This window comes from Methylobacterium sp. P3_A11, assembly GCF_056403155.1.
In genome coordinates, this window is record NZ_JBFUGA010000035.1 from 1 (window position 1) to 48,600 (window position 48,600).

The window sequence follows — 48,600 nt, forward strand, 5'->3', positions numbered from 1 at the left end:
GCCCGAGACGATCGTCGGCGCGGCGCTCTGGGCCGCCGCGGGCGGGCGCGCGAGCGAGGCCGCCGCGTCGCTGGTCCCGGGCGGCAGCCCGGTGCGGATCGCGCCGCGTGCGGATGGTTTCGTCCTGGACGGGCGGGTCGTGCAGGTGCCCTGGGGCGGTTCGGTCGCCGCCCTGCTCCTCGACGCGGTCGACGGGGCGGGCGTCCCCCATCTCGTGCGGATCGGAGCACCCGGCACGATCCGCGACACGCACCACAACCTCGCGGGCGAGCCCCGCGACACTCTCGACCTGACGGGCTGCACCGTCTCGGCCGACGATGTCCGCGCCGCGCCGGGCTGGAGCACCGAAGGGGGCGTGCCGGCCGTCGAGGCCCTCGGCGCCTGGGTTCGGGCGCAGCAGATGGTGGGCGCGATGGAGACCGGCCTCGCCTCCGCCCTCGATCACGCCCAGGAGCGGCAGCAATTCGGCCGGCCGCTCGCCAAGTTCCAGGCGATCCAGCACATGCTGGCCGAGGCCGCGGGGCACGTCGCGGCGGCGAGTGCGGCCGCCGACCTCGCGGCCGCCTGCTGGGGCGATCCGCGCTTCGTCCTGGCCACCGCCATCGCGAAGGCGCGCTGCGGCGAGGCCGCGGGGCACGTCGCGGCGATCGGCCACCAGATCCACGGGGCCATGGGCTTCACGCAGGAGCACCCGCTCCACCGCGCGACGCGGCGGCTGTGGTCCTGGCGCGACGAGTTCGGACCCGACGTCCTCTGGCAGGAGCGGATCGGGCGCACGGTCTGCGCGGGCGGCGGCGCGGCCCTGTGGCCGATGCTGGTCCGGCTCCGGGGCGGCGCCGGCTGAGATGGGAGACCTGTGCGTGCCGGATCACTCCGCCGAGACTCACCACACGGAGACGAAGAAAGCCGGGCCGCTCGCGGGCGTGCGGGTCGTCGACCTGACCAGCGTGATCATGGGCCCCTCGGCGACGCACATCCTGGCCGATCTCGGCGCCGACGTGATCAAGATCGAGACCCCGGAGGGCGATTCCTTCCGGCATTACCGGCCGGCCCGCAGCGCCGGGATGGGCGGCAACTTCCTGCACCTCAACCGCAACAAGCGCAGCGTCCGCCTCGACCTGAAGCGACCCGCGGCGCGCGCGGCCCTCGACCGGCTGATCGGCACGGCGGACGTCCTCGTGCACTCCATGCGCCCCGACGCGATCCTGCGCCTGGGCTACGGCTACGACCGCGTGCGCGCACTGAAGCCCGATATCATCTTCTGCGGTGCCTACGGGTTCGGAGCCGACGGCCCCTACGCCCACAAGGCGGCCTACGACGACCTGATCCAGGCGGGCTCCGGCCTGGCGGCCCTGCAGAAAGCCGCCACCGGCCAGCCCGGCTACCTGCCCACGGTGCTGTGCGACAAGATCGCCGGTCAGGCCATCGCCTGCGCGATCCTCGCCGCCCTCTACGAGCGCCGGGCCGGCGGCGGCGGGCAGGCGGTCGAGGTGCCGATGTTCGAGACCATGGTGGAGTTCAACTTCGTCGAACACATGGTCGGCTACGCCTTCGAGCCGCCGCTCGGGCCGCCGGGCTTCAACCGGGTCCTGAGCCCGCGGCGCAAGCCCTACCGGACCCGGGACGGCCACGCCTGCATCCTGCCCTATTCCGATCGGAACTGGCGCGACTTCTTCATCCACACCGGCCGGCTCGACTTCGTGGACGACCCACGCTTCGCGCCGCTCGCCGTGCGGGTCGAGAACATCGAGATCCTCTACGCGCTGGTCGAGGAGGAGGCGCCGCGCAGGACCACGGCCGAATGGGTGGCATTCTGCGACTCGGTGAGCATCCCGTGCATGCCGGTCCTCGGGCTGGAGGACCTGCCGGAGGACGCGCACCTGAAGGCGGTGGGCTTTTTCGGCACCGCCGAGCATCCGAGCGAGGGGCGCTACCGCACCATGCGCCGCCCGGTCTCGTTCAGCGGCAGCCGCTTCGCGATCCGCCGCCACGCCCCCAGGCTCGGCGAGCACACCGCCGAGGTCCTGGCCGAGGCCGGGCTCGACCCGACGGAGATCGCCGCCCTGAGCGACGCCCCGAACCGTCCGGATTCTGCGCCCCTGGAGGCTGCCCGATGAATGCTGAGACCGCGACCCGCGACGCGGGCGACGACCTGCTGTTCTCCGTCGCGGAGGGCGTGGCGACGATCACGCTGAACCGGCCCGAGCGGAAGAACGCCTTCACCTTCCCGATGATCGAGGCCTGGACGGCGGCCCTGCAGCGCTGCCGCACCGACGCGGCGATCCGCGTCGTGATCGTGACCGGGGCGGGCTCGGCCTTCTGCAGCGGCGGCGACATCGTCGAGATGGGCGAGCGCCTCGACCAACTGCCCGCCCAGCGCAAGGATGAACTCCACGGGCGGATCCAGCGCATCCCGCTGACGCTGGAGGATCTCGACAAGCCGGTGATCGCGGCCCTCAACGGTGTCGCCACCGGTGCGGGCCTCGACCTCGCCCTGATGTGCGACCTGCGCTTCGCGGCGAAGAGTGCCCGCTTCGCCGAGACCTACGTGCGGGTCGGCCTCGTCCCCGGTGCGGGCGGCGCCCATTTCCTGCCCCGCCTCGTCGGGACCGCGAAGGCGCTGGAACTGTTCTTCACCGGTGATTTCATTGACGCCGAGGAGGCCCTGCGGATCGGCCTCGTCAACGGCGTCCACGCCGACGCGGACCTGATGCCGGCCGTCCAGGCGCTCGCGCGGAAGATCGCCAAGGCGCCGCCGCTGACGCTGAGCCTGATCAAGCGGGCGGTCTACCAGGGGATGCGCAACGACCTGCGCACCAACCTCGACCTGATCTCGTCCCATTACGCGGTCGTCACCGCGACGCCCGAGCATCGCGAGGCGGTGCAGGCCTACATCGGCGGGCGCGACAAGGGCTGACGCGACTTGATCCGGTCCGGCGGCGATCCCGATCGACGGCAGAACCATCGGCGCAAACGACATCTTCCCCCGGACATCACACTTTCGTGCTTGTCGCCGCGGCGCTCACCTGCAAGTCTATCCAAAATTCAATCCGCGCAACGACGCGGATGTCAGTCTGGGAGGACGCGATGACGGCTCGGATTCTCGGTGCGCTCGCCTGTGCGCTCGCCTTCGCCGCGCCGGCCGCGGCGCAGACCCCGATCGTCATCAAGTTCAGCCACGTCGTCACCACCGACACGCCCAAGGGCCAGGGGGCCGAGCGGTTCAAGCAGCTCGCCGAGGAGCGCACCAAGGGGGCGGTCAAGGTCGAGATCTACCCGAACAGCACGCTCTACAAGGACAAGGAAGAGGTGGAGATGCTCCAGCTCGGCGCCGTGCAGATGCTGGCGCCGTCCACGAGCAAGTTCGGCCCCCTCGGCGTGAAGGAGTTCGAGGCCTTCGACCTGCCCTACATCTTCCCCAACGAGCAGGTGCTGCGGCGCGTCCAGGACGGGCCGATCGGCCAGGGCCTGTTCAAGAAGCTCGAATCCAAGGGCATCAAGGGCCTCGGCTACTGGGACAACGGCTTCAAGATCCTCACCGCCAACAAGCCGATGCACGGGCCGGAGGACGTGAAGGGCCTGAAGTTCCGGATCCAGTCCTCGAAGGTGCTGGAGGCGCAGTTCAAGCAGCTCGGGGCGCTGCCGCAGGTCCTGGCCTTCTCCGAACTCTATCAGGCGCTGCAGACCGGCGTCGTCGACGGCCAGGAGAACCCGCCGTCGAACGTGACGACCCAGAAGATCAACGAGGTGCAGAAGCACGCCTCGCTGACCTATCACGGCTACGTCGGCTACGCGGTCATCGTGAACAAGGGCTTCTGGGATGGCCTCCCGGCCGACCTCCGCACGACGCTCGAAGGGGCGATGAAGGACGCGACCGCCTACGAGCACGAGATCGCCGACAAGCAGAACGAGAAGGCCCTCGCCGACATCCGCGCCACCGGCAAGACCGAGGTCTACACGCCGACCGAGGCCGAGAACGCCGCGTGGCGCAAGGCCCTGGCGCCGGTCCAGCGCGAGATGGCGTCCCGCGTCGGCAAGGATCTGGTCACGGCGCTGAACAAGGAAGCCGAGGCGGCGCCGAACAACTGATCCCGCCTCAGCGCCGCCCGGACCGACCATGTTGCTGAAACTTCTCGATCGGCTCGAAGAGGTGCTGATCGGAACGCTGATGGCGGCCGCGACCGTCATCACCTTCGCCACGGTGGTGCACCGGTTCCTCTCCGGCATCCCGGCGCTGCAGGACTACACCGACCGGATCGACTTCGGCTGGTCGCAGGAACTGTGCATCTACATGTTCATCTGGGTCGCGAAGTTCGGCGCGGCCTACGGCGTGCGCACCGGGATCCATGTCGGCGTCGACGTGCTGGTCAACCGGCTGCCGCCGCGCGCGCGCCGGGGCATGGTCCTGCTCAGCCTCGCGGCGGGCGCCCTGTTCACCGGGATCGTCGGCACGCTCGGCACGAACTTCGTCTGGCGGATCGGCCACACCGACCAGACGACGCCCGACATGGAGATCCCGGTCTGGATCGTCTACCTCGCGATCCCGCTCGGCTCCTACCTGATGTGCTTCCGCTTCCTGCAGGTCGCGTGGGGCTTCTGGACGACCGGGCACCTGCCCGCCCGTGACCACGCCCATGTCGACGGCGTCCAGACCGTCGAGGGCGTCGACCCGGTCCAGCTCGGCCGCGAGGGAGGCCCCGCATGAGCGGCCTGATCATCTTCGGGCTGCTCATCGCCCTCATGCTCACCGGGATGCCGATCTCGATCGCCCTCGGCCTGACGGTGCTGACCTTCCTGTTCACCCTGACGCAGGTGCCGATCGAGAGCGTCGCGCTCAAGCTGTTCACCGGGATCGAGAACTTCTCGATCATGGCGATCCCGTTCTTCATCCTCGCCGGCAACTTCCTGGCCCATGGCGGCGTGGCGCGGCGGATGATCGCCTTCACGACCTCGCTCGTCGGGCATTGGCCGGGCGGCCTCGGCCTCGCCGGCGTCGTCGCCTGCGCGCTGTTCGCCGCCGTGTCGGGATCGAGCGTGGCCACCGTCGTGGCCATCGGCTCGATCATCCTGCCCGCCATGGTGGCCGAGGGCTACCCGCGGCGCTTCGGCGCCGGGGTGATCACCACCTCGGGGGCGCTCGGCATCCTCGTGCCGCCCTCGATCATCCTCGTGCTCTACGGGGTGTCGACGAATTCCTCGATCGGCAACCTGTTCCTGGCCGGCGTGATGCCCGGCATCGTCCTGTCGGCGATGCTGGCGAGCGTCACCTTCGTCATCGCCAAGCGCCGCGGCTATCCGCGCATGCCGAAGGCCTCCTGGGCCGAGCGCCTGCGCGCCTTCCGCGAGAGCGCCTGGGGCTTGTTCCTCGTGGTGATGGTGATCGGCGGCATCTACGCGGGGATCTTCACGCCCACCGAGGCGGCCGCGACCGCCGCGGTCTACGCCTTCGTCATCGCGGTCTTCGTCTACCGCGACCTCAAGCTGTCGGACGTGCCCCGGGTGCTCCTCGCCTCGGCGAACATGAGCGCGATGCTGCTCTATATCATCACGAACGCGGTGCTGTTCTCCTTCCTGATGACGTCGGAGAACATCCCGCAGACGATGGCGGCGTGGCTGATCGCCATGAACTTCAGCCCGCTGGTCTTCCTGCTCGTGGTCAACATCATCCTGCTGATCGCCGGCAACGTGATGGAGCCGTCCTCGATCCTGCTGATCATGGCGCCGATCCTGTTCCCGATCGCGGTCAAGCTCGGGATCGACCCGATCCATTTCGGGATCATCATGGCGGTCAACATGGAGGTCGGCCTGTGCCACCCGCCGGTCGGGCTCAACCTCTACGTCGCCAGCGGCATCGCCCATATGGGCATCTCCGAGCTGACGGTCGCGGTGCTGCCGTGGCTGCTGACGATGCTGGCCTTCCTGGTCCTGGTGACCTATTGGCCCGGCCTGTCGCTGTGGCTTCCCCGGGCGCTCGGGGCGATGTGACGGCCGCGACCGAACCATTGCGCCGTCGGCAACCCGCTCCGTTCGGATACCATCGAGCCGTCACGGTGCCCGCTCGCGCGGGCGTCCGAGTGGCGCGCCTTCAGAACACGGCGTGGTCGCCGCGCTCGGCGGCGGCCTCGCCTCGGATCACGCGCGCGTAGTAGGCGAAGAGCGTTTCGGAGCCCGTCGACGGTGTGGCGTGCGCATCGTACTGCCCCGTCGCCGGATCCAGAACGAGCATGGACTCCGTCGCGTAGTACCGTCCGATGCGCGCGAGCTCAGCCTTGGCTGCCAGGGCCGGGGCCAGCCGTCCCAGCACGGTCAGCGTGGCTATGATGGCGTCCAGAAGGGCCACGGGCACATGCGTGAACCGCGCTTTGCGCCCCAGCAGGGCGAAGAGCTGCTCGCCCTGCGCCTTCGGGGTCACGGCTTCGCCCGGGCCGCCGATCGGGAGCACGCGATTGCGCCGGTCCGCATGGTCGAGGCAATCGGCGATGTAGTGGCCCAGGTCGTCGTCGCTGATCGGCTTGCAGGATGTCAGCCTGCCATCGCCGAAAATCAGGAAGGACTTCCCGCGTTTCAGACGATCGATTTGCCCCGACAGTGATTTGAAGAACGCCGTCGGCCGCACGATCGTGTAATCGAGGCCCGACTGCACCAGCACGCCCTCGAACGCGAGCTTGGCGTGCTGGAACGCGAGCCTCGGCTTCTGGACGCAGATCGCCGAGAGCAGGATGACGTGTGTCACGCCGGCCGCCTTGCCGGCGTGCAACGCGCTCACATGCGCTTGATAATCGATCGCCCAGGCGTCGTCGGGCAATCCCGTGCGCGAGGCGAGACACGAGACCAGGACGTCGAACGGCTCGCCGCGGAAACCCGCGTCGGCGAGGGACGATGGATCGGTCACGTCCACCACCCTCGCGGTGGCGCCTGTAGGCAGGCGGGTGCGCGCGGGCGGGGCCGAAGGGTCGTCGAGGTCGGCGCGGTGCCTGACGAAACAGACCACGTCATGGCCGCGTGACACCAGCGCTCGCACGGTCGCACGCCCGATCGTCCCGGTGCCACCGAGGACGGCGACACGTCGCGCACGCGACGCGTTCGATGGGTGTCCGGTCACGCTCATCTCATCCAGACGCATTGAGGTCCGACACTGCCGGTCGCTGTCGACGAGACCGTACCGACCCACCCGACGAGCATGCCGCCTTCGAAGCTGGATTGCCACGGGCGTGGCCGAAGGGTCAGAGCGTCATGCCGGTTTCCGGGCACGGGGCGCCGCCGCCCGCGCCCGAAGCCGCCGCATCGGGACGGTCAGGCGGCGGCCTACCTGCGCGGGCGTCGGGCTCCGCGTGGACCCGAAGGCTGCGGTGTATTGTTCCGGTTCTCATCGAACAGCTTGCGCCACCGGTTCAACCGCTCGGGTTCGAGCCGGCCGTCCGCGACAGCGGCCTGCACGGCGCAACCGGGTTCGCGGGTGTGGGTACAGTCACGGTACCGGCACGCGGGCGTGAGTTCGATGATCTCGGCGAACAGGGTTTCGATGCCGTCCGCGGCGCCGCTGACGTGCAGCGTTCGCATCCCCGGCGTGTCGATGACCCAGCCGCCGTCGGCGATGGCATGCAACGAACGCGACGTGGTCGTATGGCGTCCCTTGGCATCGTGCTCGCGGATGCCCCCGGTCTGCTGGGCCTGTGCCTGACCGGGACCGACCAGCGTGTTCACCAGGGTCGATTTGCCGACACCGGAGGAGCCGACCAGCGCCACGGTCTGCCCCATCCCACACCAGGGCGCGAGCGCGTTGGCCGCTGCGGGCAGACGGGGGTTGAGGGTCACGACGTCGAGCCCCCGTTGCAGCTGGGACGCCTGACGCTGGTAGTCTCCCACATCGGTGGTCGTGTCGGCCTTGGTGAGCAGGATCACCGGGGTTGTGCCGCCTTGATTGGCCAGAGCCAGATAGCGCTCCAGTCGCGCCGGATTGAAATCGGCGTTGCAGGACGTGACGATGAACAGCGTATCGACATTAGCCGCAGCGGCCTGCAGGTCTCGGCTGCCTTCGGTGCGTCGCTCCATGACCGTCCTGCGGCCGAGACGGCGATGCAGAGTCCGGGTCTGGGGATCGACGAAGACCCAATCCCCCACGGTGAAGTCGCTCGTGCTGGCGTGAATCGCGAGCGTCAGTTCGACGGATCCGACTCCCGACAGGGCGGTCAAGCGAGACCGGTGAAGCGTCGCGATCCGCATCGGGGCCAGATCGGCCTCGTGGGGTTCACGCTGGTCTGCGAAGAAGTCGGACCAACCCAGGCTTGCGAGCGACGTGGGTCGGAAGGAAGCGGGATGATCGATCACCATCCTGCCCATGCCATGGCGTCATGCGCCTGGCCAGCCCGCCGCTGCCCGACGCAAATCGATGCCGGCTGCGTGCAAGGACCACCCCGGCGCCCTCCCGCTTGGCCTTATGACCGGAGGCGGAAGGTTGCATCGGTGCGCAGGTCGATCCGAGCCGGGCCGCGGTCGTGCGACGTAAGCAGCCGGTTAGACGCATCGGTGTCCGCACGGGAGCGGCAGCGGAGGCGTGCCACGCCGGCTCCGGAACAGCGCGTCCCGCCGCGCGCTCATAGGATTAGCACTTCCGCGCGGCGAGTGCTAATGATGCATCGATCGGGCAGCGACGACTTTCTCGTCGCGACTCCTCCCGCGACAGCGCCAACCATGTCGGTTGGATCTCGCCAGGGAACGATCAGGATCTCACGATGACATTCCGTCCGCTGCACGACCGCGTGGTGCTCCGTCGCATCGAAGGCGAGGAGAAGACCAAGGGCGGCATCATCATTCCCGATACGGTCAAGGAGAAGCCGCAGGAGGGCGAGGTCATCGCCGTCGGCCCCGGCGCCCGCGACGAGGCCGGCCGCGTCAACGCCCTCGACGTGAAGGCCGGCGACCGCGTCCTGTTCGGCAAGTGGTCCGGCACCGAAGTCAAGATCGACGGTCAGGACCTCCTGATCATGAAGGAATCCGACATTCTGGGCGTCATCGCCTAGCCCGGATCAGGCCGCTCGGAGCCTGACGACGATCTGCCCTTCGAGGCGCCCGCTGTGGCGCGCCTCGGGGCCAAACCACAGATGATGAGTGCACCACCATGTCCGCCAAAGACGTTCGCTTTTCGGTCGATGCCCGCGAGAAGATGCTGCGCGGTGTCGAACTGCTCGCCAGCGCGGTGAAGGTGACGCTCGGCCCCAAGGGCCGCAACGTCGTGATCGAGAAGAGCTTCGGCGCCCCGCGCATCACCAAGGACGGCGTCACCGTCGCCAAGGAGATCGAACTCGTCGACAAGTTCGAGAACATGGGCGCCCAGATGGTGCGCGAAGTGGCCTCGAAGTCGAGCGACACCGCCGGTGACGGCACCACCACCGCGACCGTTCTCGCCGCCTCCATCGTCCGCGAAGGCGTGAAGTACGTCGCCGCCGGGATGAACCCGATGGACCTGAAGCGTGGCATCGATCTGGCCGTCGCCGCGGTCGTGAAGGATATCGGCGCGCGCTCCCGCAAGGTCGCCTCGTCCGCGGAAATCGCCCAGGTCGGCACGATCTCCGCCAATGGCGACAAGGAGATCGGCGAGATGATCGCCCACGCCATGCAGAAGGTGGGCAACGAGGGCGTGATCACGGTCGAGGAGGCCAAGACGGCCGAGACCGAACTCGACGTCGTCGAGGGCATGCAGTTCGACCGCGGCTACCTGTCCCCGTACTTCATCACGAACGCGGAGAAGATGGTCGCCGAGCTTGAGGACCCCTACATCCTCATCCACGAGAAGAAGCTGTCCTCGCTCCAGGCGATGCTGCCGGTGCTCGAGGCCGTGGTCCAGACCGGCAAGCCGCTCCTGATCATCGCCGAGGACATCGAGGGCGAGGCCCTGGCGACCCTGGTGGTGAACAAGCTGCGCGGCGGCCTGAAGGTCGCGGCCGTGAAGGCGCCGGGCTTCGGTGATCGCCGCAAGGCGATGCTCGAGGACATCGCGATCCTGACCAAGGGCCAGATGATCGCCGAGGATCTCGGGATCAAGCTGGAGAACGTGACGCTCCCGATGCTCGGCCGYGCCAAGCGCGTGCGGATCGAGAAGGAGAACACCACGATCATCGACGGCGYCGGCGAGAAGTCCGACATCGAGGGCCGCATCTCGCAGATCAAGGCGCAGATCGAGGAGACCACCTCGGACTACGACCGTGAGAAGCTGCAGGAGCGTCTGGCCAAGCTCGCGGGCGGCGTCGCGGTGATCCGCGTCGGCGGCGCGACCGAGGTCGAGGTCAAGGAGAAGAAGGACCGCGTCGATGACGCCCTCAACGCCACCCGCGCGGCGGTCGAGGAAGGCATCGTCCCGGGCGGCGGCACCGCGCTGCTGCGCGCCAAGAAGGCGGTCGCCGAGCTGAAGTCCGACATTCCGGACGTCCAGGCCGGCATCAAGATCGTCCTCAAGGCCCTCGAGGCCCCGCTGCGCCAGATCGCCCAGAACGCGGGCGTGGAAGGCTCGATCGTGGTCGGCAAGATCACCGACAACACCTCCTCGGAGACCTACGGCTTCAACGCCCAGACCGAAGAGTATGTCGACATGATCCAGGCCGGCATCGTCGACCCGGCCAAGGTCGTGCGTACCGCCCTCCAGGACGCGGCCTCGGTCGCCGGCCTGCTGGTGACCACCGAGGCGATGGTGGCCGACGCGCCGAAGAAGGACAGCGGCGCTCCCCCGATGCCGGGCGGTGGCGGCATGGGCGGCATGGACTTCTAAGGTCCACGCCAACCACCTGTCGGAAGAGGAAGGGGGTCGCCGAAGGGCGGCCCCTTTTCTTTTCTCGAAGCGGCGCTTCCCCGCGCGGCTCGGACGGAGGAACGGCTGGCGACGGCGCTTCGGCGCGCCTGGATGGGGCAGCAGCGGAGGTATGCCCGATGCGCTCCCTCACCCCGAACGGACGGTCCAAGTTTTGGCCAAGGTCAGGCGCCCGACGGTGTCGTGCTTGGGAGCGTCTGCACCCGTCTCGATGAAGGCCACGATCCAGTCATGGAATGCCTGGTGATCCGACGGATCGTGATCGGCGGCTGGGTATTCAGTCTTCGCGTGGGACTGCCGCGTTTTTAGCGGAAAGCGGAGGGCCAGCGTTCATCCTGAGTTAGGCTTGCCGGCGGCGGCCAGCGCACGCCGGGGCGCAGGCGGCGCCTCAGGATCTGCGTCAGGACGGTGAACGCGCAGCGCGGGCGTGCGAAGCTGCGTCGCCTCGTCAATCGCACTTATCCGTATCGCGTTGCCGGCAGTCTGACGGGGTCGATGCCGCGACTCCTACAGCGTGTGCGCGCTCGGGCATCGGGCTCGATGACCGTGTTTCCCCGAGCAGCAGATCTTCGCCCCCGGCTCAAACCGTCATCGTGAGCGCAGAGTAGCGACCCCGGGTTGGCGCAGGCGCACGCGGCGGGTCTACTCCGAATCCGGAACGCCTCGCTGCCCTCGCATCGATGGTCGTCCGAGCAGTGGGACGCATCCTTCACTGCTGACGGCCAGAAGCGTGGACGACAAATGAAAAACGGGACGGCTCACGCCGTCCCGTTCAGGGGCCTATCTATCGGCCAAGGAAGATCGAAGCCAGTCGCTGGAGCAGGCCCCGCGGTGCGGGCGGAGGCTCACTCTGCCCAGGACCGTCCCCGATCTAAGCGTTGGCGGCGAAGGGGTGCTGCGCCGAGTTGCGCTGCTCGGTGACCGTCGAAGCCTTCGGCTCACCGTTGACGGCGCGCTGGATCGACAGCTTGGTCGCCTCGTAGTTGTACTTCTGGATCTTGGCGTCGTCGGCCGCCTCCCAGTGGATGAACACGCCGACCAGGATGAACAGGTCGTCGGCCTCATCGGCCGGGATGATGCCCTCGGCCACCGCGTCCTGCACGGCCTTGGCAACGCCGTGCTGGGCCGGGCCGAACATTTGGACGGCCTGACGGGCGTCGTTGATGGTGACCTTGTTGAACATCAGGGTGTTCGGCTTGCACGGCAGGTTCGGCGCGATGACCGCGAGCAGGCTGGTGAAGCCGTGCTTGTTGTTCACGAGGCCGTTGCAGAAAGCCGTCTCGGCCGGCGAGCCGCGCGGTCCGATGATGAGGTCGATGTGGGCAACCTCGTTGCCGTCGCCGACGAGCGCTTCGCCGACCTGAACCTTGGTGATCTTCGCCATTCGGTGTCTCTCCCTGGATTCCGAAATAAAGCCGCGCGCCGGGCGGTGCCGCGGCCGGGAAGCCATCCTTGTTATCGGCGCCCGACCATGCCGGCCGAGCCGGATGGGCCGAGCCGGTTGGGCCGGACAGCGCGGCGGACCCTACAGCGGGGTCCTGCGGCTCACAACCCGCGCAAGGCCCTGACGCGAAGGAATTTCCATCTGTCCGGCGCAGGGACGCCGGAACGTGCGTGCGGGTCAGGCCAGCCCTGCGCCGGCGGTGGCGAGGGCGTCCCAGAACAGTGTCGCGACCGTGAAATCCGCGCTCGTCCCCGGGTTGATGCCCCGCGCCTTCAGGGAGGCGTCGAGGACGAGGAGCGCCTCGACGGGCCTCCCGGCGAGATCGACCCCGGCGAGGACGGCCTCGGCTTCCTGGCGGATGCGTTCGGCCGCGTCCCGGCCGTGCTTGCGGGCGATGTGGCTGTCGGGAACCGTCCGCAGGTAGGCAAGGTGGATCGCGGTCGTGCACCAAGTCGGATCGAGCCCGCGGGCGCGGGCTTCCGTCAGGGCCTTCAGGCCGATCGCCGGCACATCGGCGAAACCGGTCACGTAGGCGCGGGCGATCCGATCGCGGTCCGCGGCTTCCGCCATCGCGTCGCGCAGGGACGCGGGCGCTGCGGCGGCGACGTCGTGGCGGCCGGCGCGGCCGAGACCGCCCGGATTGGCCAGGCGGATCGCCGCGAAGACGGCCTCCGCATCCGCGCCGTCGAGCGTGTCCACCACGGTCGCGACGGATGCGCCCCGCTCGGCCGCCGCCGCCAGGGGCGCGCAGAGGAGAAGGATGCCGAGATTGGTGTTCTGGCCCACCGCCGCCATCGTGGCGGCGACGCCGCCGCGGATCCGCGTCCCGACCCCGGCGCCCGCCTCGGCCAGGGCCGGCGCCGAGACGTCGGCGCTGGTCACGAAATCGTCCAGCACCATGCGGTGCCCCGGCGCATAGGCGTGGACGTTGCCGGGCTTGAGGGCGTCGAGTTCCGCGAGGCAGGCCGCCCGGTAGAGCGTGCCGATCGATGCGGGGTCGAGCCCGGTCATGCCACCACGAGCCGGGGACGGCTGGCACCGCGGACGGCGGCGAGGAAGCCGCGCACGACCGCGGCGGCGATGTCGGTCTCGCATACGGTCTGGAGGCCCGACCACGCCGGCATGGAATTGACCTCGAGGACCGAGAACCCGCCCTCCCCGTCCTCGATCAGGTCGACGCCGGAATAGTCGACGCCGACCGCGGCGGCCGCCGCCTCGGCCAGCTCGGCGGCGGCCCGCGGCATGGCCCAGGGAATCGGCCGGCCGCCGCGATGGACGTTGGTGATCCAGCCGTCGCCCTCGCGGATCATGCCGGCGATCGCCCGTCCGTCGCAGACGAACACCCGGTAGTCCCGCCACAGTCCGTCCCGGCGCGGGACGTAGCGCTGGAGGTAATAGACACGCGCCACGGCCTCCTCGTCGGGGAGGTCCTCCGGCCGTTCGATGAGGGCGAGCCCCTCGCCCTGCGAACCGAACAGCGGCTTCAGCACCAGGGGCGCGCCCGGCCGCGCCTCGGCGGCGACGAGGGATGCGGCCGCCTCACGCTTCGAGAAGACCCAGGTCGCGGGTGTCGGAAGCCCGGCCCGGTCGATGAGTAGCGAGGTGGCCGCCTTGTCCACCGAGCGCTCGATGGCGGTCGGCGCGTTCCAGACGGTGACACCCGCCGCTACCAGGGCGTGCAGCACGCCGAGCCGCATCGTCGTCGCCTCGAAGGTGCCGCCCGCGATGGTCCGCATCAGGACGCCGTCCGGAAGCGAATCCGGGAAGCCCGGCACCCGCAGCGGCTCGCCGCCGCCGGTTACGACGGCCACGTCGGCGAGGGAGAACAGCACCGGCTCGACGCTGCACGCGCGCAGGGCCGCGAGTAGGCGGGTCTTGTGCCAAGTGCCGTTATCGGCCGCGAGCCCGATGCGCATGGTCGTCCTGATCGTCATATGGAAGGCCCGCCTGCGGGGTGGGCCATGGGAACTGGCACGCTCCGGAACGGAGGGCGCTCCTGGAGCCTGAGCGGGACGGAAGGGCCGGCACCGTCCGTTCCGGGCCGATCCGATCCCTGCCCCCATCCTCTCCCGTGCGGGAGAGGATGCCGCTCGTGCACGCCCGGGCCGCCCTTCTGCTGCTCTCGCGCGCGATCACGGTCCGGAAGCCCGGTGGCGCCTCAGGTGAAGGACGCGTCCACCAGGGTCGGCTCCAGGCGCCCGCCGCGATAGGTGGCGCCGGTGCGCACCGACGTGACGATCGCTTCGGCCGGCGAGAACAGGGCGCCGTCGATCTTGTAGAAGTCGCCGTTCACCCGCCCGAAGATGTCGGCGAACGGCGCCCCGTGGTCGCTCGACGTGGTCGACGGCAGCTGCTCGGCGAGCTGCTTGGCGTCGGCATCGTYGGCATCCACGAACAGCTGCACCCGCCCGCCGTAGATGATCGCGTCGTTGGTACGGCCCATCGCCTTGATGAAGTCCGGGTGGGGCGGCGACAGCGGTGCCGAGCCGATCCCGTCCACGATGGCGTGCAGATCGAAGCCGACGGTATGGGCCTTGTGCAGGGCCACCTCGAGCACGCGGGCCACGACCTGGGTCGACCCCGCGAGGCTCTGCGTCGGCGCGTAGATGAAGGTCAGGTCCTCGGGCCGCAGGCCGGAGGCCTCGGCGACCTTGGCGACCACGCTGTCGGGAGGGCCGCCGGCCGCTTCCAGCACCAGGGCGGTCCGGGTGGCGGAGTCACGGAAGCCGAGTTCTTGGTAGAGATCCTCGACGGCCGCCACCGCCCGGCCCGGACCCGAGCCCAGGGCGAAGAAGCCGGAATCGCCCGTCTCGTCCGCGAGGCTCCAGCCCGCATACTGGCTGCCGAGGCAGGCCAGGACCGGGTCGGCGGAATGGACCGTCACCGAATACGGCCAGGACGCGATCGGCCCGCTCGGCGCGATGGTCACGGTGCCGAGCCCGCCGAGACAGATCTCGGCGATGCGCCGTCCGGCCTCGATCGACCCCTTCGCCTGCGCACCGGCATCGACCATCCGGGCGCCGCCGGCCGCCTGCGACACGGAGAGCCGCAGCGTCGCCGCGTCGGCCACGAAGCGCTCAATCAGCGGCGCCGCGAGCGCGTTGATGCTGGGATAGGATTGGCTGGCACTCATCACAGGGCTTCCTCGGGGTGTGTTGTCTTCGCCGCGCGGACGGCCCGCAGGCGCGCCATCCGCGTTTCCAACAGGGCGAGCACCTCCGCCCGGTCCGCGCCTTCGGCCAGCACCGTGCAGAGCGGCGCGTCGCGGCGGACCACCGAGCCGGGGCACGGGCGGTCGCGCACGTAGTCCGGCCAAGCGAGGTCCGGGACTGGCGCAAGCTCCCGGTCCGCGTAACAGATCTGCGCGGCCGCCGCATCCGCCGGTTGCGGGCCGGTCTCCGGCATGGGGCCCAGGCACGCCGCGATGTGGGCCGCGAACAGCGGGGTCGCGCGCCGGTCGAGGATGTCGAGCGTCGCGCCGGGGCGCGGATTGATCTCGGTGAGCCACCATTCGGCGCCATCAACCAGCAGGTCGGCGCTCGCGAGCCCCCGCAGCCCGGTCGCGGCAACGATCCGCTCGGTGCCGGCGGCGACCGCATCTACGAGCGCCGTGTCGAGGGCCGGAGCTTCGCCCAATCCGCGCGCCAGCGCCCCGGCGTAGCGGTAGGGCCGTATCGGAGACGGTGAACACCATTGCTCGGTGACGGCGAGGATGCGGAGGCTGCGGCCATCGGCCAGGAAGTTGAGGGCGTGCGGCCGACCGGGTACGCGGGACTGGAAGTAGTGTCCCCGCGGTGCGGACGCGTGTGTGGCCGGCCGGATGTGGCCGCCGCCGCTGCCCCCCGCCCGCTTCAGCAGCCAGCCTGACGGCGCCGCCGGCCGATCGACCGTGACGGCGGGATGCGGCACGTCGAGGCGCGCGCAGAGCGCCGCGAAGGCACGGGGATCTTTCAGGGTCGCGATGATGTCGGCCGAAGCCCCGATCAGACGATGCCGGGCGGCGAGACGCCCGACGAGGTCCGGCGCGTCTTCGAATCCGCTGCCCAGAACAAGCCCGACCGGCCGGCCGGCGGCGCTGGCGAGGTGGTCGAGGGCGGTCACCACCGCCTCCGCGGCCGGTGCGGACCCGAATCGGCCCGGCAGCGGGCGGTAAGCCTCGGACGCGGCCCGCGTGTCTGAGTCCCCGAACAGGTCGGCCACGTAGGGGCGAAGTCCGGCGCGGCGCGCCGCCTCGGCGAGGGCGCGCCCGGCCTGTGCGGCGATCAGGACCGGATCCGCCATCCGGGGTCGGTCCGGAACGGCCTAGCCGGCGATCTCCACCGCGAGCTCGTAGGCGTCGCGGAAATCGAGGCAGAGGGGCGTATCCGAGGCGAGCATCCGGTCGAACAGGCGCCGCTGCGTCTGATACTTGACGTTGCCGACCGCCAGCGCGCCGATGCCGACGCCCTTTCCGGTGGGCAGCGCCACGTCGACGGCGTTGACGTCGATCCCCGCGATGCCGGCCGGCGGCACAGCGTTGACGTCCGAGGCGACGAGGAGCTTCGGCGCCGATTCCAGATCCTCCGCGGTGAGGATCGGGATGCCCGCCGGTCCGGCGGAGAGGATCACATCCGCGTCGCGGATCGCGGCGCGGCGATCGTCCGGCGTCGTTCCGTCGACGGCGCCGACCTCGATGCCGAATCGCCACTTCATCGTGAAGGCGATCTTGGAGACCCGCTCCTCACCGTCGTGGCCGACCAGAACGGTGCTGGCGCCCTGAAGGGCACCGATCACGGCCGCCACGTAGGCGACGACGCCGGCACCGCCAAAGATGACGATGCGCTTGCCCTTAAGGTCGGTGTTGAACTTCTGACGCAGGACGCGTGAGACCTGCGCCACCATGGCGGCGCCGGTAGTGAACGAGCCGGCCGGGTCGGCGAAGACGTGGTTCACGAAGGGCGGAACGAAGGCCTTCTTGGCGCGGTCGACCATGTCGAGGGCGTCCTCGGCGTTCTTGCCGCCGATGAAGATGCCCGTCCGCGTCCCGTCTGCCGGCGAGCGGGAGAAGATCGAATCCTGGGTCAGCGAGACCACGTCGGCGAGGCTGACCTCCGCGTAGGTTACCACCGTCTCGAAGCCGGCATCCACGGCCATGTTCACGTCGAACGGGCTCATGTGCCGGAGCGGCGTCAGCATGTGGAGGATCGAGCGGGCCATGGAATCCTCATGCGGCGCGCGACAGAGGCGCCTGCCAACGTCCAAACCCGGAGCGGTGCTTCGGGTCAAGCCCGGGACCTCGGGCTCAGGTCAGTGCGGTTACCGATGCGCCGCGGTTCCGGCCCCGGGCGATGAGGAACCGGAGCGGGCCGCCCCGGTCGAGGCTGGCCACCAGCGCGCGGGCCTCGGCCTCGGACGGCACCAGCGCGAATCCGGTCGGTCCCCAGGACGACTGGCCGTACCCTACGACGCCCTGGGCGGCGACCTGGGCGAGCGCCTGTGCGACCGCGTCGCTGGCGAACCGGCCACCCTGGTGGGGCGCGAAATGGTCCCCGATCAGGGTCTGGATGCGGGTGATCCCGGCCCCGAACCCCTGCGGCTCGGCAAGGGCGACGGCGGGCAGGACCTGCATCAGCGCGATCCGGCAGATTTCCGCCGCGTGGGCCTCGGGAAACCGAGGCAGGTCACGGAACGCCTCGACCTCGCGGGCGCCGTGCACCCCGGCCGTGCTCGGGTCGAGGATCAGCACGATCCGCCACGCCTCGGGATAGGGCAGCCGCGCGATGACGGGGGGCGGTCCCCCGTCCGGCCCGCGGCCGCCGTCGACGATCAGGCCGCCCTGCGTGAAGGCACAGAGGCCGACGCCGGACCGGTTGCCCCGATCCAGGGAGGCCGCGAACGCGTCCGGCGCGAAGGGCGCGCCGTCGAGGCGCGCCATTGCGGCGGCCACGGCGAGCGCGAGCTGCGTGCCGGAGCCGAAACCGGCATGGGCCGGGATCACCCGCTCGACAGTGATCGACACGTCCGCGCCGTGTCCGAGATGCGCGGCGGCGGCGGCGACGTAACCGCGAACGCGGTCGGCCTCCGGCCCCGCCACCGTAGGGTCCGCCGCCCGGCGGGCGCTCAGGGCCAGGGACGGTGCGTCGATGGCGAGTCCGATGCTGCCGAAGCGGCGGCCTAGCCCTCCGTGCAGGTCCAGGAATCCGAAATGGAGCCGCGCCGGCGCCTCGACTCGCACGCTTTCGACCGCCGTCATCGCGTTCCGCTCGGGGACCTCGCCCAACTCAATGCCCTCGAATCCCGCCGGCAGGCCGCATGACCGGCGTGCTTGTCCCACGCCGCGCGCCGCCGGGGCAACGGGATCGTGAGGTTGAACGACGGGACCCCCTTGCCGCGGTGGGCGGATGAATGCAAACCTAGGTCCCGCGACGGCGCGCCGAGTTTGCCGCCTGCCTGGACTTCCCGGGCGGACGAGCCATTCCGATTCGGTGGGGAACCCTCTGGTCCGAGGGACACCCGCTTCGTCCGGTCTTACGGCCGTCGCCCGCTCCGAAATTAAGCAAGAACGTTGCGAGAGGGAGCATGGCAGCCTGGGTGAAGGGTGGCGCGACGGACGCGGGCACCGCCATCGAGGCGGCCGCATCCCTGCTCGCCAAGGCGCGCGCGCCGGTGATCGCCGGCCTCAGCGCCGACGTCGCCGCGATCCGCGCGGCTTACGATCTCGCGGGGCGCATCGGCGCCTCCGTGGATACGGCCGGATCGGCCGGGACCTATGCCGAACTCGGCTCGCTGAGCCGGGTCGGCGCCCTGACCTCGACACCCGCCGAAGCCGTCGGGCGCGCCGACGTGGTTCTGGCGGTGGGCGCCTCGGTCTGGCAGTCCCCGCTCCTGAAGCGTCTGATCGACGCGAAGCCCACGCGCGGCCGCGCCGCCGGATCGGATCGCGAGGTGCTGGCTATCGGCGCGAACGCCGCGGCGGCGCTGGCGTGGCCGGCCGACGGCGGGCTGCCGGAGGCCATCGGCGAGCTGCGCGCCTACGCCCGCGGGCACCTCGCGGGCGACGCGCTGCCTGGCCAGATCGCCGCCCGGCTCGCCGCCGCCCGGTACGGCGTCCTCCTTTACGATCCCGCCGAACTCGGCGAAGTCGGCGTCGAGATGCTCCAGGGACTCGCCATGGAGCTGAGCGAGACGACGCGCTGCTTCACCCTCGCGGTCGGCGGTGTGGGTCAGGACCGGGCCGTCGTGCCGGTCTCGGCCTGGACGACCGGACAGGCACCGCGGAGCGGTTTCGGCCGCCGCGTTCCCGAGCACGATCCCTGGCGGTTCGACGCCGCCCGCCAGGTCGCCGCGGGCGAGGCCGACGCCGTCCTGTGGCTCGGCGCCGTCCCGGTGGCGCGGCCGGACTGGCTCTCCGCGGTGCCTTCCGTGGCGCTGGTCGCGGATGGCGCGGCCCAGGCTGCCGACGTCGTGATCCTGGTCGGCCAGCCCGGCCGCGACCACGGCGGCGTGTTGTGGAACGAGCCGCGCGCCGCGCTGACTTTCCGGCCGGCCTCGGCGCCGTCGGATCTGCCGTCGGCCGCATCGGTGCTGGGTGCCCTCAAGGAGCGCCTGGTCACGAGGCAGGCCGCGTCGAGGAGTGACTCCGCATGTTGAGCGTGATCCGGGGCGGGCGCGTCGTCGATCCGACCGCGTCCCGCGATTCCGTCGGCGACGTCTGGATCGAGGACGGACGCGTCATCGATCCGCCGGGGCGCGAGCCCGATGCGGTGATCGACGCCGCGGGCTGCGTGGTCATGGCCGGCGGCGTCGAGGTGCACTCGCACATCGCCGGCGGCAACGTGATCACCTCGCGGCTGCTCCTGCCCGACCTCTACGTCAGCGAGGCTGCGCCCGACGGCCATCCCTTCGCCCATGCGGGCGGGGCGGCGGCCTGGATCGGCTCGACCTACGCGCGGATGGGCTACACCACGGCCGTCGAGCCGGCGATGCCGCCGACCCACGCGCTCGGCACGCAGCTCGAACTCGCCGACATCCCGCTGCTCGACCGCGGCGCCCTGACCGTGATGGGCAACGATGATCAGCTCCTCCAGCTGCTTCGCGAGCGCCAGGGTGGGAATGCCGTGCGCGACCTCGTCGCCCTGTCGGTCGCGCAGTCGCGCGGGCTGGGCGTCAAGTGCATCAACGCGGGCGGCGCCTCGGCCTTCAAGGACGGCGCCCTCCGGCTCTCGCTGGACGACGAGATCCCCTGCTACGGTCTCTCGACCCGGCAGATCATGGGCTCGCTCCTCGACGCGGTGGAAGAGATCGGCGTCCCGCACCCGCTCCACGTCCACTGCAACAACCTGGGGCTTCCCGGGGGCGACGACAGCTTCATGGCGACGCTGGATGCGGCGGAAGGCCGGCGCATCCACTTCGCCCATGCTCAGTTCTACGCCTACGGCGCGGTCGATCCGGCCAATCCCGGAACCGGCGGCTTCCGCTCGGCCGCCGAGCGCATTGCCCAGGCGATCACCGACAACCCGAACGCCACCCTCGATATCGGGCAGGTGGTGTTCGGTCAGACCGTGACGGTGTCCCTCGACATCCTCCGCCAGTTCGCGGGCCGGAAGGGCGCCAAGCCGAAGAAGTGGGTCCTGAACGCGGGCGACGCCGAGGGCGGCGGCGTGGTGCCGTTCCTGTACCGGCCCCGGGGCCCGACCAGCTCCCTGCAATGGGCGATCGGCCTGGAGATCATGCTGCTCTCCACCGACCCGGAGCGCACGATCCTGACGACGGACCACCCGAACGGCGGTCCGTTCACCCAGTACCCGCGCATCATCCACCTGCTGATGGACAAGGCGGAGCGCGACCGCGAGATCGCGACGCTGCCGAGCGTCGTGGGCGAACGCTCGAGCCTCCCCGGGCTGGAGCGCGAGTACACGCTCTCGGAGATCGCGCAGCTCACCCGTTCCGGACCGGCGAAGCTCCTCGGTCTCGCCGACCGTGGCCACCTGCGGGCGGGCGCCCGGGCCGACGTGGCGGTCTACCGGGACGACACCGACCGCACCGCGATGTTCACCGCCGCCAAGCTCGTCCTGAAGGACGGCGTGCCGATCGTGGAGGACGGCGAGGTGGTCGAGTGGCGTACCGGCCGCACGCTGTCGCTCACCGTCGAGTCCGACAAGGCCATGGCGAAGCGGGCCGACGCCTACCTGACGGAACGGTTCGGCGAGGGGCTCGACAGTTTCGCCGTGCCCGACGCGGCCTTCGGCGAGGGCACGCAGAACTTCGAGGCGGTGCCATGCCGGGTGTGAACAGCGGGGCGAGCCGCGGGAAGAACGATGTCTGACCTCACCCTCAACGGCATCCCGGTGGTCGACACCTTCGCGGAGGCGTTCGATGTGGCCGGGACCGCCATCATCGTCACGAACGACACCGCCAAGTGGGCGATGATCGCCGCGACCACGATGACCGGCTTCGCCACCTCGGTGATCGGCTGCGGCGCCGAGGCCGGCATCGACGCGGAGCTGTCCCCGGAGGAGACTCCGGATGGGCGCCCGGGCGTGCGCATCCTCCTGTTCGGCTTCGAGCCGAACGGCCTCAAGGAGCAGCTGATCAAGCGCGTCGGCCAGTGCATCCTCACCTGCCCGGGCACCGCCTGCTACGCGGGCGTCGACGGGCCGACCAAGATCAAGCTCGGCGGCGCGATCCGCTATTTCGGCGACGGCTTCGCGGTGGCCAAGCGCCTGCCCGACGCCTCCGGCAAGGCGCGGCGCTACTGGCGCATCCCGGTCATGGACGGCGAGTTCCTGTGCGAGGACACGGTCCGGGCCGTGGACGGCGCGGTCGGCGGCGGCAACCTGCTGTTCCTCGGGCGCACCCATGCCGAGACGCTCAAGGTTGCCGAGATCGCCGTCGAGGCAGCCAAGGCGGTCCCCGGTGCGATCCTGCCGTTCCCCGGCGGCATCGTCCGCTCCGGCTCGAAGGTCGGCGGACGGACGAAGGGCATGATGGCCTCCACCAACGATGCCTATTGCCCGACCCTGAAGGGCCGCTCCGGCTCGGCGCTTCCCCCCGATTGCGGCGTGGTACTGGAGATCGTCATCGACGCCCTGACCTCTCAGGGCGTGTCCGACTCGATGCGCGCGGGCCTGCACGCCGCGACCGAGATCGGCGGCAAGCACGGGCTGATCGCCGTCACCGCCGGCAATTACGGCGGCAATCTCGGCCGCCACCACTATCACCTGCGCGACCTGATCGCGCGCGACGACGCCAAGCCGGAGGGCTGAGCCGTGAGCACCCTCACCCTGCGCCAAGCGCCCCCCGAGCGGCTGGATTTCCTCGCCATCAACCCAGTGGCGCTGAGCCGTCTCTCGGCCGGCGATGCCGAACGCCTGGAGGTCGGGACCACGCGGACCGGCGTGCGCCTCGGCGACTGCTTTTCCGTCTCCCTCGACGGGTCCGACACCCTCACCATCGAGGGGGGGCACGAGCGCCTGGACCGGGTCGGTGCCGGCCTGTCCGAAGGCGCGATCCGGGTCACGGGCGACGTCGGCCAGCGGGTCGGCGCCGGCATGGCCGGCGGCAGCGTGACGGTCTCCGGCAATGCCGGTCCCTACGCGGCCTCCGGTGCCACCGGCGGCACGATCACCATCGCGGGTGACGCCGGCGACCACGCCGGCGGCGCGGTCTACGCCGCCAAGGCGGGCCTCGACGGGGCGACACTGATCATCCGCGGCACGGCGGGCGCCCATCTCGGCGACAGGATGCGGCGCGGGACGATCGTGGCCGGCCGCGCGGGCGCCTACGCGGGCTCACGCATGATCGCCGGCACCCTGGCAGCCCTGGCGGTGGGCGATCATCCCGGCCTCGGCATGCGACGCGGGACGCTCCTCCTCGGCGCCCATGGCCGGATGGCGCCGACCTTCGTGGAGACCGGGGCGCACGACCTCGTGTTCCTGCGGCTGCTGGCGACGGCGCTGCGCGGGCTCAGCGCCGAGCACGCCGAACTCCTGGCGAAGCCGCTGCGCCGCTATTCCGGCGACCTCGCCACGATCGCCAAGGGTGAGATCTGGGTCGCGGCCTGACGCCGCCTGGGCAACGGGCGTGGACGCGCTCTATGGTCTGCCCCAAGCCGGCCCGTTCGAGGCCGGCAGCCCGGAAACGCGCCCATGCTGCTGCTGCTGTCGATCTGCCTCGTCGCCCAGCCCTCGACCTGCCGCGAGGACCGGATCGAGATGTCGTTCGAGACATCGAGCCCGTTCGTGTGCCTGCGCAACTCGCAGAGCGCGCTGGCGACCTGGCAGGCCGCGCATCCCGAATGGCATGTCGAGCGCTGGCGCTGCGCGGCCAAGGGCAGCCTGCCGAAGGATCTGTGACGGCACCTTGGTTTCGGGACCGGGCGGTGCCATGCTCGTCCCGGGATTGAGAGCGGGGCAGGTCCGATGCGCTCGCTGAAGGTCCGCTTCGCGCTGCTGCTGGGGGGCACCGCCATCGTGGTGATGCTGGCCGCCGCCGCCGCCCTCGCGGCGATCGGCGCCGCGGAGCGCACCGTCGACCGCACCCTGGAGGCGCAGCGGCGCCTGGAACTGCTGGCCGAATTGTCCGGCCGCCTCACGCAGTTCGGGCTGGCGGCCGTCGAGACGGTTGGCAATCCGGATGGTCAGCCCGAGGCGATGGCGATCGCCCGCGACAATGCCGACCGCGCGCTGACGACCGTGGACGAGGCGCTCGCCAAGAGCTTCCCGCCGAGCGACGACCCGGCCGACCGGATGCAGTACGCGGCGCGCACCCGACCGATGGCGCAGCTTCGGGCTGCCCGTGTCGTCCTGGACCGGCAGGTGGCGCTGATCAGCCGCCAGACCGACTCGGAGCGGCGGCAGGACGCGATCAAGGGCGCCCTCAACGGCTTCGGCGCCATGACCGGTCAGCCGCTCTCCTTCCTGATCGAGGCCGAGCGGCGCAGCATGGCACTCGGCTCCGAACAGGCGCGGGCGCTGTCCGCACGCCTGCGCCTCGCCGCCGCCTCCGCCGTGGCGGCGGCCCTGGTCCTGCTGGCGATCCTCTACCGTGGCGTGACCCGACCGACGCTGGCACGGATCGAGGAGGTCCGGCGCGCCGCGAGCGCCATTGGCCACGGCGCCCTCGACACGCGCCTCTCGGTGGCGACCCGCGACGAACTCGGTCTGCTGATGACCAACGTCAACCGCATGGCCGCTCGCCTCGCCCGGCGGGAATCGCGGGTTGCGGCCGATCGGGCCGCGCTGGAGGATACCGTGGCGGCGCGCACCGCCGACCTGCGGGCCGCCAACGCCCGGCTGGAAGCCGTCGACCAGTCACGGCGCCGCTTCTTCGCCGATGTCAGCCACGAGCTGCGCACGCCTTTGACGGTGATCTTGGGCGAGTGTGACCTGGCGCTGCGGGGCGCGTCCCGGGTGTCCGATCCGGGACCGGTCTTCGCCACCATCAAGAAGCGGGCGCAGCGGCTGAAGCTGCGCGTCGAGGATCTGCTGCGGGTTGCCCGCTCCGAATCGGGCGAGATCGAGTTCGACAAGCGCCCCCTCGGCCTCGCGCTGGTCCTGTCGGAAGCGAGGGACAACATGGCCTCCGAAGCGGCGCGCCGCCGGGTCGACCTGACGCTGGATCCCGGCACGCGGGACGTAGAATGCATCGCCGACCGCGAGTGGATCCGCCAGACCGTCGAGAGCCTCGTCGACAACGCGATGCGCCACGCCACCGGTCTCACCCGGGTCGAGGTCGCCCTTGCGGCCGGCCCTGGACCGATCGGGCGGATTACCGTCACGGATGACGGCGCGGGCTTCGGCGCGTCGGAGGCCGAACTCTTCGAGCGCTTCCGGCGCGGTGCGGGCGCCGGCCCCGACGAGACCGGGTTCGGCATCGGCCTCGCCCTGGCGCGCTGGATCGTCGAGCAGCACGGCGGCACCATTCGGCTCGGCGCCGGGCCGGAGGGCCGCGGTGCCCGTGTCAGCCTGGACATCCCGGCTCTCGATCCGGCATGGGAGTCCGGCCCGGCCGGTGGCGCCGCCGGGGACGCGCAGGTTAGGGAGTCGGCCGCATGACGCGGATCCTGATCGTCGAGGACGACATCGACATCCGCGGCCTCCTGGCCCGGGGGCTCGAAGCCGAGGGGTTCGAGGTCGGGACCGCCGCCTGCGTCGACGAGGCGCTCAAGGCGGCGCACGATCCGGCACCCGGCGCCGTGCTCCTCGACATCAACCTCCCGGACGGGTCGGGCCACGACGTCTGCCGGTCCCTGCGGGAGGGCGGCTTCCCAGGGGCGATCCTCTTCCTCTCGGCACGAGACGAGATCCGGGACCGCGCCGAGGGGCTGGCGCTCGGCGCGGACGACTACATCATCAAGCCGTTCGAGTTCGACGAGCTGGTGGCGCGCCTGCGCACGCATCTCATGCGCCGCGAGCAGGCGGAGGCGCCGCGCTCGCGCGTCACCGTGGGCAAGTTGATGCTCGACATGGACACGCGACAAGCGAGTTGCGGAGACGCCAGTGCCCGACTCACGCCCCGCGAGGCCGAGCTTCTCGCGATGCTGATGGAGAATATCGGAAAGCCGGTCTCCCGAGCCGACATCTTCGACCGTCTCTGGGCAAGCCAGGGTGGGCTGTCGCTCAACGTGGTGGACGTCTATATCGGCTACCTGCGCTCGAAGATGGCCGATTTCGTCCGTTACGGCGGCCCCGGCCTGGTGACCGTGCGTGGTAAAGGATTCATGCTCGAGTTGCGTGGCCGCGATTTTAGACAGTGAGCCCTCTGTACTTAAGTCGCAGGCGCGCCCGTTTCTCGATGGTTTCCCGACGTTTAGAAAGTGTCTCACGAAAAATTTGGGAGGATCCGGCAACTTAGTGCTTGAAGCCTGGAGCTGAATCGTCGATACCTCTCCCGCGCCGGAAACGAGAGCGCCATCAGTGTCTTAGGGTCCTCTTAGGAACCGCGTGACGCTCGGTGAAGACATATCCTGAGGAGAAACACCATGAAGTGGGCTGCCCCGATCGTGTCCGAGATCTGCGTCGGCATGGAAGTGACGAGCTACGAGTCGGCCGAAATCGACACCTTCAACTGAGTTTCACGGGCCGGGGATCTCGGGAGCCGCACCATGCGCGTCGTGATCCTCGGTTCCGCGGCCGGCGGCGGCCTTCCCCAGTGGAATTGCCGCTGCCCCATCTGCGCCATGGCGCGGTCCGAGCCGGACCGGGTGCGGCCCCGGACCCAGTCGAGCATCGCGGTCTCCGCGGACGGGTCTGACTGGCTGCTCGTCAACGCATCGCCGGATATCCGGCAACAGCTTTTCGACAACCCCCAGATGCACCCGCGCGAAGGTCTGCGCCACTCGCCGATCCGCGCCGTGCTCCTGACGAACGGCGATGTCGATCACGTCGCAGGCCTTCTGACACTGCGCGAGGGCCAGCCCTACACGCTCTACGCCACCCGCGGCATCCTCGAGTCCGTGAACGCCAATCGCGTGTTCGACGTGATGGCCGACGGCGTCGTCGTCCGTCAGGCGGTCGGCATGGAGCAGCGTTTCGAGCCGCTTCCCGGTCTCTCCGTGACGCTCTTTCCGGTGCCGGGCAAGGTGCCCCTGTGGTTGGAGGATGAGACGATGGAGATCGGCGCCGAGACCGAGACGACGGTCGGCGCACTGATCGAGGCCGGCGGCCGTCGACTGGCCTACGTTCCGGGCTGCGCTCGCGTGACGGAGGTTCTGCGTGCGCGCATCGCCGGCGTGGATGCGCTGCTGTTCGACGGCACCGTCCTGCACGACGACGACATGATCCGCGCGGGCGTCGGCACGAAAACCGGGTGGCGCATGGGCCACGTGCCGATGCGCGGTGACAACGGATCGATCGATGCCCTCGCGATGGTGGAGATCGGGCGCCGCGTCTTCGTCCACATCAACAATACCAACCCGGTGCTCGTCGAGGGATCGCCGGAGCGGGCGGATGTCGAGGCGGCCGGCTGGACGGTGGCGCATGACGGACTGAGCTTGACGGTCTGAAACCGCGAAGCCTCGGGACTGCGGGTGATCCCGGAACCGGCGCCTTCGTGCGGAAACGCGAGCCGTCGCGGCCGCGGGGTTTGAAGGGCGCCATTCGGCGATCCGCATGCGCCCTGTGCCGCAGGCAACGGAGGCACGAACCGCCCCGTTGGCAGGGATCGACGGTTGGGTCCGCTCGCCGTCGGCACTATATCGTCCCTGAACCCGGACATTCGCCCCGCGGACGAGGGCGGGATCAGGATACAGGAAACGCGAGCCGAGAACGGAAGCCGGACACGCCATGAACGCAGTCTTCCCGACCCCCGATGCCGCCGACAGCCAGCGACTGCTGAGCCCCGAGGAGCTGGAGGCGGCGCTGCGCGACATCGGGGCGCGCCGCTACCACAACCTGCATCCGTTCCATCGCCTTCTGCACGACGGCAAGCTGTCGAAGGATCAGGTCCGGGCCTGGGCGCTCAACCGCTACTACTATCAGGCGATGATCCCGGTGAAGGACGCGGCGGTCCTGGCCCGGATGACCGACGCGTCGCTGCGGCGCATCTGGCGCCAGCGGATCGTCGACCACGACGGCGACCACGAGGGTGACGGCGGCATCGAGCGGTGGCTCAAGCTCGCTGAGGGCGTCGGCTTCGACCGCGACTACGTCCTGTCGACCCGCGGCATCCTCTCGGCCACGAAGTTCTCGGTGCAGGCCTATGTCCACTTCGTCTCGGAGAAGTCGCTCCTCGAGGCCGTCGCCTCGTCGCTGACCGAGATGTTCTCGCCGACGATCATCTCGGAGCGCGTTGCCGGGATGCTGAAGAACTACGAGTTCATCACCAAGGATACGCTGGCCTATTTCGACAAGCGTCTCACCCAGGCGCCCCGGGATGCCGATTTCGCACTCGATTACGTGAAGCAGCACGCGACGACGCCGGAGCTTCAGCGGCAGGCGATGGCGGCTCTGACGTTCAAGTGCAACGTCCTCTGGACGCAGCTCGACGCCCTGTATTTCGCCTACGTGGCACCCGGCATGGTTCCTCCCGACGCGTGGAAGCCGGGCGAAGGCTTGGTTGCGGAGGGGACGCAGGTCCGGGCGGGTGGTCTCGGCGGCAAGATCGCGCCCGGCGACCGCCCGCGTCTGCCGCGCGGCGTGCGGCTGCGCAACGATGAGACGCGCGGCAAGTATGTCCTCCTGGCCCCCGAGCGGACCTTCGACCTCGACGACAACGCGGTCGCGGTGCTCAAGCTTGTGGACGGCATGCGCAGCGTCGCCGACATCGCGGACGAACTGGGCAAGACCTACGCGGCCGATCCGCGTGCCATCGAGGTCGACATCCTCGCGATGCTCGACGGCCTCGCGGAGAAGCGGGTTCTCGAGCGATGAACGCCCTGACGCCGAACCGGCCCGCGGCGCCGGCCCCGGTGGGTCTGCTCGCAGAGCTGACCCATCGCTGCCCGCTCCGCTGCCCCTACTGTTCGAACCCGCTCGAGCTCGACCGCCGCTCCGGCGAGCTCGACACGAAGACGTGGCAGCGCGTGCTGCGGGAGGCTTCGGCGCTCGGCGTCCTCCACGTGCACCTCTCCGGTGGCGAGCCGACGGCCCGCAACGACATCGTCGAGATCACCAAGACCTGTGCGGATCTCGGTCTCTACTCGAATCTGATCACCTCCGGCGTCGGCGGCGCCCTCGCCAAGCTACAGGCGCTCTACGATGTCGGCCTCGACCACGTGCAGCTCTCGGTGCAGGGCGTCGACGCCCAGAATGCCGAGCGGATCGGCGGCCTGAAGAACGCCCAGCCGCAGAAATTCGAATTCGCCGCCAAGGTGGTGGATCTCGGGCTGCCGCTCACGCTGAATTCGGTGATCCACCGCGGCAATATCCACGAGGTCGCGGGCTTCATCGAACTCGCGGTGACGATGGGCGCCAAGCGCCTCGAGGTGGCGCATACGCAGTATTACGGCTGGGCCTACGTCAACCGCGCCGCCCTGATGCCCGACAAGGCGCAGGTGGACGAGTCGATCCGGATCGTCGAGGCGGCCCGGGAGCGGCTCAAGGGCCAGCTCGTCATCGACCTCGTGGTGCCGGACTACTACGCGAAGTATCCCAAGGCCTGTGCCGGCGGCTGGGGCCGCAAGCTGATGAACGTGACGCCCCAGGGCAAGGTCCTGCCCTGCCACGCCGCCGAGACGATCCCGGGTCTCGAGTTCTGGAACGTCAACGACCATTCGCTCAGCGCGATCTGGCAGGACTCGCCAGCCTTCACGGCTTATCGCGGGACCGACTGGATGCAGGAGCCCTGCCGCTCCTGCGACCGTCGGGAGAAGGATTGGGGCGGCTGCCGCTGCCAGGCCCTGGCGCTTGCCGGCGACGCCGCAGCCACGGATCCGGCGTGCTCGCTGTCCCCATTGCACGCCAAGGTCCGGGCGCTGGCCACCGAGGAGGCGGCCGAAAACCCGCCCGATTATGTCTACCGGACGATCGGCAGCAACGTCCGATCGCCGCTCAAGGAGGAAGTCCGCTCGTGAGAAACCTTGCCTCAGCGGCCATCGCGCTGGCGCTCGTTACGGGGCCGGCTCTGGCCGAAGACGCGCCGAAATCCGCCACCGTCACGCAGGCCAACGCGGCGGCCACGCCCTCCGCGGCCGATCTTCTGTTCGACCAGCCGCAGATGAAGAACACCGCTCCCGGCTCGACACTGACCTACGACTACCTGCGCCGCTCGGGCATCTCCAAGGGTCCGTTCGGGGCGCCTCTGGAGGATACGGTCACGCTGAAGGTCGAGCCCGGGAAGAGCGCCGAGGCGCGCGACATCAACGTCGTGATGTTCTCGGGTCTGAACCGGGTGCCGGCCGGGCCGTTCGAGGACATGGCAGGCAATCCGGTGGTGTCTCTGTTCCTCGAGAACCATCTCCGCGGCCTGGCCAAGGTGCTGGAGGCGAACCCGCGCTATCTCAAGCTCGCGATCCGCAAGGGTCTGCGCGAGAAGGCGGTGGTCACGCCCACGAAGGTGCGTTTCGGCGGCCAGGACGTCGACGGCTGGCGCGTGGTGACCAAGCCGTTCGCGGGCGACTCGATGGCCCAGCGCATGCGCGGCATGGACGACATGACCTACACCTTCGTCACCGCTCCGTCCGTCCCGGGCGAGATCGTCTCGATCGAGGCGACCTCGAAGAGCCCGGATGGCGGCGAACTGCTTGAGGAGAAGCTGAACTATGATCAGAAGGCTGGCTGAACGGGCTGCCCTGGCCGCCCTCGCCCTGACGCTGTCGGGCCTAGCCGGCTGGGCCGCCGAGGAGAACGACTATCCCACCGACGCCCGGGTGGATTACGTGTTCGGCTGCATGGCCGCCAACGGCCAGACCCGCGAGAGCCTGCAGAAATGCTCGTGCTCCCTCGACCAGCTCGCCGCGATCCTGCCCTACGACAAGTACGTCCAAGCGAGCACGATCCTGTCGATGCGACAGGGCGTCGGCAACCGGGCGAACGAGTTCAAGTCGACCAAGATCTTCGACGACAAGGTCGCGGATCTGCGCCGCGCCCAGGCCGAGGCCGAGATCCGCTGCTACCACGGCTGAGGCATGCCGCGAGGCCGGCGTTGCGCCGGCCTCGCGATTCGCGCACACCCGCTCCCGAACCGCTCTCGTGAACGGGACCCGCACCGTGACCCCCTCCCCCGGCCTGACCGATCTGCTGCCCGCCCTGGGCGGGCGTACGCTGGTCATGGGCATCCTCAACGTCACCCCGGACTCCTTCTCGGACGGCGGCCTGTTTGCCGGAGAGGCGGAGGCCGTCGCCCAGGCCGAACGGCTGGTCGGCGAGGGGGCGGCGATCCTCGATATCGGCGGCGAATCCACGCGCCCCGGTCACGTGCCGGTGCCGGCCGAGGAGGAGCAGGCGCGCGTCCTGCCGGTGATCCGGGCCGTCGCGCCGCGGCTATCGGTGCCGATCTCCATCGACACCTACAAGGCGTCCACGGCCCGCGTCGCGCTGGAAGCCGGCGCCCGGATCGTGAACGACGTCTGGGGCCTCCAGCGCGAGCCCGACATCGCCAACGTGGCTGCCGCGCATGGTGCGCCGGTCATCATCATGCACAACCGCGAGACGATCGAGGCGGATCTCGACATCGTCGCCGACATGTTGGCCTTCTTCGAGCGGTCCCTCGTGATCGCCCATCGGGCGGGAATCCCGGATTCCGAGATCGTGCTCGATCCGGGGGTCGGTTTCGGGAAGACCTGGGCGCAGCATCTCGAGGTCCTGCGGCGTCTTCCGGAGATCCGCGCCCTCGGATTTCCGGTCTTGGTCGGCGTCTCCCGCAAGTCGCTCCTCGGCCGCCTGCACGACCGCGAGACCCGACCGGCCGATCGGCTCTACGGGTCCCTGGCCGCCCATGCCCTTGCGGCGACGCTCGGCGCCGACATCGTGCGCGTGCACGATGTGGCGGCACATGTCGACGCCATGCGGGTCGTCGACGCGGTGATGCGTCCGGAGGCCCGCTGAGCCATGGCGAGCGACCTGATCCGCGTCACCCGAATCGCCGTGTTCGGCCGGCACGGTGTGTTGGCCGAGGAAGCGGTGCTCGGACAGCGCTTCTACATCTCCCTGGATGCCGAACTGGACCTCTCCGCGGCGGGCCGCTCCGACGACGTCGGCGCGACGGTGAGCTATGCCGATCTCACCGCGATCGCGGCGGCCGTCGCCACCGAGCGGCGCTTCAACCTGATCGAGGCCCTGGCCGAGTCGATCGCCGAGGAGATCCTGGCGCGATGCGCGCCTGTGGACGCCATCACCGTGCGGATCGACAAGCCGAGTGCTCCCGTCCCGGCGATCTTGGACAGCGTGAGCGTGGAGATCACGCGCCGCCGGGGCGCCCAGCGATGAGGGCCTATCTCGGCATCGGCAGTAATATCGGCGACATGGCCGCGATGCTCGATCGCGCTGTGGTTGGGCTCGCGGCGATTCCCGGCATCACGGTCCTGGCGCGCTCGTCCGACTACCGGACGCCACCCTGGGGCAAGACCGACCAGCCGTGGTTCCTGAACGGAGCGGTCGCGGTGGAGACGGACCTCACGCCGCACGGCCTGCTCGATGCCTGCCTGCGGGTCGAGCATGACCTCGGGCGCGTCCGCGAAGAGCGCTGGGGGCCGCGGGTCATCGACATCGATGTCCTCGCCTACGAGGGGGCCGCCGTCGACGACGCGCGCCTCGTCCTGCCGCACCGCCACGTGCGCGAGCGCGCCTTCGTGCTGGTACCGCTGGCCGAGATCGCGCCCGACCTCATCATCGGCGGCGAGCGCGTGAGCGACGCGTTGCAGAAGCTCGATCGGAGCGGGATCGAACGGGTCTGAACGTCTCTCTCGAAAAGGACCGGAGGGCCGCGTCTTATCCGCAGCGGCGTGCAGCCATGCTGAACGCCGCCCACCGCATGACCAGCTGCGGAGTCGAGCGCCGTGTCTGGAGCGCTTCGATGCCCACCAGGGCGGCGTCAGGACGAGACGATGACGGGCGTACGGGCGATCGCGGCGCGTCAGCGATCGCCGGGTTCGACCAGCTTGCTGTCGTCCTCGTCGAGGAGCGGCACGTCATACTCCCGCAGGACCTTGTCGATGTCGGCCTTGCGCTTGCGCAGTACGGTGTTGAGCGAACGCTTCCAGTCGTTCTCGCCGATCCGGACGCCCATGGCGATCCGATAGGCCATCGGTGGCCGCTCCGGCTCCTTCAGCAACGGCACGACGCTCATCGCCGTCGGCGATTGCTTGGCGAGCCAGCCCGCCGCCGGACCCCAGAGAACGGCCGCGTCGATCTCCTTGGCGGCCAGCGCCGCGATGATCTCGGCGGCCACTGTCTGGTACTTGCGCGCGGGGTCGAGCTGGTACGGGGCGTAGGCCTTCATGGTCGAGACCAGACCGAGGTCGCCCATCCGATTGACCGGCGGCGTCCCGGCGATGACGCCGATGCTCTTGCCCTTCAGCCGGGGATCGTCGAGGCCCATGACGCCGTCGAACTCGCCCGTGCGGGTGATGAGCGTATAGGCGGACCGGTAATACGGATTGGTGGTCTGGACCAAGTCGCTTCCGAAGGCCTGCCCCATGATCACGTCGCAGAGGCCGGTGCCGAGCGTGTTCCGCACGAATCCCGGACCCTGGGTAAGCCAATAGTAGCGGAGCTTGACCTTCAGTTCGTCGGCGATGATCGCCGCGATCTTGTTCTCGAAGCCGTCCTCCTTGCGTTCGGAGAACGGCATGTTGCCCGGATCACCGCAGACGCGTAGGACGTCCGTCGTGACCGTATCCGGCAAGTGCTGGGCGAGCGCCCCCTGCGCCCCGGTCAGAGACAAGGCGCAGAGGACGGCGATCCGGGCGAGCGACGACATCAGCCGCCCATGCATTCCTTCTCCGCCTTCTTGGCGGTGTCGGGCTTATCCTCGTGATCGGAGGGACGGATACGGCCGATCGCTCCGGCGGCGCGCGCCTTCAGATAGACGTAGAGGTCATCCGAGTAGCACATGACGTTCTTGTTATCGCCGAAGGCCGGCATGACCTTCTGCTCGGCAGCATTCACGTCCTGCTTGCCACCCGCGAGGATGCCGATGAACTCCTCGTAGGAGAGGTGCTTCAGCGAGTCCTTCAGGGCGGGCGCATAGGTCGAGCCCATGCCGTCCGGGCCGTGGCAGACGTGGCACTCGGCGTGGTAGCGGCGGTAGCCGGAATACGTGTACCAATCGAGCTTCTTGCCGTCCTGCGTCACGTGGAACGTCGGGTGACCCTCGGCATCCGTGTACTTGCCGTCGTCCACCTTCACGGCGGCGTCGGTCGCAAGCAGCTTGGAATCCTGCTCGGCCGTCTTGTCGTTCGCGTTCAGCGAATTGGCGAGCTTGGGGTCGGCAGCGGTCTTGGCATCCTCAGCATGTACGGCAACCGTCGAGACGGTCGCTAGGGCGAGGGCGGCGATGAGCGGCCGCGTTACGATCTTGCTGAGGTTGTGCAACGCATCTGTCTCCCTGGAGCGAGGCCTTTCGTCTCCCTTCGAGCCGCAGCCTCTTGCGAGAAAGTCTAATCACAACGATGCCGGCGCGGGAACCCGCGCCGGCACCGATTTTCACTTCAAACCCTGCGGCCGATTAGTTCGGGAGGGCGAAGACCGTCAGCTGACCGCCGAGGTTGGTGTACTGGGTCAGAGCCGCGTAGCCACCCACAGCGCCGAGGCCGGCATTCGGGTCGGTCAGGCCGGCCGCGAGGCCGATGCCGGCCCAGCCGCCGACGCCCGAGAGGACGCCCACGTACTGCTTGCCCTTGTGCTGGTAGGTCATCACGTTGCCGATGATGCCCGACGGGGTCTTGAACTTGTAGAGCTCCTTGCCGGTCTTGTCGTCGACCGCCTTCAGGTAGCCCTCAAGCGTTCCGTAGAACACCACGTCGCCGGCGGTGGCCAGAGCACCGGACCACACCGAGAACTGCTCGGCGTTGGACCACTTGATCTTGCCGTTGACGCCATCCCACGCGATGAAGTTGCCCATGCCGCCGTGCGAGTTCGGAGCCGGGTACATCGAGAGGGTCGCACCGACGTAGGGCTGGCCCGGGGTGTAGGTCACCCGGAACGGCTCGTAGTCCATGCAGACGTGGTTGGTGGGCACGTAGAACAGGTTGGTCTTCGGCGAGAAGRCCGCAGGCTGCTGATCCTTCGACCCGAGGGCCGCCGGGCAGATGCCCTTGGAGTTGGTGTCCTCACCGTTCTGCTCGGTCGAGTACTTCGACACGACCAGCGGACGGCCGTAGTTCTTCGAGCCCTTGTCCATATCGACCTTGGACGCCCAGTTGACGGCCGGGTCGTACTTCTCGGCGACCAGAAGGGCGCCGGTCTCGCGGTTCAGCGTGTAGCCGAAGCCGTTACGGTCGAAGTGGGTCAGGAGCGGCTGATCCTTGCCGTCAACCTTCTGATCCGTGAGGATCATCTCGTTGATGCCGTCGTAGTCCCACTCGTCGTGGGGGGTCATCTGGTAGACCCACTTGGCGACGCCGGTATCCGGGTTACGCGCCCAGATGGTCATCGACCACTTGTTGTCGCCCGGACGCTGCTTGGGGTTCCAGGTCGAGGGGTTGCCCGAGCCGTAGTACATCAGGTCGAGCTTGGGGTCGTACGAGAACCAGCCCCAGGTGCAGCCGCCGCCGGTCTTCCACTGATCGCCTTCCCAGGTCTTCAGCGAGGAGTCCTTGCCGACGGGCTTGCCGAGAGAGGTGGTCTTCTCCGGGTCGATCAGCATCTGATCGTCCGGACCCTCGGAGTAGCCGCGCCACACCTTCTTGCCGGTCTTCAGGTCGTAGGCGGTGACGTGGCACTGCACGCCGAACTCGCCGCCCGAGATGCCGACGATGACCTTGTCCTTCACGGGCAGAACCGTGGCGGTGTTGGTCTCGCCCTTCTTCGGGTCGCCGTTCACGACCGACCAGTTGACCTTGCCGGTCTTGGCGTCGAGCGACACGAGGGTGGTGTCAGCCTGGTGCAGGAGGATGGCGCCGTCGGCGTAGGCCAGACCACGGTTGACCGTGTCACAGCACATGACCGGGATCACGGACGGATCCTGCTTCGGCTCGTACTTCCAGAGGATCTTCGCCTCATGGTCGAGGTCAAGGGCGTACACGATGTTCGGGAACGGCGTGTGCACATACATGACGTTGCCGACCACGAGCGGCGAGCCCTCGTGCCCACGCAGAACGCCGGTCGAGAACGTCCAGGCAACCTGGAGATCCTTGACGTTCTTGGCGTTGATCTGGTCGAGCTTCGAGTAGCGCGTATTCGCGTAGTCGACCGTCTGAAGAACCTGTTCCGCCGGGTTGGCGATGCCCTTCATGACGCTTTCGTTGGCCAGCGCCGGCGCGGCGACGGCCGCGACACCTGCGCCGAGCGCAAGGAGATGTACCGCTCTCATGGGTTCCTCCGACAAGTCTTGAGAGTTCTTGCGGCGCGCGAAGAGAATGGCGTCGCTCGGACTCCGACCTGACTGTTTGCGACAGGGATGGACGCCTCGGTAGCGGGCATAGTGGACTTCGAGGAGATCTACAGATCCCCTAGCCAGGAACCGCCATCCCTGAGGCGGCTCCCTCGAAACCGAGGCTTGCCCGGACCTTAAGAGATTTTTGAGCGCCGTCAACTCGCTGTTCGAGGCCTGTGGGCAGACGGTGAAAGCTTCTTTTCGCGTGACAAAAGGATGAAGAATGTCATCGCCCTGCGAAAAGAAATGCTGCGATGCACAAACGATTTTGCGGTTCTGATCACTGTTGGAGCGGGGCGACGCACTCTGTCCATGCAGGACTTGCAGTCTTCGGGCCTTTGCTTGGTGCATGCATGCGCGATTTGCGTGCCGGCGCGGCGGAGCGAGGCCGGGATCTAGCGAGCGTGGGCGGCTGAGCGCGTGCAGTGCAAGGCGGCGTGACAGCAGCGCCTTGCCGAATTCTCCCGGATCCCCCCTGTGCGCCCAGTCGCCGCATGCTCTTTAGCCCTTGATCCGGGCGCTCCTGCGCGGTGGGGGCGCGTCAAATTGCCGAATCGTCCCGATCGGTTCGGCGGACGGTCCGGCGTTCGTGCTCACAGAAGGAGCAGGCTGCGCTCGACACCCGTCGCGGCGCCCCGGACGGTCCGAGGCCGACTCACAGGGCTCCAACCGGACCCGTGCTTTCGAATTCCGCGACATCGCCAACCAGATCGGTCATGGAAATGTTCAGACGGCGGCCGCTGGACAGGCGGAGCTGCGCATCGGGCTCGAGCCAGACCGGGCGCAGTCCGGCGTGACTACCGTACAAGTTGCCGTAAGCCACGACACCATCGTCACGCCGCTCCACGACGATTCGGTAGCGAACGCGAACGGGTTCGCAACCCTCCGCCGAGACGAGACCGCGGCCGGTCAACGTCTTCAGAATCTCGTTCGGTTCGAACATACGCGGGACGCAAGGGCGGGAATAAGCGGCAATCCTATTGCCATTTAATCCCGCTGCCCCACCGAGTCACGCCCGGCACTGGTAACCGTTCCGCCACCGCCGGGGTGTTGTCAGCCTTCCGCGCCGGCGCTTGCGACCACCGGCTCCGCCTGGGGCGCCCGGACCACGATGCGCCCGGCCTCGACCGAGAGCGCCAGCCGGCCCTGCTTCAGAGCCAGAGCCTTTTCGCCGAACAGCGTCCGGCGCCATCCCTGCAGGGCCGGCACTGCGGCCCCGTCATCGTCGGCCACCGCCTCCAGATCGTCGACGGTGGCGATGATCTTGGGCGCGACGCCCTCGGCCTCACAGACCGCTTTCAGCAGGACCTTCAGAAGTTCGACGATCGCGCCGTTGCCTCCGCTCCGGCGGACGCGCTCGGGCATCTGGACGGAACCGGTGTCGCGGGCGAGCCCGCGCTCCACCGCCGCAACGATGTCGGCGCCCGTCCGGGATCGCTCGAAGCCCGCCGGGATCGTGCGCAACCGCCCGAGCGCCTCGGCATTCCGCGGTGCCGCCGAGGCGATATCGATGACCGCCTCATCCTTCAGGACGCGCCCGCGCGGAACGTTGCGCGCCTGCGCCTCGCTCTCGCGCCAAGCCGCCACTTCCATCAGGACGGCGATCTCGCGGGGCTTGCGCATCCGCCCTGAGAGACGCCGCCACGCCTGCGCGGGATCGGCGCGGTAGGTCTCGGGAGAGGTCAGCACCGCCATCTCCTCGTCGAGCCAGGCCCCGCGATCGGTGCGCAGCAACTCGGCGACGAGAACCTCGTAGACCTTCACCAGGTGGGTGACGTCCGACAGCGCGTAGGTCAGCTGCGCGTCCGAGAGGGGGCGCCGCGACCAGTCGGTGAAGCGGGACGACTTGTCGATCTTCGCCTTGGCGACGTCGTTGACGAGCTGCTCGTACGATACGGAATCGCCGTAGCCGCACACCATGGCGGCGACCTGCGTGTCGAAGAACGGGTGCGGGAGGATCCCGCCCATCAACCAGATGATCTCCAGATCCTGCCGGGCGGAGTGGAACACCTTCACCGTGCGCTCGTCGGCCATCAGCGCGATGAACGGGTCGAGGTCGATCCCCGGAGCCAGGGGGTCGACGAGCACGCCCGTACCGTCCGGCGCCGCCATCTGGATCAGGCAGAGCTTCGGATAGTATGTCGTCTCGCGCATGAACTCCGTGTCGACGGTCACGAAGGGTTGCTCGGCGAGGCGAGAGCAGATCTGGCGCAGCGCGTCAGTGGTGGTGATCAGGTCCATGGACCGCCTATACGCAACCGCGACGCCCATGGGGAGCCGCGCCCGGGAAGGTCCCCATCTTTCGCGCGTTTCCTGTCATCGTCGACCTGTTGTCCTCACCCCAAAGCCGCAACCGCCGCCGTCCGGCGCGCGCGCGCCTGCCGACGGATCCGCGACGCGTCGGCGCGACGCTGTAGCTCTGCACACTTGAGAAGTCTGTCGAGGATTCCCGTCTCGATGCGCTCGCCGGTGGCCCTGTCGACGAGGCGGCGGATCCGGTCGACCCGGAATCCCCGGTAGCCTCCGCGCCGTCGATCGAGACCGCCGAGCAGCGTCCGCCCCGGGCCGAGCCTGAGTTCCCGCGCGTCGAGGGACCGGCTGCTCCAGGCGCCGGCCGCATCCTCGTAGACGATGTCGAAGTCACCCGTGAGCGGCAATGTCCGCCATCCCGATACGGACGTCGACCGCGGCGGCCCGGCGGTTCGCGACGGGCGGGAAAAAGCGTTGTCGTTCATGGACATGATATGGGGATGGGACGGCCCGACCGGTAGGCCGGCGGGCGGTTCCGGATCGGCATTCGGCGCCGCCTTGTGCGTCCCGCGCTTGACTTGGGGGGCCTCGCGTGAATGGTGCCGGCCTTCCCAGAGAAGTAGCCCGACATGCACCGTTACCGTTCCCACACCTGCGGGGCGATCCGCCCGTCCGACGTCGGGCAGAGCGTCCGCCTCTCCGGCTGGTGCCACCGCATCCGCGACCACGGGGGCGTGCTGTTCATCGACCTGCGCGACCATTACGGCCTGACGCAGTGCGTGGTGGATTCCGACTCGCCGGCCTTCAAGGCGGCCGAGGGGGTGCGCTCGGAATGGGTGGTGCGGATCGACGGCCGCGTCCGCACCCGGCCGGCCGGTACCGAGAATGCCGAGCTGCCGACGGGCGCGGTCGAGGTCTACATCGACGACCTGGAGGTGCTGGGTCCGGCGGGCGAGCTGCCGCTGCCGGTGTTCGGCGACCTCGAATATCCTGAAGAGACGCGGCTCCGGTACCGCTTCCTCGACCTGCGGCGGGAGAAGCTGCACGCCAACATCATGAAGCGCGGCGCGATCATCGATTCGCTCCGCCGCCGGATGCGCGAGGGTGGGTTCTTCGAGTTCCAGACGCCGATTCTGACCGCGTCGTCCCCCGAGGGCGCCCGCGACTACCTCGTGCCGTCGCGCGTCCATCCGGGCAAGTTCTACGCGCTCCCGCAGGCGCCGCAGCAGTTCAAGCAGCTCACGATGATCGCGGGCTTCGACCGCTATTTCCAGATCGCGCCCTGCTTCCGCGACGAGGACGCCCGGGCCGACCGCTCGCCGGGCGAGTTCTACCAGCTCGACATCGAGATGAGCTTCGTCACCCAGGAGGACGTGTTCCAGGCGGTGGAGCCGGTCCTGCGCGGCGTTTTCGACGACTTTGCCGAGGGCAAGCGCGTCACGCAGGCGTTCCCGCGCATCACCTACGCCGATTCGATGCTGAAATACGGCGTCGACAAGCCGGACCTGCGCAACCCGTTGATCATCGCCGACGTCACGGACGCCTTCGCCCGCGAGGACGTGGCCTTCAAGGCGTTCAAGGGCGTGATTGCCGGGGGCGGCGTGGTCCGGGCGATCCCGGCGACCGGTGCGGCGTCTCAGCCGCGTTCGTTCTTCGACAAGCTCAACGACTGGGCGCGGTCCGAGGGCGCGCCGGGTCTCGGCTACATCGTGTTCGAAGAGGAAAACGGGCAGCTCTCCGGCAAGGGGCCGATCGCCAAGTTCATTCCGGCCGACGTTCAGAAGCTGATCGCCGAGAGGGCCGGCGCCAAGGCCGGCGACGCGGTGTTCTTCTCCGCTGGCACCGAGGGCAAGGCGGCCGGCCTCGCCGGCAAGGCGCGGATCCGCATCGGCGACGAGCTGGGCCTCTGCGACAAGGACCAGTACGCCTTCTGCTGGATCACCGACTTCCCGATGTACGAGTGGAGCGAGGAGGAGAAGCGGATCGACTTCTCCCACAACCCGTTCTCGATGCCCAATATCGACCGCGAGGAGTTCCTGGCGCTCGACCTCGATGCCCTGGCTTCCGAGGACGAGAACGGCCCGAACACCAAGCGGATCCTCGGCATCAAGGCGTTCCAGTACGACATCGTCTGCAACGGCGTGGAGCTGTCCTCCGGGGCGATCCGTAACCACCGTCCGGACGTGATGGAGAAGGCGTTCGCCATCGCGGGCTACGGCCACGAGGTGCTGGAGCAGAAATTCGGGGGCATGCTCAATGCCCTGCGCATGGGCGCCCCGCCGCACGGCGGCATCGCGCCGGGCGTCGACCGCATCGTCATGCTCCTGTGCAACGAGCCGAACATCCGCGAGGTGGTGCTGTTCCCGATGAACCAGCGCGCCGAGGACCTGATGATGGGCGCGCCCTCCGAGGCGACGCCCAAGCAGCTGCGCGAGCTGCACATCCGGCTCAACCTGCCCGAGAAGAAGGCCTGAGGCGTCGATAGACCTGCCGCGCGGTGGCGAGCCTCGTCGCGATCGTCGTCGCCCACGACAGCGCCGACGTCCTGCCCGCCTGCCTCGCGGCGCTCGCCGGCCAGCACGTGCCGGCGATCGTGGTAGACAATGCCAGCCGGGACGCCTCCGCGGCCGTCGCGGAGGCCGCCGGCGCGCAGGTGATCCGCAATGCCCGGAACGAGGGCTACGGTCGCGCGAACAACCGGGGCGTCCGTGCGGCCGAGACCGCCGAGCATGTCCTGATCGTCAATCCGGACGTTGTGCTGCACCCCGGGGCCGTGGATGCCCTCCTGGACGCGGCCCGGACCTGGCCGGATGCCGGCATCCTGGCTCCGCGCCTCGTCGAACCCGACGGGCGCTTCTTCTTCCAGGCGCGCTCCCTCCTGGCGCCCCATCTCGGGAATCCCGGCGGCCGGCTCGCGCTGCCGCAGGGCGATGCCTGCGCCCCGTTCCTCTCCGGGGCCTGCCTGATGATGCCCCGCGCCCTGTTCCTGGATCTCGGCGGCTTCGACGAGAACATCTTCCTGTTCTACGAGGATGACGACCTGTGCCGCCGCGTCGCCGAGGCCGGCCGGGCACTGGTCCATGTCCACGCCGCGACGGCGCTGCACGGGCGCGGCCGATCGTCGGCGCCGGAGCCGGGGCGGGTCTTCCGGTCCCGCTGGCACCAAGCGTGGTCACGGGCCTATGTCAGCCGCAAATACGGCCTGCCGGATCCGAGCATCGCGGCCCTGATGACCAACCTGCCGAAAGTCCTGCTCTCCGCCCTGGTCCTGCGTCGGGCGGGTCTCGAGCGCTATGGCGGCTCCGCGGCGGGCGCCCTCGCCTTCCTGCGCGGCCGCGACGCGCTGACCCGCGAGGGCCTGACGGAATGACGGCGCCGACGATCGCGGCCGCGCTCGAGCGTGGGCGCAACGGCTTCACCGGCCTGCGGCTGGCCCTGGCCCTCGCGGTCGTCGTGTCCCACGCCTTCAGCGTCGCGACCGGCGCGGCCGGCGACGAGCCCCTGGCCGGTTTCACCGGCTACACCCTCGGCGAGCACGCGGTGAACGGCTTCTTCGCCGTGTCGGGCTTCCTCGTCACCATGAGCTGCGACCGCCGCGGGATCCGCGACTACGTCATCGCCCGGACCCTGCGCATCGTGCCGGGGCTCGTGGCCGCGACGCTGGTGGTGTCCCTGGGGCTAGGTGCGGCGCTCACCCGCCTGCCGGTCGCCGACTATCTGCGAGACCCGGGTGTGTGGTCCTTCATTCGCGGAACCCTGACGACCTTCAAGAGCAACGCCGCCCTCCCCGGAGTCTTCGAGGCCAACCCCTACCGGGCACCGCTCGGAACGGTCTGGACGCTGAAGTATGAGGTGCTGTGCTACCTCGGGGTTCTCGCCGCCGCCTTGAGCGGCCTGCTCCGGCGACGCTGGTCGGCGGTCCTGATCGTGGCCGGGCTGGCGCTGGCCCTGTCGGTCGTGACCGGCCTGCGGGGATCCGAACTCGCGAAAGGCACCGAGACAGCCCTGCGCCTGCCGCTGATCTTCGCGGCGGGGGCCGGGCTCTATCTGTGGCGCGACCGGCTGCGGGTCTCGGCCGCCGCCCTCGCCTGCCTGGCCTTCGGCGCGGTCGTTCTCGCGCGGACGCCGGCCTACCCGGCCCTGCTGTTCCTGGCCGAGGCCTACGGCGTGATCTGGCTCGCCCTCGGGCCGATGGCCCTCAGGCCGTTCGATCCGTCGGCCGACCTGTCCTACGGGACCTATCTCTATGGCTGGCCGGTGCAGCAGACCCTGCACGCCCTGTGGCCGGAGGCCTCCGGAGTCGCGCTGCTCGCCCCTGCCCTCGCGGTGACGCTGCCGGTGGCGGCCCTGTCCTGGTACGGGGTCGAGCGGCCGGCCCTGGCGCTGAAGGCGCGGGCGCTCGGGCGGCGACGCCTGGGCACGATTGAGCCGGCGGGACCGTGAGCGATCCCGACAGGCCGCTCCCGCCTGCCGCCGCCTTGGCGCTGGCAGCGAGGCTGCTGGAGGCCCAAGGTTTCACGGTCGTCGCCCGGAACGAGCGCGGCGACAGCCTCTACCTCGCGCGTCCGGGCCAGGACGCCACCCTTCGTCTGTCCAACCATGCGCGCCGCCCGCGGCAGCGACGGACCCATCCCGAGGTCGCGACCAGCCTCGTCGTGGCGGTGCCGAAACGGGCCGGCCAGATCGAGGCGATGATCGCGGCGGCCCTTCGGGACTATGCGGCTCGCGCGACCGCAAGCCTTGCAGAGGAAGATCGAAGGACCGGACAATAGGAAAACATTGACATAAACGGCCGCCAAAGCTAGGCATTTTGTCCGAGCGGAGGGTAGGGCCGATGGCGCGCGTGATCACGGATCGTCATGCTCGGGAGATTGCGATTCTCCGCGCCGAACTCTCGGGCCTCGCGGTCGGCGTCAAGCTGATCCGGTTAGAGCGGGTCTTGAACCGCAAGTACCGACCCGACCAGCCGCGCGCACCGGCCGGGCAGTCCGATGGCGGCCGCTGGACTTCGGACGGCGCCGACGGTGCGTCCGCGGCGCAATCGCAAACAGAAGACGCGGTCCTCGGAGATGGGTCGCGGGTTCTCTCGATCCGGATCCGAGCCAGACCGCACACGGAATGGGACGAGCAGCATACGGTCACCGGACCGGACGGCACGCGCACGGTCTTCGAGACGTCAGGTCTCACCCAGACGATCCGCGACGGCGACAGCGGCGAGATCCTGGCGCGAAGCGTACTCACGCAGGATGGGGCGGAACCGGAGGCCTTCGTCCAACCGGCCCGAAGCCGGCCGCGCCCAGACGATGACCTGGCGCGGCGCTTCGCGAGAACGCTTGATGCGGCGGGGTCGCTCTTTTCGGTTCTGTCTGGAAGGAACACAGATAATCGCAAGGCTATTTTTACTGCGCCAGCGAGTGAGTACATTCCAGGTGATGCCTACGACGATCGAGCCATGTGGGTCGGGGCCATCGGACAATCCGAGTTGGATCAACTATGTCCGCGTAATCGGGAGGTACAGGCTATAGCGGATTCCGTGGCTGCTGATGTAAGGGCGTCTGGCAACTACTTCGACGGAAGGGATTTTGGCAATAAGGTCCACGCTGGCATTTCTGGCATTATAAATTCCAAAAATGATCCCAATTTATTGGCTGAGACGTCCTACGATGCCACGTCGGGCGCAGATGGTAAGTATGGCGCACGCGGAACAATCCGGCTAGACGTGCTTGAGCATTCACAACCATCGACCGTCTGTGTATACGATCACAAGACCGGAGACGCGCACCTCCGAGGACCACGTGCAATCGATGTTGCCACCGTCGTACAGAGGCGCTACCCGGGTATCCTTCGATATATTCTAATTCAGATAAAGCCAATGGCATGACGAACGCTCGCCAAGTCCGTCCGATATTTCAAATATTGAAGAAAAATCATTCAAATCTCAAGCAGGCAGGCGGCCGTTACTTGGTTGTAGCGCCTGTTCATCATATCGCCCGTGGCATCCTTATCGAGCGTTGCTCCGACCCAGATTGTTGCTGGCCACGGCTGGTTTTAACGGCACTCTATCTTGCAGGACTGCGCGGGGATATTGCCATCGGCACATACTTCGAAGGGTTGGCAAGGCCTGTTACGTCCGCAGAGAAATTCTGGCGCTGGTCTGACTCCACGATGATACCAGAGGTCATTGCGGTACTGGAAGACGTCGCGCTTCCGAAACTGGCATTCTATGGAACGCCGGAAGGCTACGCGACGCTGCCGCCAAGGCCCCATCAAATCCGCGACGAGCCCCACGAAGACCGCATGATCGTCCACATCGCGGCCGGCGACCTCGATGCCGCTCGAAGAATCTGGCACGAACAACAACCCTGGCACGCCGGTAAGTCGTTCCCGCCGGGGTCGCGCCCGCATCAATGGCAGGTGCAGCTCGCCGCGGTTGCGGAACCGCTCATGGCCGGCGATCGCCCGGCGCTGGCCAAGATCCTGCACGCATGGGAGGCGGCCAACGTCCGGGGAACGGAGCTGGAGCCCTATTGGGAGCCCACCCCCTTCCCGCTGGAGCGATGAGCCGGCGTGGATCTCAGCCCGCGTCCGCCGCGTCGCGCAGGTACGGCTCCACCGTGCCCTTCAGCTTCACCGTCATCGGGTTGCCGGCGCGGTCGAGGGTCTTGCCGGCCGAGAGGCGCACCCAGCCCTCGCTCACGCAATATTCTTCGACGTTGGTCTTCTCGACGCCCTTGAAGCGGATGCCGACGCCACGCTCGAGCAGGGTCGCATCGTAATATGGGCTGTCGGGGTTGACCGAGAGGCGGTCGGGCAGCGCGGGATCGGACATGGTCAGGCTCTCAGTTCTGCGTGAGCGGCGAAGATGGGCCGCGGATTACGCAATCCCCTGCTCGCCTGCAACGGCGGCCGCTGCCGCGATCAGGTACGGCGCGTCGCCGCCCTGCAGCAGGGGCACCAGCCGCGTCACGTCGGCGTGCGGCAGGTCCCACCACGCCGCCGCCACCAGGGCCTCCGCGGTCGCCGCGTCGAACCGGTGCCGCACCACCCGCGCGGGATTGCCCGCCACCACCGCGTAGGCGGGCACGTCGCGGGTGACCACGGCGCGGGCCGCCACCACGGCCCCGTGCCCGATCGTGACCCCCGAGAGGATCATGCAGCCGGACCCGAGCCAGACATCGTGCCCGATCACCACGTCGCCCCGGGAGGCGTGGTAATCCTCCGGCGCCCGCGCCTCCGGGAACAGACCGCGCATCGCGGCGAACGGGTAGGTGGAAACCCAGTCCAACCGGTGGTCGCCGCCGAGCAGGATCTCGACCTTGTCGGCGATGGAACAATAGCGGCCGATCGTCAGCCGCCGGCCGCTCTCCGGGAAGCGGACTTTTGGACGCCCGTACGAATAAGCGCCTATGGAGAAGCCGTAGGTCCTCGCCAGCTTGGCGAGGTGGATCCGGGTCTCGTTGTGCGGGTTGCGCCCCCTGCGCAGCCGGTGCAACAGACCGATCACGACGCGGACCGGTGCGATGCGCGACCGCGTCGTCCTCGGAAAAGCAGGTGAGCGGGAGCGTGGGCGATGGCCGATAACATGTCCGAGGACCTCAAGGCCGGGGCGCTCGTCTACCACCGCCTGCCCAAGCCCGGAAAGCTGGAGATCCAGGCGACGAAGCCGCTGGGCAACCAGCGCGACCTCGCCCTGGCCTATTCCCCCGGCGTGGCGGCGGCCTGCATGGCGATCTACGACGATCCGCAGGAGGCCGCGACCCTCACGATCCGCCAGAACCTCGTGGCGGTGCTCTCCAACGGCACGGCCGTGCTCGGCCTGGGCGATATCGGCCCGCTGGCGTCCAAGCCCGTGATGGAGGGCAAGGCGGTCCTGTTCAAGAAGTTCGCCGGCATCGACGTCTTCGACATCGAGGTCGACCAGAAGGACGTGTCCAAGCTCGTCGACGTGGTCTGCGCCCTGGAGCCGACCTTCGGCGGCATCAACCTCGAGGACATCAAGGCTCCGGAGTGCTTCGAGGTCGAGGAGCAGTGCCGGGCTCGGATGAACATCCCGGTCTTTCACGACGACCAGCACGGCACCGCGATCATCGTGGCCGCGGCCGTCCTCAACGGCCTGGAACTCGCCGGCAAGACGCTCTCCGACGTCCGGATCGTCACCTCCGGAGCGGGCGCGGCGGCGCTCGCCTGCCTGAACCTCCTCGTCTCGCTCGGCGCCACCCGTGAGAACATCACGGTCACCGACATCAAGGGCGTGGTCTACAAGGGCCGCCCGGAGCTGATGGACCGCTGGAAGGACGTCTACGCCCAGGAGACCGACAAGCGGACGCTCGCGGAGGTCATCCCGGGCGCGGACGTGTTCATCGGCCTCTCGGCCGGCGGCGTCCTGAAGCCCGAATACCTCAAGGAGATGGCCGAGAAGCCGCTGATCATGGCGCTCGCCAACCCCTACCCGGAGATCATGCCGGATCTGGCCGAGAAGGAGCGGCCGGACGCGATGATCTGCACCGGCCGGTCGGATTTCCCGAACCAGGTCAACAACGTCCTGTGCTTCCCGTACATCTTCCGCGGCGCGCTGGATGTCGGCGCCCACAAGATCAACGAGGAGATGAAGAAGGCCGCCGTGAAGGCGATCGCGGGTCTGGCCCACGAGACCACCTCGGACGTGGTCGCCCGGGCCTATGGTGGCGAGGCCCGGCCTTTCGGGCCGAAATCCCTGATCCCGAGCCCCTTCGACCCGCGGCTGATCCTGCGCATCGCCCCGGCCGTGGCCAAGGCCGCCATGGATTCGGGCGTGGCCGGCCGGCCCCTCGCCGACCTCGACGCCTACGTCGACAGCCTCGACCGGTTCGTGCACCGCTCGGGCCTGATCATGAAGCCGCTGTTCTCGAAGGCGAAGAGCGAGCCCAAGCGGGTGATCTACGCGGAGGGCGAGGACGAGCGGGTGCTCCGCGCCGTCCAGGCGATCGTCGAGGACAAGGTCGCGCGGCCGATCCTGGTCGGCCGTCCGCGGGTTGTGGAGACCCGGCTGAAGCGCTTCGGCCTGTCGATCGAGCACGGCCGCGACTTCGAGCTGATCGATCCCGAGGACGATCCGCGCTACCGCGCCTACGTGCAGACCTACCTCGAGGTCGCGGGCCGGCGCGGCATTACGCCGGACGCGGCCCGCACGCTGGTGCGCACCAACAACACCGTGATCGGGGCCATCGCGGTGCGCCGCGGCGAGGCCGACGCCCTGATCTGCGGCCTGGAGGGCCGGTTCGAGACCCGGCTGCGCATCATCCGCGACGTGATCGGGCTCGCACCCGGCGTGGAGCAATGCGCGGCCATGAGCCTCGTGGTGACCCATAACGGCGCCTACTTCCTGGCCGACACCCATGTTCGCCAGAACCCCACCGCCGAGGAGATCGCGGACGTGGCGCAGGCCTGCGCCAGCCATGTCAGCCGCTTCGGGATGACGCCGAAGATCGCGCTGCTGAGCCACTCCGATTTCGGCCAGTCGGACTCACCCTCCGCGATGAAGATGCGCGACGCCCTCGCGCTCCTGCAGCGGCGCGATCCCGACCTGATGGTCGACGGCGAGATGCAGGCCGATTCGGCCCTGAACGAGATGGTGCGCGATCGCGTGCTGCCGGGCTCTCGCCTCAAGGGCGCGGCCAACGTGCTGATCTTTCCCAACCTCGACGCGGCCAACATCGCCTTCCAGTTCGCCAAGGTGCTGGCGGACGCGCTCCCGGTGGGGCCGCTGCTGATCGGTCCGGCCAAGCCAGCCCACATCCTGACGCCCTCGGTGACCGCCCGCGGCATCGTCAACGTCACGGCCGCGGCGGTTGTCGAGGCCCAGGCGGACGAGGCCATCCCGGTCGCCACCGGCGAGAGCGGGGCCGGAATGATCTCCGCATAGACCGGCCGGGTCGGCGGCCGCGCGCGTGGCCGTCGATTTGCTTGCCCGTTCCCGGGGATACCAGAACGCCGGGAGATGACGCCATGTGCGCGGGCGACGATCCGACCTGCCATGACTTCGAGGAGCACCGCCGCCGGTTCCGGCGGGATCTGGAACCGGAGCGGCGCGCGTTCCTGAAAAGCGGCTTCGCGGCGACCGGCGCCGCCGCCGCAGCCTTCGCGGCCGGCGGCCCCTCGCTGGTCGGCCCCGCCC

The 48,600-nt window shown here is 69.1% G+C and carries 48 protein-coding genes and 1 pseudogene; 32 read left to right on the top strand and 17 right to left on the bottom strand.

Annotated features, from left to right (window positions below; all coding sequences use genetic code 11):
* The 6 genes from AC1DXK_RS13035 to AC1DXK_RS13060 form a co-directional block, all read left to right on the top strand.
* The coding region (locus AC1DXK_RS13035) for an acyl-CoA dehydrogenase family protein (RefSeq protein ID WP_477297971.1) at nucleotides 1-844 on the top strand (844 nt) is incomplete at its 5' end.
* A gap of 16 nt (nucleotides 845-860) precedes the next feature.
* The gene (locus AC1DXK_RS13040; protein ID WP_457108743.1) at nucleotides 861-2,117 is read left to right on the top strand and encodes a CaiB/BaiF CoA transferase family protein; all 1,257 of its coding nucleotides are present in this window, start codon (nucleotides 861-863) and stop codon (nucleotides 2,115-2,117) included.
* Complete coding sequence (locus AC1DXK_RS13045; RefSeq protein WP_457108744.1) at nucleotides 2,114-2,917, top strand: enoyl-CoA hydratase/isomerase family protein; 804 nt, start codon at nucleotides 2,114-2,116, stop codon at nucleotides 2,915-2,917. Before AC1DXK_RS13040 ends, AC1DXK_RS13045 begins: the two co-directional genes overlap by 4 nt.
* 170 nt (nucleotides 2,918-3,087) lie before the next feature.
* On the top strand, nucleotides 3,088-4,089 hold the full coding sequence (locus AC1DXK_RS13050) for a TRAP transporter substrate-binding protein (RefSeq protein ID WP_457108745.1): 1,002 nt from the start codon (nucleotides 3,088-3,090) through the stop codon (nucleotides 4,087-4,089).
* A gap of 28 nt (nucleotides 4,090-4,117) precedes the next feature.
* Complete coding sequence (locus AC1DXK_RS13055) at nucleotides 4,118-4,705, top strand: TRAP transporter small permease (RefSeq protein WP_457108746.1); 588 nt, start codon at nucleotides 4,118-4,120, stop codon at nucleotides 4,703-4,705.
* Nucleotides 4,702-5,985, top strand: coding sequence for a TRAP transporter large permease (locus tag AC1DXK_RS13060; RefSeq protein WP_457108747.1), 1,284 nt, complete (start codon nucleotides 4,702-4,704; stop codon nucleotides 5,983-5,985). The genes AC1DXK_RS13055 and AC1DXK_RS13060 overlap by 4 nt, the downstream gene beginning before the upstream one ends.
* 100 nt (nucleotides 5,986-6,085) lie before the next feature.
* Here AC1DXK_RS13060 and AC1DXK_RS13065 read toward each other — a convergent pair whose 3' ends face one another.
* Both AC1DXK_RS13065 and rsgA read right to left on the bottom strand, forming a co-directional pair.
* Complete coding sequence (locus AC1DXK_RS13065; protein WP_457108748.1) at nucleotides 6,086-7,108, bottom strand: NAD(P)H-binding protein; 1,023 nt, start codon at nucleotides 7,106-7,108, stop codon at nucleotides 6,086-6,088.
* Nucleotides 7,109-7,305: 197 nt separating this feature from the next.
* The gene (rsgA, locus tag AC1DXK_RS13070; RefSeq protein WP_457108749.1) at nucleotides 7,306-8,340 is read right to left on the bottom strand and encodes a ribosome small subunit-dependent GTPase A; all 1,035 of its coding nucleotides are present in this window, start codon (nucleotides 8,338-8,340) and stop codon (nucleotides 7,306-7,308) included.
* A 392-nt stretch (nucleotides 8,341-8,732) separates the two neighbouring features.
* Between rsgA and groES the strand changes: the two genes are divergently transcribed.
* Nucleotides 8,733-9,020: a co-chaperone GroES gene (gene groES, locus AC1DXK_RS13075; protein ID WP_457108750.1), complete on the top strand. Its 288-nt coding sequence runs from the start codon at nucleotides 8,733-8,735 to the stop codon at nucleotides 9,018-9,020.
* 98 nt (nucleotides 9,021-9,118) lie between these two features.
* Complete coding sequence (gene groL, locus AC1DXK_RS13080) at nucleotides 9,119-10,762, top strand: chaperonin GroEL (protein WP_477297975.1); 1,644 nt, start codon at nucleotides 9,119-9,121, stop codon at nucleotides 10,760-10,762.
* 910 nt (nucleotides 10,763-11,672) lie between these two features.
* On the opposite strand, the gene fae is transcribed toward groL, so the two are convergent.
* From fae to AC1DXK_RS13115, 7 genes are all read right to left on the bottom strand, one after another.
* Nucleotides 11,673-12,185, bottom strand: a complete 513-nt coding sequence (gene fae / locus AC1DXK_RS13085) for a 5,6,7,8-tetrahydromethanopterin hydro-lyase (protein WP_091713492.1) — start codon at nucleotides 12,183-12,185, stop codon at nucleotides 11,673-11,675.
* Between the two features lie 237 nt (nucleotides 12,186-12,422).
* Nucleotides 12,423-13,256 (bottom strand): triphosphoribosyl-dephospho-CoA synthase, encoded by an 834-nt coding sequence (locus tag AC1DXK_RS13090; protein WP_457106340.1) that lies wholly within the window; start codon nucleotides 13,254-13,256, stop codon nucleotides 12,423-12,425.
* On the bottom strand, nucleotides 13,253-14,161 hold the full coding sequence (locus AC1DXK_RS13095; RefSeq protein ID WP_457106410.1) for an ATP-grasp domain-containing protein: 909 nt from the start codon (nucleotides 14,159-14,161) through the stop codon (nucleotides 13,253-13,255). Before AC1DXK_RS13095 ends, AC1DXK_RS13090 begins: the two co-directional genes overlap by 4 nt.
* Before the next feature lie 242 nt (nucleotides 14,162-14,403).
* The gene (gene mch, locus AC1DXK_RS13100; RefSeq protein ID WP_477297979.1) at nucleotides 14,404-15,378 is read right to left on the bottom strand and encodes a methenyltetrahydromethanopterin cyclohydrolase; all 975 of its coding nucleotides are present in this window, start codon (nucleotides 15,376-15,378) and stop codon (nucleotides 14,404-14,406) included.
* Nucleotides 15,378-16,526 (bottom strand): ATP-grasp domain-containing protein, encoded by a 1,149-nt coding sequence (locus tag AC1DXK_RS13105; RefSeq protein ID WP_457106342.1) that lies wholly within the window; start codon nucleotides 16,524-16,526, stop codon nucleotides 15,378-15,380. Before AC1DXK_RS13105 ends, mch begins: the two co-directional genes overlap by 1 nt.
* Nucleotides 16,527-16,547: 21 nt before the next feature.
* On the bottom strand, nucleotides 16,548-17,441 hold the full coding sequence (locus AC1DXK_RS13110) for an NAD(P)-dependent methylenetetrahydromethanopterin dehydrogenase (protein ID WP_457106343.1): 894 nt from the start codon (nucleotides 17,439-17,441) through the stop codon (nucleotides 16,548-16,550).
* Nucleotides 17,442-17,526: 85 nt separating this feature from the next.
* Complete coding sequence (locus AC1DXK_RS13115) at nucleotides 17,527-18,504, bottom strand: beta-ribofuranosylaminobenzene 5'-phosphate synthase family protein (RefSeq protein WP_457106344.1); 978 nt, start codon at nucleotides 18,502-18,504, stop codon at nucleotides 17,527-17,529.
* 299 nt (nucleotides 18,505-18,803) lie between these two features.
* On the opposite strand from AC1DXK_RS13115, the gene AC1DXK_RS13120 reads away from it, so the two are divergent.
* The 16 genes from AC1DXK_RS13120 (at nucleotide 18,804) to folK (ending at nucleotide 32,556) form a co-directional block, all read left to right on the top strand.
* On the top strand, nucleotides 18,804-19,874 hold the full coding sequence (locus AC1DXK_RS13120) for a formyltransferase (RefSeq protein ID WP_457106345.1): 1,071 nt from the start codon (nucleotides 18,804-18,806) through the stop codon (nucleotides 19,872-19,874).
* Nucleotides 19,868-21,514, top strand: a complete 1,647-nt coding sequence (locus AC1DXK_RS13125) for a formylmethanofuran dehydrogenase subunit A (RefSeq protein WP_457106346.1) — start codon at nucleotides 19,868-19,870, stop codon at nucleotides 21,512-21,514. The genes AC1DXK_RS13120 and AC1DXK_RS13125 overlap by 7 nt, the downstream gene beginning before the upstream one ends.
* Before the next feature lie 27 nt (nucleotides 21,515-21,541).
* Entirely contained in the window at nucleotides 21,542-22,489 is a 948-nt protein-coding gene (fhcD, locus tag AC1DXK_RS13130; RefSeq protein WP_457106347.1) for a formylmethanofuran--tetrahydromethanopterin N-formyltransferase, read from the top strand.
* Between the two features lie 3 nt (nucleotides 22,490-22,492).
* Nucleotides 22,493-23,287, top strand: coding sequence for a formylmethanofuran dehydrogenase subunit C (locus AC1DXK_RS13135; protein ID WP_477297983.1), 795 nt, complete (start codon nucleotides 22,493-22,495; stop codon nucleotides 23,285-23,287).
* Between the two features lie 84 nt (nucleotides 23,288-23,371).
* Nucleotides 23,372-23,578, top strand: a complete 207-nt coding sequence (locus AC1DXK_RS13140; protein WP_457106349.1) for a hypothetical protein — start codon at nucleotides 23,372-23,374, stop codon at nucleotides 23,576-23,578.
* Between the two features lie 66 nt (nucleotides 23,579-23,644).
* Entirely contained in the window at nucleotides 23,645-25,279 is a 1,635-nt protein-coding gene (locus AC1DXK_RS13145; protein ID WP_457106350.1) for a sensor histidine kinase, read from the top strand.
* On the top strand, nucleotides 25,276-25,980 hold the full coding sequence (locus tag AC1DXK_RS13150) for a response regulator transcription factor (RefSeq protein ID WP_457106351.1): 705 nt from the start codon (nucleotides 25,276-25,278) through the stop codon (nucleotides 25,978-25,980). The genes AC1DXK_RS13145 and AC1DXK_RS13150 overlap by 4 nt, the downstream gene beginning before the upstream one ends.
* 225 nt (nucleotides 25,981-26,205) lie before the next feature.
* The gene (gene pqqA / locus AC1DXK_RS13155; RefSeq protein WP_012317526.1) at nucleotides 26,206-26,295 is read left to right on the top strand and encodes a pyrroloquinoline quinone precursor peptide PqqA; all 90 of its coding nucleotides are present in this window, start codon (nucleotides 26,206-26,208) and stop codon (nucleotides 26,293-26,295) included.
* 33 nt (nucleotides 26,296-26,328) lie between these two features.
* Nucleotides 26,329-27,228 (top strand): pyrroloquinoline quinone biosynthesis protein PqqB, encoded by a 900-nt coding sequence (gene pqqB, locus AC1DXK_RS13160; protein ID WP_477297988.1) that lies wholly within the window; start codon nucleotides 26,329-26,331, stop codon nucleotides 27,226-27,228.
* Nucleotides 27,229-27,508: 280 nt separating this feature from the next.
* Nucleotides 27,509-28,594 carry a pyrroloquinoline-quinone synthase PqqC gene (gene pqqC, locus AC1DXK_RS13165; protein ID WP_477297990.1) on the top strand — a complete coding sequence of 362 codons (1,086 nt, stop codon included), beginning with the start codon at nucleotides 27,509-27,511 and terminating at the stop codon, nucleotides 28,592-28,594.
* A complete protein-coding gene (gene pqqE, locus AC1DXK_RS13170) occupies nucleotides 28,591-29,736 on the top strand; it encodes a pyrroloquinoline quinone biosynthesis protein PqqE (RefSeq protein ID WP_477297991.1) in 1,146 nt (381 codons plus the stop codon). The genes pqqC and pqqE overlap by 4 nt, the downstream gene beginning before the upstream one ends.
* Nucleotides 29,733-30,443 (top strand): hypothetical protein, encoded by a 711-nt coding sequence (locus tag AC1DXK_RS13175; protein ID WP_457106355.1) that lies wholly within the window; start codon nucleotides 29,733-29,735, stop codon nucleotides 30,441-30,443. The genes pqqE and AC1DXK_RS13175 overlap by 4 nt, the downstream gene beginning before the upstream one ends.
* On the top strand, nucleotides 30,424-30,786 hold the full coding sequence (locus AC1DXK_RS13180; protein ID WP_457106356.1) for a hypothetical protein: 363 nt from the start codon (nucleotides 30,424-30,426) through the stop codon (nucleotides 30,784-30,786). Before AC1DXK_RS13175 ends, AC1DXK_RS13180 begins: the two co-directional genes overlap by 20 nt.
* 85 nt (nucleotides 30,787-30,871) lie before the next feature.
* The gene (gene folP, locus AC1DXK_RS13185) at nucleotides 30,872-31,708 is read left to right on the top strand and encodes a dihydropteroate synthase (protein WP_457106357.1); all 837 of its coding nucleotides are present in this window, start codon (nucleotides 30,872-30,874) and stop codon (nucleotides 31,706-31,708) included.
* A 3-nt stretch (nucleotides 31,709-31,711) separates the two neighbouring features.
* Nucleotides 31,712-32,089 (top strand): dihydroneopterin aldolase, encoded by a 378-nt coding sequence (gene folB, locus AC1DXK_RS13190; RefSeq protein ID WP_457106358.1) that lies wholly within the window; start codon nucleotides 31,712-31,714, stop codon nucleotides 32,087-32,089.
* Nucleotides 32,086-32,556, top strand: coding sequence for a 2-amino-4-hydroxy-6-hydroxymethyldihydropteridine diphosphokinase (gene folK / locus AC1DXK_RS13195; protein WP_457106359.1), 471 nt, complete (start codon nucleotides 32,086-32,088; stop codon nucleotides 32,554-32,556). The genes folB and folK overlap by 4 nt, the downstream gene beginning before the upstream one ends.
* A 179-nt stretch (nucleotides 32,557-32,735) precedes the next feature.
* Here the strand turns inward: folK and xoxJ are convergent, their stop codons facing one another.
* From xoxJ to AC1DXK_RS13225, 6 genes are all read right to left on the bottom strand, one after another.
* Complete coding sequence (xoxJ, locus tag AC1DXK_RS13200; RefSeq protein ID WP_457106360.1) at nucleotides 32,736-33,596, bottom strand: rare earth element methanol dehydrogenase accessory protein XoxJ; 861 nt, start codon at nucleotides 33,594-33,596, stop codon at nucleotides 32,736-32,738.
* Nucleotides 33,581-34,195 (bottom strand): c-type cytochrome, methanol metabolism-related, encoded by a 615-nt coding sequence (locus AC1DXK_RS13205; protein ID WP_457106361.1) that lies wholly within the window; start codon nucleotides 34,193-34,195, stop codon nucleotides 33,581-33,583. The genes xoxJ and AC1DXK_RS13205 overlap by 16 nt, the downstream gene beginning before the upstream one ends.
* A 133-nt stretch (nucleotides 34,196-34,328) precedes the next feature.
* Nucleotides 34,329-36,134, bottom strand: a complete 1,806-nt coding sequence (gene xoxF1, locus AC1DXK_RS13210) for a lanthanide-dependent methanol dehydrogenase XoxF1 (RefSeq protein WP_477297995.1) — start codon at nucleotides 36,132-36,134, stop codon at nucleotides 34,329-34,331.
* A 718-nt stretch (nucleotides 36,135-36,852) separates the two neighbouring features.
* Nucleotides 36,853-37,140 carry a hypothetical protein gene (locus AC1DXK_RS13215; RefSeq protein WP_457106363.1) on the bottom strand — a complete coding sequence of 96 codons (288 nt, stop codon included), beginning with the start codon at nucleotides 37,138-37,140 and terminating at the stop codon, nucleotides 36,853-36,855.
* Between the two features lie 110 nt (nucleotides 37,141-37,250).
* Nucleotides 37,251-38,438 (bottom strand): ribonuclease D, encoded by a 1,188-nt coding sequence (rnd, locus tag AC1DXK_RS13220; RefSeq protein ID WP_457106364.1) that lies wholly within the window; start codon nucleotides 38,436-38,438, stop codon nucleotides 37,251-37,253.
* A 95-nt stretch (nucleotides 38,439-38,533) separates the two neighbouring features.
* The gene (locus AC1DXK_RS13225; RefSeq protein WP_457106365.1) at nucleotides 38,534-38,854 is read right to left on the bottom strand and encodes a hypothetical protein; all 321 of its coding nucleotides are present in this window, start codon (nucleotides 38,852-38,854) and stop codon (nucleotides 38,534-38,536) included.
* Nucleotides 38,855-39,076: 222 nt separating this feature from the next.
* Between AC1DXK_RS13225 and aspS the strand changes: the two genes are divergently transcribed.
* The 6 genes from aspS to AC1DXK_RS13255 all read left to right on the top strand — a co-directional run bounded on the left by aspS (nucleotide 39,077) and on the right by AC1DXK_RS13255 (nucleotide 45,008).
* Entirely contained in the window at nucleotides 39,077-40,921 is a 1,845-nt protein-coding gene (gene aspS / locus AC1DXK_RS13230; RefSeq protein ID WP_457106366.1) for an aspartate--tRNA ligase, read from the top strand.
* Between the two features lie 23 nt (nucleotides 40,922-40,944).
* Nucleotides 40,945-41,817, top strand: coding sequence for a glycosyltransferase family 2 protein (locus AC1DXK_RS13235; RefSeq protein WP_457106367.1), 873 nt, complete (start codon nucleotides 40,945-40,947; stop codon nucleotides 41,815-41,817).
* Nucleotides 41,814-42,890: an acyltransferase family protein gene (locus AC1DXK_RS13240; protein ID WP_457106368.1), complete on the top strand. Its 1,077-nt coding sequence runs from the start codon at nucleotides 41,814-41,816 to the stop codon at nucleotides 42,888-42,890. The genes AC1DXK_RS13235 and AC1DXK_RS13240 overlap by 4 nt, the downstream gene beginning before the upstream one ends.
* Entirely contained in the window at nucleotides 42,887-43,219 is a 333-nt protein-coding gene (locus AC1DXK_RS13245) for a hypothetical protein (protein WP_457106369.1), read from the top strand. The genes AC1DXK_RS13240 and AC1DXK_RS13245 overlap by 4 nt, the downstream gene beginning before the upstream one ends.
* A gap of 62 nt (nucleotides 43,220-43,281) precedes the next feature.
* Complete coding sequence (locus AC1DXK_RS13250) at nucleotides 43,282-44,328, top strand: hypothetical protein (RefSeq protein WP_457106370.1); 1,047 nt, start codon at nucleotides 43,282-43,284, stop codon at nucleotides 44,326-44,328.
* Nucleotides 44,325-45,008: a hypothetical protein gene (locus tag AC1DXK_RS13255; protein ID WP_457106371.1), complete on the top strand. Its 684-nt coding sequence runs from the start codon at nucleotides 44,325-44,327 to the stop codon at nucleotides 45,006-45,008. The genes AC1DXK_RS13250 and AC1DXK_RS13255 overlap by 4 nt, the downstream gene beginning before the upstream one ends.
* 13 nt (nucleotides 45,009-45,021) lie before the next feature.
* Here the strand turns inward: AC1DXK_RS13255 and AC1DXK_RS13260 are convergent, their stop codons facing one another.
* Nucleotides 45,022-45,276 (bottom strand): DUF3297 family protein, encoded by a 255-nt coding sequence (locus tag AC1DXK_RS13260; RefSeq protein ID WP_457106372.1) that lies wholly within the window; start codon nucleotides 45,274-45,276, stop codon nucleotides 45,022-45,024.
* Between the two features lie 45 nt (nucleotides 45,277-45,321).
* Entirely contained in the window at nucleotides 45,322-45,939 is a 618-nt protein-coding gene (locus AC1DXK_RS13265) for a CatB-related O-acetyltransferase (RefSeq protein WP_457106411.1), read from the bottom strand.
* Nucleotides 45,940-46,017: 78 nt separating this feature from the next.
* Here AC1DXK_RS13265 and AC1DXK_RS13270 point away from each other — a divergent pair, with 78 nt between their 5' ends.
* On the top strand, nucleotides 46,018-48,348 hold the full coding sequence (locus AC1DXK_RS13270; protein ID WP_457106373.1) for an NADP-dependent malic enzyme: 2,331 nt from the start codon (nucleotides 46,018-46,020) through the stop codon (nucleotides 48,346-48,348).
* A gap of 83 nt (nucleotides 48,349-48,431) precedes the next feature.
* Nucleotides 48,432-48,600, top strand: a pseudogene (locus AC1DXK_RS13275) (acetamidase/formamidase family protein); the annotation flags it as partial.

What these genes read in the sequence shown, in the direction of transcription:
- AC1DXK_RS13180 (WP_457106356.1), top strand. Translation starts at nt 30,424, where the DNA reads ATGATCAGAAGGCTGGCTGAACGGGCTGCCCTGGCCGCCCTCGCCCTG.
- pqqA (WP_012317526.1), top strand. Translation starts at nt 26,206, where the DNA reads ATGAAGTGGGCTGCCCCGATCGTGTCCGAGATCTGCGTCGGCATGGAA.
- pqqE (WP_477297991.1), top strand. Translation starts at nt 28,591, where the DNA reads ATGAACGCCCTGACGCCGAACCGGCCCGCGGCGCCGGCCCCGGTGGGT.
- AC1DXK_RS13215 (WP_457106363.1), bottom strand. Translation starts at nt 37,140, where the DNA reads ATGTTCGAACCGAACGAGATTCTGAAGACGTTGACCGGCCGCGGTCTC.
- AC1DXK_RS13150 (WP_457106351.1), top strand. Translation starts at nt 25,276, where the DNA reads ATGACGCGGATCCTGATCGTCGAGGACGACATCGACATCCGCGGCCTC.
- AC1DXK_RS13055 (WP_457108746.1), top strand. Translation starts at nt 4,118, where the DNA reads ATGTTGCTGAAACTTCTCGATCGGCTCGAAGAGGTGCTGATCGGAACG.
- folB (WP_457106358.1), top strand. Translation starts at nt 31,712, where the DNA reads ATGGCGAGCGACCTGATCCGCGTCACCCGAATCGCCGTGTTCGGCCGG.
- aspS (WP_457106366.1), top strand. Translation starts at nt 39,077, where the DNA reads ATGCACCGTTACCGTTCCCACACCTGCGGGGCGATCCGCCCGTCCGAC.
- AC1DXK_RS13140 (WP_457106349.1), top strand. Translation starts at nt 23,372, where the DNA reads ATGCTGCTGCTGCTGTCGATCTGCCTCGTCGCCCAGCCCTCGACCTGC.
- AC1DXK_RS13270 (WP_457106373.1), top strand. Translation starts at nt 46,018, where the DNA reads ATGGCCGATAACATGTCCGAGGACCTCAAGGCCGGGGCGCTCGTCTAC.
- AC1DXK_RS13260 (WP_457106372.1), bottom strand. Translation starts at nt 45,276, where the DNA reads ATGTCCGATCCCGCGCTGCCCGACCGCCTCTCGGTCAACCCCGACAGC.
- AC1DXK_RS13105 (WP_457106342.1), bottom strand. Translation starts at nt 16,526, where the DNA reads ATGGCGGATCCGGTCCTGATCGCCGCACAGGCCGGGCGCGCCCTCGCC.
- AC1DXK_RS13090 (WP_457106340.1), bottom strand. Translation starts at nt 13,256, where the DNA reads ATGACCGGGCTCGACCCCGCATCGATCGGCACGCTCTACCGGGCGGCC.
- pqqC (WP_477297990.1), top strand. Translation starts at nt 27,509, where the DNA reads ATGAACGCAGTCTTCCCGACCCCCGATGCCGCCGACAGCCAGCGACTG.
- folK (WP_457106359.1), top strand. Translation starts at nt 32,086, where the DNA reads ATGAGGGCCTATCTCGGCATCGGCAGTAATATCGGCGACATGGCCGCG.
- rsgA (WP_457108749.1), bottom strand. Translation starts at nt 8,340, where the DNA reads ATGGGCAGGATGGTGATCGATCATCCCGCTTCCTTCCGACCCACGTCG.
- fhcD (WP_457106347.1), top strand. Translation starts at nt 21,542, where the DNA reads ATGTCTGACCTCACCCTCAACGGCATCCCGGTGGTCGACACCTTCGCG.
- fae (WP_091713492.1), bottom strand. Translation starts at nt 12,185, where the DNA reads ATGGCGAAGATCACCAAGGTTCAGGTCGGCGAAGCGCTCGTCGGCGAC.
- AC1DXK_RS13125 (WP_457106346.1), top strand. Translation starts at nt 19,868, where the DNA reads ATGTTGAGCGTGATCCGGGGCGGGCGCGTCGTCGATCCGACCGCGTCC.
- AC1DXK_RS13050 (WP_457108745.1), top strand. Translation starts at nt 3,088, where the DNA reads ATGACGGCTCGGATTCTCGGTGCGCTCGCCTGTGCGCTCGCCTTCGCC.
- AC1DXK_RS13120 (WP_457106345.1), top strand. Translation starts at nt 18,804, where the DNA reads ATGGCAGCCTGGGTGAAGGGTGGCGCGACGGACGCGGGCACCGCCATC.
- groES (WP_457108750.1), top strand. Translation starts at nt 8,733, where the DNA reads ATGACATTCCGTCCGCTGCACGACCGCGTGGTGCTCCGTCGCATCGAA.
- AC1DXK_RS13240 (WP_457106368.1), top strand. Translation starts at nt 41,814, where the DNA reads ATGACGGCGCCGACGATCGCGGCCGCGCTCGAGCGTGGGCGCAACGGC.
- AC1DXK_RS13255 (WP_457106371.1), top strand. Translation starts at nt 44,325, where the DNA reads ATGACGAACGCTCGCCAAGTCCGTCCGATATTTCAAATATTGAAGAAA.
- AC1DXK_RS13065 (WP_457108748.1), bottom strand. Translation starts at nt 7,108, where the DNA reads ATGAGCGTGACCGGACACCCATCGAACGCGTCGCGTGCGCGACGTGTC.
- pqqB (WP_477297988.1), top strand. Translation starts at nt 26,329, where the DNA reads ATGCGCGTCGTGATCCTCGGTTCCGCGGCCGGCGGCGGCCTTCCCCAG.
- xoxJ (WP_457106360.1), bottom strand. Translation starts at nt 33,596, where the DNA reads ATGCATGGGCGGCTGATGTCGTCGCTCGCCCGGATCGCCGTCCTCTGC.
- rnd (WP_457106364.1), bottom strand. Translation starts at nt 38,438, where the DNA reads ATGGACCTGATCACCACCACTGACGCGCTGCGCCAGATCTGCTCTCGC.
- AC1DXK_RS13060 (WP_457108747.1), top strand. Translation starts at nt 4,702, where the DNA reads ATGAGCGGCCTGATCATCTTCGGGCTGCTCATCGCCCTCATGCTCACC.
- AC1DXK_RS13110 (WP_457106343.1), bottom strand. Translation starts at nt 17,441, where the DNA reads ATGGCCCGCTCGATCCTCCACATGCTGACGCCGCTCCGGCACATGAGC.
- AC1DXK_RS13145 (WP_457106350.1), top strand. Translation starts at nt 23,645, where the DNA reads ATGCGCTCGCTGAAGGTCCGCTTCGCGCTGCTGCTGGGGGGCACCGCC.
- AC1DXK_RS13095 (WP_457106410.1), bottom strand. Translation starts at nt 14,161, where the DNA reads ATGCGCATCGGGCTCGCGGCCGATAACGGCACTTGGCACAAGACCCGC.
- AC1DXK_RS13045 (WP_457108744.1), top strand. Translation starts at nt 2,114, where the DNA reads ATGAATGCTGAGACCGCGACCCGCGACGCGGGCGACGACCTGCTGTTC.
- AC1DXK_RS13250 (WP_457106370.1), top strand. Translation starts at nt 43,282, where the DNA reads ATGGCGCGCGTGATCACGGATCGTCATGCTCGGGAGATTGCGATTCTC.